We start from the raw sequence: 56,520 nt of genomic DNA, 5'->3' as shown, positions 1-56,520 counted from the left end.
CACGCTGAATCGAGAAGAGCGCCTGTCGCTCGGTCAACCGCTCGCTGCGCTTAATCTGCCGAGCCAATCCTGCGGCGACATAGTCCAAGGCACGTCGATAGAACCGAAAAGGCGCGAGATGTATAGGTATATCGTCGCCACCGCACTGGGAGAGCGGCCCAAAAGCGAGCAGGTGGGCTTTTGGTAACTGTCGAGTTCGTTCCTTGGCAGATCGATTCGGCACTTTGATATCGCCCATTGTTTGGAACCTGGAAATCCAGGCAGTTACCCCATGGGAGGTCAAACGAGCCTGAATGGCAGGCGCAACTGAGAAATCCAATAATGCAGTGAGCACTCGGTACTCGCGATTTGGCGCGAGGCTTATTGGCATGCCATCAGCTGAAAAGCCGACGGAAGTCTTGCCGAAACTGCCCAAACAGACGTCGGTGACCTTCTCTCGTCAGGCCAGTTATCGCTAAACCACCAGAGCCGCCGGCGCGAAGCGGGAATTGATGCGCTTAACTGCGTTTCGTCGATCTCTTCGATGCGGTCAGCGGCACACGCATATCAGGCCAAGACCGGGAGGCCGCAATCGGCGCCAGCAGCGGCGCTGACAGCCGCTACTCTGATCAGAGGCTTGCTTATGTCGCAGGCATCAAGGAGCTCGATCAAATCGGCAGATCACCGTTGCGATTTTCGATGGTCTCATCAGTCACTTATGTCCACAAACTTTCTGGCGTAAGAATATCAAACGGAACGATGCGTTGTTCGATAGAATGCGCGTCGCGGCGATCGATTAAGCGAAGCATGACGTCGACAAGCTCGGCTGGCATCTTGTCGAGGGGATGGCATAGCGACGCTGTGATCAACCCCTCGCTCAGTCCTTCGAGCGGCCGCATCCCCAGTTCCTCAGGTGGCATCGCGAGAACTGCTTTAAGCAATGAAGGCGACGACTGCGGCAAGTTGATCGGATCATCCGGATCAGTCCAGCGAGGTGATGTTCTGGCGGAGCATCCTTGCAAATTTCTTCAGCCCATTTTGCTGAAGCGCGTCGATGAAACCTTCAACCGTTGGCGTTGTCTTGCGCAGATTAAGCCGCGCAAGTCTGACACTCGAAAGAAGCGCCTCGGGAAACGTATTATGAAGGTCAGCCAGGAAATCATCTGGCGACTTGCTCGTCACGCCGTAAGGCCGCAGGTCTCGTCGCGGGAAATCCTTGAGGTTCCATGTGACGATGGTAGAAGCTTTTCCAACAATGGCAGCGGCGAGTACATGCCGATCGTCATGGTCAGCTAGTTTAAGATCCTCGATCAACGGACGATAATTCACCACGTCCGCCTCCGGGAGGACGGCCTTCATACGGTCGCGCGTGAGCTCCAGGCGTTCCATGGGCAAACCCGGAGTGTTAGCGGCGAGATTGCGCATCCACTCGCCGTGGATATCGTCGGTCCAGCGCGCCTCGACAAGGCCATCAAAGGCGCACTGGATCAGGACATTCCGCAGATGAAATGGATAGAGGACGCAGGCATCATAGACCGCGACAGGCGGTTTAGAGGCCATGGGTCTGGATCAGGTCCTCGGTATCTTCGGCAAGCGCGTCAACCGCCGCTTGACGGACGTCGAGCCTGGATTTCAGCCCGAGCACATCCTTTAGAAGAGCACGGCGGTGTTTGCCCACGTAGCGGAATGGCAGATCGCCCCGATCCATGCGCAGGACGACGAGGGGACGAGAGATGCCGAGAATAGCCGCCGCCTCGGTCGGGCTCAGTTCTTGATCTTCGGCCAGCACGGCAACACGTTCGCCGCGCAGCATGTGCGCCAAAAGCGCCTCAACTGCCGCGGCGGCCGAGGGCGGTATCGAGAGCGTCTGTTCCTTCCCGCCTTCATGACGAACATGAAGTTCCAGCCTGTCGCCTGCGCCCAGTTTCGGCAGAGGCGAGGCTGCCTTGCGATCGCGATCCGACAGTCCGGCGAAGTGAACGATTTGGCTGGCCATGGCGATATCTCCTGATATCGCCAATATAGTGCCCACAGCCGGTAACTGCAATAACTGAAAGTTTGCGAAATGCGATTGAGTTAAGGGATTTGGCCGTCTGACCGAAGCCGCTCAGAATTTCATCGCTAAATCAAATATCTAATCCATTGGACGGCGTCGCGATAGGTTCGAATCCTTTCAAGAGCTTCAGGATTTGCAGGTTATGCTTTCGATCGCACCATGTTCGATCGGTTCATCAAAAGGCCGCCTCCCAAGCAGAAGGTCGCCAGCAACTCCGACATCGCAATCTTCATAGAGAAACGAAATGCTGCAATCTGGAACATGCGGGTCTGTAGTTCGACTCCTTTCAAGGCGAGAGGGGGCAGCGTTGTGGTCGGGTCGAGGGCTATACCATCTTCGTCCGCTCCTGTGGTGATCAATGCGGCGCTCTGGATGACATTCCTCTGTCGCTGTGCCGTTCGGGTCAATCCCGGCACGGAACCGCGGAGGCTATCTCGATATCTTAATCGACCGTGCCTCCACTTACGTCGATAGCGCCGATGATCGCCCCATTCAGGAGACGGAGGAAATCATCTGCCACCGTTTGTGCGGCCTCCTTGCACGGTGTGCTGTACTGGCGCATTGTCTCTAAGGCTGCCTCAAAAAGATGTGATTGATTTCAACAGGTTATGACTCCTTCGGATTTGCGAGACTCGATGGAGAACACAATGGCCTGGACCAAAATCACCCGCCGGCAATATGCCGGTGCACAGCGCCCGACATTTAGGATCGCGACGGTGCTCCCGATCTCCTGAGAACCATCCGCCACAGGTGACCATGGTTGCTGCATGTCTTCGCCGATGGTGGCTATGCCGGCTCGGACGACGCGAAAGGCTTTGAGGTTCTGTCGCGTCGATGGGGGATCGAACGGAACTTCGCCTGGCTCGGCAGATGCCGCAGGTTGGCCAAGGACGTCGAACGCTCCATCGCATCATCCGAAGCGTGGATCATGATCGCCCACATCCGTCTGATCACACGACGGCTGGCAAGGTGTGGATATCGTTGAACGCTTTTCGAAACCGAATCTAAGGACGCTGACCGTTATAGCCAGTCTTACTCGTCTGACTTGGGGGTAGTAGCTGTGGATAGGGAGCGATCCCGTCGCCTCAGATGACCCGGCCGCCCGTTCAATCAGCGGAAGATTTTTGCAGCCAATGCAATAGTGTTTTGTTTCGCTCCCGGTTCATCCCGAGTGGATAGAAATGCATAACGTTGTCTCGGAGTTGGAGAAAAGAAGACGGTGATGCAGCCGCACCCGGCCAGCTGCCAAACAGACCGCTCTTGGTCACCATGAGGAGGAACATATGAAAAATCGTGTATTGAAGGCGGCGTTGCTTGCTGGTTTGGCTGTCTCGGCCACTCTGGGCTTTGCCGGAACTGCTCTGGCGGATGGGGAGAAATACGTTCTCATCCATCATTCGCCTGACAGTGAGACGTTCTGGAACACCGTGAAGAACGGTGCCAGCTTGGCCGCCGAAAATGTCGGAGCGACCGTGACCTTCCGCAACCCGCCGACCGGCGACCTGGCTGACATGGTGCGCATCATCCAGCAGACCGCCGCCGAAAAGCCGGACGGGATCATCGTCACTATTCCCGATGTCGAGACGGTCGGCGGCGCCATCGAAGACGCGGTTGCCAAGGGCATCCCCGTAGTCACGATGAACACCGGCACGGCAGAAGAATCCAAGAAGCTCGGCGCCCTGCTTCATGTCGGACAGCCCGAATTCGACGCAGGCAAGGGTGCCGGGGAGCGCGCGAAGGCCGCCGGCATCACTTCGTTTCTCTGCGTCAACAGCCTCTTCCCCAACATCGCGGGGCAGCAGCGTTGCGAGGGCTTTGCGGCAGGCCTGGGTGTGCCGCTCGGCGATCAGATGATCGACTCGGGTACCGACGCGACCGAAATCGCAAACCGTGTGAAGGCGTACCTTTCCAACCACCCGGATACGGGCGCTGTTCTGACTCTGGGGCCGATGACCGCCCTGCCGACGATCAAGGCGCTCAAGGATACCGGTTTGGCCGGCACGATCTTTTTTGCGACCTTCGACCTCACTCCGGAGATCTCGCAGGCGATCAAGGATGGCGTCATCAACTTCGCCATCGACCAGCAGCCGTTCCTTCAGGGCTATCTGCCGGTGATCACCCTCACCAACGACCTTCGCTACGGCGTCCTGCAGGCGAACTCGGTGTTGTCCGGTCCCGGCTTCGTGACCAAGGACAACCTGGCTCTCGTCGAGTCGCTCGCCGGCAAATACCGGTAAGCGAACGACCTCCGTTTGGAACTTACGACAGCTTCAGGGTATCGCAATGACCACGACAATCGGCGCTGACGAGCGCGTTAAACACACGTCAACTGTCCGCCGGGCGCTCGTCCGTCCCGAGCTTGGAGCCATGGGCGGCACCATCGCGGTGTTCGCATTCTTCATCATCCTTGCCGGCAACACGCAGATGTTCGCCTTGGACGGGATCATGAACTGGAGCACCGTTTCGGCGCAATTCGTCGTCCTCGCTGTCGGCGTCTCGCTGCTGATGATCACCGGCGAGTTCGATCTCTCGCTAGGTTCGATGGTCGGCTTCTCCGGCATGATGTTCGGTCTGCTGGCTGTCTATGTTGGCTTGCCTGCGTGGGCGGCCATAGGCGTCACCGTACTAGCTTGCGGTCTGATCGGGGCGATCAATGGCCTGCTGGTCATTCGGACCGGACTGCCTTCGTTTATCGTCACGCTGGCCTTCATGTTCATTTTGCGCGGCTTGACGATCTGGAGCGCGATCACCTTCAATAAGCAGCCGGTCGTGTCGGGGATTGCCGATATCTCCGCAGGTGATCCCGTAGCCTGGCTTTTTGGCGGCAAGGCACTCGGAGCGCTGTTCGCATGGCTCGGAGAGCAGGGGTGGATTGCGACCTATACCCGCGGCACCCGAATGGGACAGCCGATCGTTGACGGCATCCCGATGTTGATCATTTGGGCTATCGTTATGGTGATCGTCGGCCAGTGGGTGCTCACCAGGACTAGGTTCGGTAACTGGATCTATGCGGCCGGTGGCGACCCTCAGGCTGCGCGGTATATCGGCGTACCTGTCGCCCGCGTAAAGGTGGCGATGTTCATCGTTGCGGCGTTGTGCGCCACGCTCTTGGGAATTTCCCAGGCGGTGGAGTTCGGCTCGGCTGCCTCCGACCGGGGCATGATGAAGGAGTTCGAGGCAATCATTTGCGTGGTCATTGGGGGTGCTTTGTTAACGGGCGGATATGGCTCCGTTATTGGCGCCGCGCTGGGGGCCGTCATCTTCGGCGTCGTGCAGCAGGGTCTGTTCTTTACCAATGTCGAGAGTTCCCTGTTCCGGGTATTTCTCGGATCGATCCTCCTCGCCGCCGTTATCGCCAACACTTACATCCGCCGCGCGATCACCGGAGAGCGATGATGTCCGCACCAATTCTTGAAATGACCGATATCCAGAAGCACTTCGGTCACATTATTGCCCTCTCGGGCGTGTCCTTCGATGTCAAGGCAGGCGAGTGTCACTGCCTGCTCGGCGATAATGGCGCGGGCAAATCGACGTTCATCAAGACGATGTCCGGTGTACATGCTCCCACGCACGGCGAGATGAAAGTTGAAGGCGAGCCGGTCCACTTCACCAGCCCCCGGGCGGCGCTGGCCGCGGGAATCGCAACGGTCTACCAGGACCTGGCAATGATCCCGCTGATGAGCGTGAGCCGCAATTTCTGGCTTGGCCGCGAACCCGAAACCGGCTTTGGCCCTTTCAAACGGATCGACTTCAAGAAGGCCGATGCAATCACGTTCGAACAGATGCGCGAAATGGGCATCAACCTGCGTGAGCCCGGACAAGCCGTCGGGACGCTCTCGGGCGGCGAGCGTCAGACGGTGGCAATCGCTCGCGCGGTCTATTTCGGCGCCAAGGTTCTCATTTTGGATGAGCCGACATCTGCCCTAGGCGTGCGTCAGACGGCCAATGTCCTGTCGACCATCGACCGTGTGCGGAAGAAGGGGGTAGGGGTGGTGTTCATCACCCACAACGTCCGACATGCCCTTGCTGTCGGCGATCGCTTTACCGTCCTCAATCGTGGCAAGACCCTCGGCACGGCCGATCGCGGCCATATTTCCTCCGAGGAGCTTCAAAGCCTGATGGCAGGCGGGCAGGAGCTCGCCGAGCTCGAAGCCTCGCTCGGAAAGACGGTGTAGCGTTTCCGATCGAAATGCCCGACCGAGGGAAAAACACCATACGGTTGAGGCATAGCTGGCGAGGTGGATGACATCGCTCGTCACCTCGTCGAGGGTGCAGTTCAACAAGGTTTGACCGCCCCCGAAGATTTGCGGGTTTTTGGAAGGGATGACCGTCAGTGGCGCCATTCCGTCGTTTCAGGGAGAAGGAAATGACCTACGCGATCGGCGAAAGTGCTGAATTTGGTATCGCCTGCCTGGGCATCACGCATCCGCACACCTCGGGACGCGTGAAGGCATTTCAGCGCATGCCCGGAGCTCGGCTGATGGGAGCGTACGACGACAGTCCGCTGCTCACCCCCTTCGTCGACGCTCTCGGGCTGGAAGCCAGAACAAAGGAAGCGATCCTCGCCGATCCCGGCGTCCACGCGGTCCTCGTGCATCCCAAGAGCCACAGCATGGCCAACCTGACCATCGAGGCGCTTGAGGCCGGCAAGGCCGTGTTGTGCGAGAAGCCAGCGGGACGGGGGTCTGCCGATACCGCCCGGATCGTCGAGGCCGTTGAGCGGACGGGCGGACTGTTCCAGGTTGGTTACTGTTGGCGTTTTGCTCCTTCGGTGGACAAGATGCAGGAGGTTCTTTCGAGCGGCCGGCTCGGCAAGGTGCTGCAGGTGAGGGCGCATGCGGGCTGCTCGCACAATGAAGCCGCCACGCCGCACATGAACCAGCCCGGAGATATTGGCGGCGCAATGTTCGTTATTGCCTGCCACCTGATCGATCGGATTCTGCTCCACTTCGGCGTGCCCCAAAGCGTGAACGCGCGGATTACAAAATTCGCATCGGCTTTCGGGAGCAACTCCCGCGAGGACGCCGGCGGTGCGATCCTCAATTATGCCGACAAGCTCGTCACCGTCGACTTCATGTCGTGGGATCCTCTGTCCTGGACCGAAAGCTGGGATCTGTCGGCATATGGAACGGAGGGCATCATGCACTCTTGTCCCTTGCCCTCGTCCTACAAGATCTATGACAGTGGCAGGAACGGGTTCCAGCAGGGTTGGACGGAGTGGCGTGAGACGAGCTTTCCGGAAATCTGGGCCACCAAGAAGACCGTGTACTCGCCGGAGATCGCAGAGATCGGCAACCCGATCTACTTCGACCGGGAGGCAGCAGCTTTCGTCGGGTCGCTGAGGTCTGGGTCGGCCGCGGCCGTTTCGGCGACACAGGCGCACAACGTGAACCACTTGCTCGAGGCCCTGTTCAAGTCGTCCGCTCTGTCCGGCGCCGAAGTGGAGGTCGCCGTCTGAGTCCAACAATTACCAAGCCCGGGGTCTTCGGCATCGGGCTTGTGTGGTGCACCAGGCCGTGGCGCGGAGCGCCGTGATCGGGCTGCCTTCTCATCATCGATTTCGTGCCGTTCGCGAGCGCAAAGTCGAAAGGAGAAGCCACATTCGACTTCGTTTTGAAACCTATTTAGCTCGCGTCCTCCCAGGCGCATCAGCGAGGCAGCACCCCTCGGGGGGCGTGCAGCCTCGCTCTTTTTTGGGGAGTTTGAGCATCGTCCTATGGACAGGTTCTCCGCTGCTCCGAACGCGCATGCGAAACTGACCGTACAGTCTTGCCGGGCCGAAATTTGTACCTTTGATTTCTGGCCGGAAAACGCTACCGAAGCTGCTAAGCACTCTGTCTGGAAAGGCGAAAGAGTTCACGGATCAGCACCGTTATTTTGATAGGAGTCGTGAGCGGTCTCTTCAACCGTGTCATGGCTAGGAACCATTCAGGTGTGCCGCAGCGACAGCGGCACACCCCGGCGTCATTTCATCTAGGCGTTCAGTTGCACGAGGATCTTCATCTTGATGCCGGACGGATCGAGGAGGGGCTGGAATCCCTTCTCGATGATATCGTCGACGGAGATCGTTTCGTCGATCAGGCGCTCTACAGGCAGGCGTCCGCTCTCGATCATCGAGTAGATCCTTGGCCACAGCGTCGTCGGATAACACAGGGACCCCTGCAGACGAATGTCGCGGGTGATGAGGTCGAACGGAGTGAACTCCACCTTCGCATTTGTGAGCCCAATAAGGACCACCGTCGCCTGCGGGCGGACCGCCTTGATGCAATCGGTTATGGCGCGAGGATTGCCTGCACACTCGATGGCGGCATCGAAGCCGAGGCCTTCGAACGTGTTGTCGCGGGCGAACTGCCCAAGCGAAACTGCGGTGGGATCCACCGTGACGACCGTGATACCAAGGTTCTCGATGCGCTCGCGCCGGGTAGCGTTGGGTTCGCTCACGACGATCTTGCCGGCGCCAGCGACGTGCGCCGCCATGACGGCGAGGGCGCCGATCGGGCCGCCGCCGGTGATCAGGATCGCCCCCCCAGGCTCCAGGCCGCTTCTGTCGATGGCCGTCACCGCAACCGCAGCAGGCTCGACCATTGCACCCTGTTCGTAGCTCAGCCCGTCCGGCATTTTCACCGTGGCGTAGGCCTTCATGACCGCATAATCGGCAAAGCCACCCCAGTTCCAGGTCAGGCCGGTGGCAGCGCCCCGCGTCCCCAGGAAATGCAGGCCGCGTACCCCGAAGTATCCGTCGGCCGGTCCCATGTGGGGCTGGATCGCAACACGGTCGCCAGGACGCAGGTGTTTGACGTCTGCGCCGACAGCTTCGATCTCGCCGCTGAGTTCATGCCCCAGGATCGCCGGGATGGAGGCCCCGGAAAAGGCGTTCGGCACGTCCGAGATGAAATGTGGGCCATCGGCGAACTCATGCAGGTCGGTACCGCAAATGCCGCAGAACTTGTTCCGAACGAGCACCTCGTCCGGTTGGAGCGCCATTGGCTTGTCGATATCTTCGACACGTACATCGCCTTTGGCATAGAAACGAGCTGCTTTCATTTCGAGGTTCCTCCTACAATAGTGGTCGACCGCCTGGCCGTGGAAATCAAATGAAGCACCAGCGCCGCGGCTGGACCAGCAGCGCCGGCAACCACCACTCCAAGCCAACCCTGGCTCTCGAACGCCCAGACGCCTACGCTCGCACCAAGTGCGCCCCCGACAAAGAACATTGCCATAAACAGCCCGTTGAGACGGGAGCGCTGTTCGGGATGAGCAGAGAAAAGTTCACGCTGGCTCATCACCAGAGAGACCGGCACGGCGCCGTCGAGCACGATTGCCCCAAGCGTCAGGACGATGACACCGATTGCGCCGCCGGATGCACCGAATGCCACGATGACCCAGGCCAGAACCCCGACCGCGAGGGCGATCGTCGTACCGGGAATGATGAGTCCGCGATCGGCAATCTTGCCGGCAACGGGAGACATGGCGGCGCCGCTCGCTCCCGCGAGCGCGATCAGACTGACCTGCAAATGGTTCATTCCATAAGCCGACCCGAACAACAGCAAGGGTAGCGCGGTCCAGAAGAGCGTATAGGAGTAGAACATGAGGAACTGGTAGGCCGCGCGACGCTGCAATAGCCGGTTGTTCGTGGCCGCAGAGAACAGGGATCGGATGATGCCGGCATAGTTTGTCGTACTGTCCGGCTTCCGAGGCGGCATGCGCCGCCAGATCGAAACGGCCGCGAGGACGCAGACGACCGCCGCCAGCCCGAAGACCGATCGCCATCCGAGCGCGCCGGCGATCAGCGCGGAGACGGGCCGGGACAACATTATGCCGGTCAGGATCCCCGCCATAACCCGCCCGACAACCACGCCTTGTCGCTGCGGGTCCGCCAGAGCCGCAGCGTAGGGCAGAAGAATTTGCACCGATACCGAACCAACGCCGAGCCCGATGGATGCCAGCAGAAAAACGATGTGCGATTTCGTGACGGCCATTGTCACGGCCGCGATGAAGCCGATGGCCAGCACCGAAAGCGCCAGTCGGCGGTTCTCGAGGATGTCTCCGAGAGGGACGAGCAGCAGCAAGCCGCAGCAGTAGCCCAGCTGGGTAAGGGTGACGATCAGGCCTGCCCGCTCGGGTGACAGGCCTAGAGCGGCGCCGATTTCGCCGACCACAGGCTGCGCGAAATATAGGTTGGCGACGATCGCGCCGCAGACGCCCGCGATGATGAACTCGAGACCGCCCGCGATTCGAGCGGCCGAACCAGAGGGGGTCATGTCAGACGATGGAGCGGACAGAGCCGCCATCGACGCCCCAGACGGAGGACGTCACATAGGACGCCAGATCGGAAGCCAGGAACACGACGACGTTGGCGACCTCTTCCGGAGTGCCGAGGCGCTGCAACGGCAGCTGGCGAAGCTTCATCTCGTGCTCGACGGCAGCATGCGGTTCCATCTTGTGATACTTGCCCATGGTCTCGGCGAACCCGCCGGGCTTGTCCCAGAAGGGCGACCAGATGGGACCGGGCGCCACTGCGTTGACGCGGATCTTGGGTGCTTCTGCGCGAGCCAACGCCTTGGTCAGGGCGAGAATCGCAGCCTTGGAAACAGAGTAGTCAACGGGAACCGGTTCGGGCTGGCGGGCGAGATCCGAAGCGTTGTTGATGATCACGCCACCATTTTCGCGGAGGATCGGCAGCGCCTTCCGGATTGCCCGAACGTAGCTCATGAAGTTGAGCGACAGGGTCGACTGCCAGGCATCATCGTCGACGTCGTCGAAGCTGCGAACCGCGCCGGCGCCGACATTGTTGACGAGTATGTCGACATGGCCGTCGAGCGCCTCCAAAAGCTCGCTCATGCCGCCATCGACGCCATTCGCGGTCGAAAGATCCGCCTCCGCGGTTATCGCCGCGCCATCGTGCTGCCGTACCCGTCCGGCCACTTCGTCGAGGCCTTTGGCGTCGATATCGAGAAGGCCAACAATCGCGCCCTCCTTGGCGAAGGCGAGAGCTGTAGCGCGCCCGATACCGTTGGCCGCCCCGGTGATTATGACCTTCTTGCCGCTGAGCCCAGATTCCATTTTTTCCTCCTATAAAAAATAGCTCTCAGACTGAGGCGCCTTCGGCGCCGGTCCGGAAGTCGAAGCCGGTGGTCAGCCCGCCGTCAGCAATGATGTCCGCACCCAGCAATGCGGACGCCCCGTCGGACAGAAGGAAGAGAGCTGCACGCGCAACTTCCTCGGCCTCCAGGATCCTCCCTTGCGGTTGTCGGTTGGCCCGCGTCGCGACAAACTTCTCGGTGTCGGTCGCGCTTTCGGCGTGGCGCTTGAAAAGTCCTGCCATCATGGGCCCGGGGCTCAACACATTGATGCGAACGCCCTTGCGGGCATGATCGAGAGCCGCCGTTCTTGCCAGTTGGCGAACCGCCGCCTTGGAGGCGTTGTAGATCGCGAGCTGCTGCTCGGCGAGGCTGGCATTGATCGACGCGACTGCGACAATGGATCCGCCGCCTGCCGCCTCCATGCGAGGGATGAGCGCCGCCATTCCGAGCGCCGTGCCAGTTAGGTTGACGGCCATCACCTTGTCGATGGTCGCCCGGCTCAAGCTGGGAACGGCGGCCACGTCGAGGATCGCCGCGCAGGACACAAGGCCCAGTGAGCCAGGGCCGGCGCTATCGATGGCCGAGGTCACGCGATCCCAGGTTTCGCTTTCGGCAATGGACGCGGTCACCTGCTGGTAGCCAGCCCGTCCTTCGAGCTCCGATGTCGCGGTGTCGACCCCGACAACGCGGCAGCCCTGGGCCAGCAAGAGCCGTCCCACATCGAGTCCGAGGCCGGACGCCGTGCCGGTGACAACAACAGTATCGGGAAGCGAGAATTGAATGGATGGCATAACCTTACTCCATAACCGGGGGGGAGCCGGCCCAAGCCCGCTGAAGCAAGCGTTCCAACGGCTCACCTTCGAGCGGACGCGGGTTCCAGTAGGGATTGGAAAGGGCGATCGAGCAGGCTTCCGAAATGCCGTCCTCCGGCATTCCGATATCCTTCAACGCTCTGCGCGCACCAACGGCGCCGGCGAGGTCGTAGAGCGCGAGGGCAGGGTTCTCGGAACCCAGAACGCCGCGAAGGCGGTCGATGACGTCGGGGATGGCCGATGCATTGTAGGCGAGGGCATGCGGTAAGACGATCGTGTGCGTCTCGGCATGGGGAAGATCGTAAGTACCGCCGAGTGTGTGACATAGCTTGTGGTGCAGCGACATGCCGACCGCGCCGAGGCAAACGCCGGCAAGCCATGCGCCATACAGAGCCTTGCGTCGAGCGTCCGTGTTACCTGGATCGAGGCTAATCGCCGGAAGCGCTCCAGCGAGAGCGGCGATCGACTCGCTCGCCATGAGGTCGATGATCGGGTTCTTATCCCTTGCGTAGAGAGCCTCGACGGCATGCGCGATTGCGTTGATGCCGCTCGTCCCTGAGAGCGATGCCGGCAGAGACATGGTCAGGTCAACGTCATAGATCACGACGTTCGGAAGGACCTTCGGCGTCGTGACGGTCTTCTTCACGCCATCCGCTGTTTCGCCGAGGATCGGGGTCATTTCGGAACCGGAATATGTCGTCGGAATGATGATCTGCGGAAGACCGGTGCGCAACGCCAGCGCCTTGCCCAGACCCGTGGTTGATCCACCGCCGGCGGCAAGGATCCCGTCAGCGCCAGTCTCCGCGGCGACCTTCATCGCTTCCTCTGTCACCGCGACAGGTGTGTGCATCGTGGCGCCGCTGAAGATACCGGCCGCCTTGTCTCCCAACCGGGAGGAGAGCGCCTCGGCCAGTTCCACCTGCTGGGGTGTGGACAGGACCAGCACTCGCTTGAGGTCAAGTCGTTCGACCTCGGACGGCAGGCTTTCGATCGTGCCTGTCCCGAAGACAACACGCGACGGGTTCGCGTTGTAGACAAAACGGTTCGATAGGCTCTGCATCTTCTTACTCCCGGTTGTCGACACGCAGGCTGAATGGATGGATGGAAATTGCCTTCCAGACATTGGCCTGATTGAAAGGGTCGGCCCTGTTGAAGGCTTCGACTTCTGCAACGCTCGAAGCATCAAAGACGAACAAGGAACCAATCATTGTGGTCCCGTCGGGAGCGAGAAGAGGACCGGAGATCACGGTCTTAACGCTTCCCGCCGCAAGGTATGCCCGGTGCGCAGCATAGTTTTCGAGGCGCCGCTCGAGGGCGTCCGGAAAATCGACACAGTGAACGGCAACGTGCATCGTCACTCTCCCGCGTTTGGTGTGTAATCAACCTGATAGCGCTGAACCCGAACCCCCTGGAGTTCATCACGGATTTTCAGATGCGCTGGGTGTTCCGCGTAAGCGGCGAGCGCCTCTGCATTCTCGAATTCCGTGTACAGCACCACGTCGCAAGCATAATCCACGCGGCTGAAATCGACGCCCACTTCGACGTGAAGAAGGCCCGGTACGACACCCCGCAGCGCTTCGAATTTCGTTTTCACGGCTTCGATGGACGCGGTCTTTTGCCCCGCGGGATCGGCGAGAAGGTTCCACATTACGATGTGCTTCACCCGAGCATCGTTTCGCATATCCATAGTTCGGTCCATCTCTTTCAGCATTCGAAACGTTTGGCTCGGCACATGTTCGCATTTGCTCTTCACGCGATGAACTGTAGATTTGCCAAAAGTCTTTTTCACTGGGGGCAAAAATGAGCGTCAGGAGTAAAGTCGACCGTTGGGCCGAGATCGAGTTTTTTGTAACCGTTGCTAGCGAACTCAGCATGACCCGTGCTGCTGATGTTCTCGGTGTCTCCGTGTCGAGCGTGAGCAGAAACCTCATGGCTCTCGAACGAAGGCTTGGAATCCGCTTGATTCAACGCTCGACCCGGAAATTGAGCCTGACGAGCGAAGGCGAACAGTTCTTCGTCAATGCCAAGGAACTGATGGCCAGCTGGGATGAAGCCGAAGCAGGCGTCGCGTCCAGAGCGCATGCTCCCACCGGCCGACTGAGGATCGGAGCATCGTTGTCGTTTTCATTGCTTCAGCTTATGCCCGTCGTGGAGCTGTTCCGGAACCGATACCCAAGTGTTCTGGTCGAAATAGTCGCATCAAACCGCTACTATGACATCATCGAAAACGGACTGGATCTGGCCATCCGATTGAGACGGGTAGAGGCTGACAGCTCGATCACCATCCGCAGGCTTGCAAGGTGTCGCCGATTGCTGGCGGCCTCTCCTGAATATCTGGAGCGGAAGGGCATCCCGCAACATCCAAACGACCTGCATCAACACGATCTTATTCTGTACACACTCGCCGATAACTGGAACGAACTGCACTTCAAAAAAGACGATCAGTCCGTGAAGGTCGAAGTCGACGGCATCATTAACGCAAACGACGGACAATTAATCCGCGAAGCAGCCCTGAAGGGCCTCGGGATATTGGCGCAGCCAACCTACATCATTCAAAATGACCTTGAGGCCGGGCGTCTGGTTCGCGTTCTGGATGACTGGCACCTGCCTGTATTGACCATGAATGCCGCCTTTCCGACGAAGGCGTTTCTCCCTGCCCGCACGAGGCTGTTCCTTGATTTTCTGGTCGAGCATTTCCGCACCCATGACTTCGAGGCGGTGTGGATGAGTTGAAGCAAGGTGCTTTTTGCGCCGGGTGCAACACAGTTTCCAAAGACCGGCGCTTTTTCCCAATGATGCCAGGGATGTATGACGGATCGATCACGCTGGGGTTTGCCAGCCTTGCCTATGTAAGAAAGGGACTATCATGGCCGCGGGTGTTGAACTCCTAATTTCGTATTTCGCCATATCTGGCGACGTTCACCCCTTTGGACCCACCGAAATCAGCCCGCTCCCGTTCAAGGATCGCGTGGAAGCTGCCGCGCGTGCCGGTTTCGTAGGCTTTGGCCTTCATCCTGACGACGTGACGGCGACGAGGGACCAGATCGGCTATGCCGAGATGCGCCGCATTATCGAGGCCAACGGGATCAAGTATCTCGAGATCGAGGCCGTCGTCGACTGGTACAAGACGGGCGAGGAGCGCGCCAAGGCCGACCTGCTTCGCGCCCAGATTTTCGAAGCGGTGAACGAGCTCGGCATGCGCGACATCAAGGCGCTTCCCGGCTTTGAGGGAGGCGAACCCAACATCGAATTGATGGGCGAAGAGTTCGGCAAGCTTTGCGACCAGGCGGCGGCCACCGGAACTGAGGTCGTCCTGGAAATCATGCCCTGGTCCAACGTCCGCACGATCGAAGCCGGCGTCGGCATCATGGAGGTCGCGAACCGGAACAACGGCGGCCTGCTGCTCGACATCTGGCACATGGCGCGCGGGAACATCCCTTACGCCGACATCAGCAAGATTCCGGCGCACTTCATCAAGGCCATCGAGATCGATGATGCTTTGCGGGAGCCGCCTGTTGAGAATATCTGGGATGACACTATCCATCACCGGATGCTTCCGGGCGAAGGGGAGCTGGACGTGCCGGCCTTCCTGCGCGCAGTAAAGGCCGCGGGCTATGATGGCGTCTATGGCACCGAAGTCCTTTCGGCGGACCACAGGAAGCGTGGTCTCGATGAAATGGCTCGCCGCGTTTTCGAGTCGTCCATGGCTCAATTCGCCAAGGTCTGAGGGCGCTCTGGTGCCCACAGCACGATCCACCGTGATCGTGCCGGCCGCCTTGGCGTCGCTTGCAGACACTTTGCCCGCTGCGGGTTCCGGAGTACGACTACACACCGCATTGGGCTGGACTAGCAACCCTCGCTTCCGCAGCATTTACTGACGAACGTTAGGGAGGACCGACCATGATCCACTATTTCTCAGAAGAAAGCTCGGTCGAAACGGTCAACGCCCGCATGGGTGGCGAGGTCTCGCCGCGCATGGCGGAGGTAATGGCTTGTCTGGTCAAGCACCTGCACGCCTTTGCGAAGGAAATCCACCTGACGCAGGCGGAATGGGAGATCGGCATCGACTTCCTGACCAAGACCGGAAAAATCTGCTCGGGCGAGCGCCAGGAATTCATCCTGCTTTCTGACGTGCTGGGCTTTTCCATGCTGGTCGACGCCATCAACAATCGCCGTCCCGCAGGGGCGACGGAGAACACTGTCTTCGGACCGTTTCACGTCGAGAATGCCCCCGTCCGTGAGATGGGCGAGAACATTTCTCTGGATGGGAAGGGCGAGCCCTGTTTATTCGAAGGTAAGGTGATCGACCTTCACGGTAACCCGATCGAAAGGGCATGCGTCGATGTCTGGTCAGACAATGCCGATGGCTTCTATGACGTGCAGCAGCCAGGCATCCAGCCCAAATGGAACAACCGTGGCCGCTTCCTCACCGGCGAAGACGGTGCCTATGCCTTCCGCGGAATCAAGCCGACCTCCTACCCGATCCCGAACGACGGGCCGGTTGGAAAAATGCTCGGTAAAATGGGGCGCCACCCCTATCGCCCCGCACACATGCATTTCCTTGTCACCGCGCCGGGCTTTCAGAAGCTGGTGACTCACACATTCGTCGGGGACGACAGCTATCTCGAAAGCGATGCGGTCTTCGGCGTGAAACAGACACTGATCGCGCCGTTCGAGCGGCTTGACGGGGCCGATACGCTGTGGCGGTCGCCATTCGATTTCGTGTTGACCCCGGTGTGAAGGACGCACCATCCCGAACTGACGAAACACTCTACCCCAGCGTACGCGAGCAGTTGGCGAAGACCTTGGGGCCGGTACGCGACATGCTGTGCCATGAACTTTCGGTCGATGTGCCCGCCTGCCAGTTCGCCATGCTGCCCGTGTACGCCGTGCTGGATCCGCGCGTCAACGTCGAGCTCTCGATCATGCCCCGGGCGGAGCGCACGCGTGACCTACTCATGTCTGTGTGCGCCAAGGTGGAGGAGGCCTTGGCGCAATCCGCTTGCGATGACACTAAGGCGCAGAATATTGCGGCCTGATCCGCTTTTGCTGACGCAACGCCTCGACCAGCTCGCCTATGTGTCGGTTGCGAGATTCAGCCGGTAGCGCGTCGCCTTGCGCTCGCCGGTGCGTAGCAATGCGCCCTTCTCGACCAGGTCGGCAAGGTCGCGGGTTATAGTCGAGGGCGGAGCGCCGGTGATCGTGGCGTAGTTGCCGGCGCTCAAACCCCCGGTGAAACATTCAGGCCCCTCGGCCAGCATGCGAAGAAGGACGTTCTCCTGTCGCTCGTTCAGCGCGCCACGCAGCCCGTCCATGAAGCGCGTCTTTTCGATCAGGAAGCGGACCAATTCGTCCGCTGACATCTGGGCTTCGAGCGCCCGATCCGCGAACCATGAGAGCCAGTCATCGATGACGAGCGTGGAGCTCGCCGCCTCCAGCATCGCGTAATAGTCCTTGCGGTGTCTCAGCAGCGATTTCGATAATGCGCTGAAAGTCGGGGTGGAGATCGCTCGTGCAAGTGCGTTTTCGGCGATCGCACGGCCGATACGGCCATTGCCGTCCTCCACTTCCAGCGCATCGTCGGTGCCTATGTCGGATCGGCCCACGGTGCCGGCCAGTTCTACTCCCGGGCCGTCACCGAGGCGCGTGACGCCACCGCCAAGGGATCTGCCGACGCCCGCGACGAGGATCTCGACGGTCCCGTCGGCTATGACAGCGCTGCCCAGCGCAAGCGCGAGTTCGCAGCCGACATGGGCGTCCATGCGCATGCGCTCCGGATGGCTGCCGAAGGCACTGTGGCCGCCTACGAGCAGATCGTAGGTGAAGCCTGGAAGCCTTTCGATCGTCCGATCGACAAACCCGGTGAGAGGCTCGACCGCAAGGCCGCCGCGGCGCAGATGTCGGCCTTCGATTGAGACCGACCTGGCGGAGCTTCGGCTCCCCTTCATCGTACCGGGAACAAGCCGTCACCTCACGGGCGGCGGCTTTCGTGTGTCGACATCGCGGTGAAGTCGCATCAGAAGAGGTGAACGAGAAAGAAATCGATGCGAGAGGCAGGCGCTATCGTGGCCCGTCCCTTCTGTCGCTCCTGCAATCGGCCCTCCGCGACGGGGCCGCGATGGGCGCGGCCTCCTCGAAAAAAACGGAGGTCTGGAACATGACCAGGAAATAGCACGACCCATGCCTCTGCGCGGAGGCACTTGGTGGGTAAATATATTCTTCGAAAGCGATATATTGGAGTATCGCAATATGAGTTTCACTGCTTCCTAACAAAAAGAAATGGGAACTAAGCGGTCGCAAATGGCGACCTGCTCTACGAAGCCGGCGAACCGGAACATCCCAATACTGTGATCGGGCCGAGCTTAATATTCGGAGCGCCGACGAGCTCGCTTGGTCACGATCGCCATTTCCTCACGGCTCTCTCGTTGGTGCCGTATCGCCGTGCAAGCGCAGCGGTTGAAGCTTCGGATAACGGTGGCTCTGCTCGAACGGTGTGCGTGGTCTTGGCGCTGCCCGTGAAGAAATTGCCCATAGAAACTCCCTCTGTGATCGCGACAAGAATACGCCATCACACCCCGGGACTAAAACGCCCAGTGTACGAGGGTGAGCATGGATATCTGCAGGTGCGAAAGCCGAGGGATATGTAATTCTCGACGCCGAAGGCGTTGACATTTAAGCGCCAGCCGTATGTATAAAGATTACAACATGGTGTGAGATGAAGTGAATGCTAGCGATCCTCGCAGACGATCTGACCGGCGCGCTAGACTCGGCAGCGCCGTTTGCCGGCCGGGGTCTCTACACGGAAGTTGCTCTTCATCAGGAAGCTATCGCCGACATCGTGAAGAGCGCCCCCGACGTCCTTTCAATTAACCTTGATACTCGTGAGATTAGTCCGGACGAAGCGCGGGCAGCTACCGCTGCCGTCGTCGCTCTGTTGCCGGCGGGAACGCGGTTGTTCAAGAAAGTCGACTCGCGGCTCAAGGGCAATATCGCCGCCGAACTTGACGCAATACCTTATTCTCGGGCCGTTGTTGCACCGGCAATTCCTCAATTTGATCGTTTCGTCGACGCCGGCAGAGTTACAGGTTTCGGTGTCGCTACGCCGATCGACATTGCCGACAGGCTTGGGGCGCATGCCGGTCGTGCGAGTGCGCCGGATACCCGTTCGTCCGCTGACATGGAGGCCGTTCTCCAGATTGCAGAAACCGACGGCACAGACCTATTGGTTGGCGCGCGTGGCCTTGCCGAAGCACTCGCGTGCCGGATGACGACGATGGCCAAGGCGCAAGCGGCAACCATCCCGGCCGGCCGGATCACCTTTGTGATCGGCTCGCGGGACCCGATCACGCTTGCGCAGGTCGAGCACTTGCGCATGAACTTGGCCTTACAATATTTGCCAGCCCCGAACGGTATCTTTAACGGATCCCCGGCAACCGATGCCGAATTAACGCTCCTTCAGGCGACGCCAGGCTCAGAAGGCGTGAGTCCGAAAGCCGTGGCGGATGCGTTGGCCGAGGGCGTGCTAGAATACCTTGTCCGCAATGACGGTACACTTCTTTTGTCTGGAGGAGCAACGGCGGAAGCAGTGCTGCGCCGACTTGGGCTGTCGCGAATGCGGCTGCATGGCGAATGCCTGCCGGGTCTCGGTCTAGTGTCCGCAAATGGACGTTGCATCATTGCCAAATCCGGCGGATTTGGTCAGCCGGACACGTTGAAGAACATTGCAGAAATGGTGCTGCGGAAGGCGGGTTGAGATATGGGACTGGAAACTGGAACCGTCCGAAGGGGGCTCGCCGATATCGTATTCGAACGCATGCTGCGCGCCATCAAGTCTGGTGCCTACAAGCCCGACGAGCGCCTGCCGACCGAACATGATCTTGCTGCAGAATTCGAGGTTTCTCGCCCGGTCATCCGCGAAGCGCTGAAACGCCTGCGGGACCAGAGCCTGATCTATTCGCGTCGCGGTGCCGGCAGCTTCGTCCGCTCGGTCGGCCTGCGAAATCCGCTCGGTTTCGGCCAGCTGGAAAATGTCGCCGACCTCCTCAACTGTTACGAGTTCCGCCTGACGATGGAACCAACAGCCGCCGCGGCCGCCGCAATCCGCCACGATGCCGACAGTCTGAAAGCGATCCGTCAGGCGCTGGAACTGCTGCGCGATGCCACGAACCGCCAATCGCATCGTGAGGACGCTGACTTCCAGTTCCATCTCGCCATCGCCCGCGCCGCGCAGAACAACTACTTCTCCACTGCCATGGAAGCGCTGAAGGACCACATTGCTGTCGGCATGAAGTTCCACGGCGCCTCGATCAAACGAGAAGCATCCGGCCTGTCCCGCGTGTTCGCCGAACATGAAGCGATTGCGACAGCCATCGCCAACCGCGACGAGGACGAAGCGCGACGCTTGATGCTGGAGCATCTGAAGGGCTCGCGTGAAAGGCTGTTCCAGTCGTCACATCAGTAGGGCGGTTGGCAGGTCCCCTCTGGCCTGTCGTCGCCCTTCGGCCCCATCACGAGGGGGCGGTCACCGCTTGCCTCAATTGGGCCTCGACTATTCGCCCAGATTAGCCCTCCAATACGATCCACTTCCCAAAAACAAAAAAGCGGCGCATCACTGCACCGCCTTCACCCTCAAGGCTGGCGTCTCAGAAGCTGGCCCGATATATTCCCAGAACGTCATCGACGCTCATATCGGCCGGGTTGTTGTCCATCAGGCGGCGGATGGCATGCGCATCCGCGGCAAAGCGCGGCAGGTCGGCTTCGGTCGCGCCGTGTTTCGCCAGTGACATCTCGATGCCGAGATCGGCACAGAAACCAATGGCCTCTGCGCGCAGGTTCGCCTGCGAAAGACCGTGACCGAGGCCCAGCGCCTGCGCCACCTCTGCGGTCTTTTCCTGCGCCACTGGCTCGTTGAAGGCGAGCACGTGCGGAAACACGATGGCATTGGCGAGCCCGTGTGGCAGGTGCAATAGCGTGCCGAGCGGATAGGCGATGGCATGACCCGCCGCCGTATTTACCGGGCCGAGGCAGATGCCCCCGTAATAGGACGCCAGCATCAGCCCCTCGCGGGCTTCGTGGTCGGATCCATCCCTCACAGCGCGGGCGAGATATTTGCCGACGAGGTGAAAGCCCATGCGGGCAAAGCCGTCGATCATCGGATGCGCGCGCTTGCTGGTAAATGCCTCGACGCAATGGGCCATGGCATCCACGCCGGTTGCAGCGGTCACGGCCGGCGGCACCGAATAGGTGAGTTCCGGGTCGAGCACGGCAAGATCGGCGATCAGATGCGGGCTTTCGACCGCAATCTTGGCGCCCTTGATCGGGTCGGTGATTAGCGAACGGATGCCCGCTTCCGAACCGGTGCCGGCCGTGGTGGCGATCTGCGCCAGACGCGTGCTGCGTCCTGCTACCTTGTTGGAGCCGGCGACATCGGCCAGCGTCTGCTCGCTGTCCCAAAGGGCAGCGAGCAGCTTGGCAACGTCCATGACGGAACCGCCACCGAGACCGACCACCAGATCCGGCGTTGCCGCACGCGCCGCTGCCAGCGCAGCGTCGAGCGTTGCAATCTCCGGCTCGCCGGGAATGGCATCGAACACGGCGACCTTGCCCGGCAGTTTCAGCCGGTCGACGAAGCCCGCGGTGATCGGCGTAGCGATCACCAGCGTCGAGGAAACCTCTCCGGCCCAGGTGCAGACCTCGCCGATCGTTCCGGCGCCGACGATAAGCCGTTTCGGCTGATGCAGGATGATGACGGGAACGCTGCTCATGCCTGCTCTCCTTTGCCGCCTGCAACCAGCTTGCGGGCGTAGGCGATGGCCGACAACATGTTACCGTGGTTGGCAACGCCCTTGCCGGCGATGTCGAAGGCGGTGCCATGATCGACTGAGGTGCGGTCGATCGTCAGGTCGACGGAGACGTTAACGGCTGTATCGAAGGCGACGAGCTTAATCGGGATATGGCCCTGGTCATGATATTGCGCGACAACGAGATCGAAGCCGCCGGAATAGGCCCGGTGGAACACCGTGTCGGCCGAGATCGGACCATAAGCATCGATGCCTTCGGCTCGGGCGGCGGCCACGGCCGGCGCGATCTGGTCGTCATCCTCGGTGCCGAACAAGCCGTTCTCGCCGCAATGCGGGTTGATGCCCGCAACCGCGATGCGCGGGCGCTCGTAACCGGTGCGCTTTAGGTGGTCGTTGCCGGCTTTGATGGTCGCCAGCACCCGCTCCTTGGTCGCGCGACGGATCGCCTCCTGCAGCGAGACGTGGGTGGAAACGTGGATGACCTTCAGCTTCTCGGACGCCAGCAGCATATAGGCGGCTGCCGATTTCGTCAGGCTGCGCAGCATGCCGGTATGGCCGTCGTAATGATGGCCGGCAAGGTTTAGCGCTTCCTTGTTGATTGGCGCGGTGACGATGCAGCCGATCACCCCAGCTTCGGCATCGCGGACCGCCTTTTCGATGAAACGGAAAGCCGCATCACCGGCGACCGGCGACAACTGGCCCCATGGCAGCGGTGCACCTTCGATCGGCAGATCAACGACATAGGGCGCAAGATCGATATCGACGTTCAGCGCCTTGCGGGCCGCTTCCAGCGTCGGCAGGTTGCCGTAGATGCGGGTGGCGGCACGGTCCGCGTCGCCCATTTCGGCCAGCGCCCGCACCGTGATTTCTGGTCCGACGCCGCACGGGTCGCCCATGGTGATGCCGATGATATTGCTCATGATTATTCTCCGGCTACTGCACTGGCCCAGCCTGGCGCCAGACGAACGTATTTGATGGCGCGCCTGTAGTATGTATAGGCGATGTGAAGACTGCCGTCGGTTCCCTCGAGCAGCCACGGATAGGACATTTCCTTGTTGTGACCGTCGATCGAATTGTTCGACAGGCAGGTGCCCAGACCTTCCTCGATGATGATTCGTTGCGAAAAACTCTTTGCCCCGTCATCGGAAATGCAGACGCTGACCGGTGCGCGCGGCACGCCCCAGATCGGCACGCAGCCGCCATCCGGGTTAGCATCCGGCCGGTCGTCGTGCTCGCCCAGCTCGTCGTAAAGCGAGGCGCGGCGATCTGTGGACATGTCCGCATTGATCGGGTTGCAGATCATTGCGATGCGGCCATCTTTCAGGCGGATCGCGGCGATCGACGAATTGTTGTTGGGCACGTCGGTCGCCTGCGGCACAGACCACGTACGCCCGCCATCGGCGCTCTCGGTACGATAGACAAAATCCGCCTGCCTGCGACGGAACACGGCGGCAAATTTTCCGTCGCCAATGGACACCGGACTCATGTGTACGCAGCCGATCGAGTGCTCAAGATCTTCCAGACGCCAGGTCTTGCCGCCATCTTCGGAAACGCCGACGGCGGCGTGGTCATGGCTGCCGTTCCACTTCTGGTCCGGCCGCTGGATGCAGCGAAAGATCGGCAGAAGCCAAGCGCCATCGTCGCGAATCGTCAGCGGTGCGCGAACGAAACAGCCCCGCGGAAGGTCGAGGTAACGCCCTTCGCCCGCTGTCAGCTTTGTCTGATCGGAGGCATCGCGCGTTACCTCAGCCATTCGGATGCGGCATTCGTCCTGATTGCCGGAAGGTTGCGAGGTATGGAACAGAAACAGGCCGCCACCGGGGGCCGCAAACAGAACCGGGTTTTGCTCGGAATGGTCAGGATCGAAACTCAGCCGCTGCGGTTCACCCCATCTATCTGACCCCGCCGCCAGAACCGAAGCAAAGATCGAGATATCCGACTTTCCTTCCAATGTGCCGCCGAACCAAGCACAGATCAGGGAGCCATCCACCGCGAGGTGCAGGAAGGATGCGTGGTTCTGGATCATCGGTGAGGTCAGCATGGCCTCGTGTCGTCCGTTTCCGGCGGCTTTCACTGTGCCGGTCATGACGGTGGCAATCTGTTCAGGCGTCATCGGGGTCTCCTCTTAACACCATGAAAATCACCAAAATAGAAAAGTTGTCAAGTTTGAAAAACTCACACATTTGCCGTTGACGATCCGAATTATCGACACATGTATTTGAAATTAATTAGTTTTCTGTGGGCCAATTTTGTACAAAATGATAGTTCCGAATATTTAATTTGACAAACTTGCCCAGAAATCCGATGGTCTGCGCCAGCTCGCTCATGGCGACGAAAAGGACGGAGGCATCCCGACCGACGCACAGGGGCCTCAAGGAGGAATGACTTTAGGCCGCACAGCTAAAAGGCCATTGACGAGATGAACAGCAAGCGGTGCGATCTGCACCCAAAGGGAGGAGAATGACATGAAAACCTCGCACCTATTTGGAGCCATTCTGGGCTCTGTCCTCGCACTCGGTACCGGCATCGCTCCGGCACAGGCCGCGTCGAGCGAAATCAAGATCGTTTTGCCGGAAGAAGCCGACTTGCTCGAGCCCTGCATGGCGACGCGCTCCAATATCGGCCGCGTCATCATGGAGAATGTCAGTGAAACGCTGACCGAGCTCGATGTGCGCGGTAAACAGGGCGTCATGCCCCGCCTCGCTGAAAAATGGGAACAGACCGGCGATGGCGCCTGGCGTTTCCAGTTGCGTCAGGGCGTAAAATTCTCCGACGGTAAGGCCTTTGGCGCCAAAGATGTCAAATACAGCTTCGATCGCATTTTCAGCGACAAGAACGTCTGCGAATCCCGCCGTTATTTCGGCGGCATGAAGTTCGACGTGAAGGTCGTCGACGACAACACCATCGATTTCAAGGTCGAGCCGATTCAGCCGATCCTGCCGCTGTTGCTGTCGCTCGTCACCATCGTTCCGGAAGGCACGCCGCTGGAGTTCGTCCGCGAGCCGGTCGGCACCGGCCCCTACAAGCTGTCCAACTGGACGCCTGGCCAGCAGATCGTTCTCGACGCGCGCGACGACTATTGGGGCAAGAAGCCCGCCGTCACCAAGGCCACCTATCTCTTCCGTGCCGATCCGGCCGTCCGCGCCGCCATGGTTCAGGCTGGTGAAGCCGATCTCGCTCCGTCGATCTCGCAGGTCGAAGCCACCAACGACAAGACCGACTTCTCCTATCTCGACAGCGAAACGGTGTATCTGCGCATCGATGGCAACATCGCGCCGCTCAATGATATCCGTGTCCGCAAGGCGCTGAACCTCGCCATCGACCGTCAGGCCTTCATCGGCACGCTCGTGCCACAGGACGCGGTCCTGGCAACGGCTCTGGTGCCGCCGACGACGCTCGGCTGGAACCCGGACGTAAAGGTTTTCCCCTACGAACCGGATCAGGCCAAGAAACTGCTTGAAGAAGCAAAGGCTGACGGCGTTGCGGTCGATACCCCGATCACTGTTGTCGCCCGCACGGCAAACTTCCCGAACGTGACGGAAATTATGGAAGCCATCCAGACACAGTTGCAGGACGTCGGCTTCAAGATCGACCTGCGCTTCGTCGAGGTGGCCGAGCATGAGGTCTATTACTCGAAGCCGTTCAAGGAAGGTCGTGGTCCGCAGATCGTTGCCGCCATGCACGACAATTCCAAGGGTGACCCGTCCTTCACCATGTTCTTCAAGTACCACTCGAAGGGCACCCAGTCGGGTTACTCCGATCCGAAGGTCGATGATCTCATCGCCCGCGCTTCGGCCGCCACCGGTGATGAACGTGCAAAGCTATGGTCGGAATTGATCGCCTATGTCCACGACGATCTCGTCGCCGATGTGCTGCTCTTCCACATGGTCGGTTATTCCCGCGTGTCCGAACGTCTGGACTTCAAGCCCAGTATCGCCACGAACTCGATGCTGCAGCTCTCCGAGATTGGCATCAAGAACTAACCCCGGACCATAATCTGAAGGGCGACCCAACCGCCCCAATCGAAGCAAAATGGGCGGCGGTCCTGCCGGCGTCCATTCCAGCAAGATCGAGGTCACCATGCTCACTTTCATTCGCAAGCGCGCCTTCGCCAGCCTCATCTCGCTCGTCGGCCTGCTGGTCATGGTCTTCTTCCTGTCGCGCCTGACAGGCGACCCGGCTTCCCTGTTCCTCCCCGTCGAAGCATCCGCCGAAATGAAGGCCGAGTTCCGTGCACTGCACGGCCTCGACCAGCCGCTTCTCGTGCAGTTCGGCCAGTATGTCGGCAATGTGGTGACCGGCGACCTCGGCGAAAGCCTGCGCAAAGCCCGCCCGGCACTTGATGTCGTTCTCGAAGCCTTCATCTGGACGCTGTGGCTCGCCATCATCACCATGACGCTGGTCACCGTCGCGGCTATCGTCGTCGGCTCGCTTGCCGCCTTCCGCACCGGCGGTTTCTTCGACCGGTTTTCCTCGATAGTGTCGCTGATCGGCGCTTCCGTCCCTGATTTCTGGCTCGCCATCGTCGCGATCGTGGTCTTTGCCATCCAGCTGTCCTGGTTGCCGACATCTGGCACAGGTACGCTGTCGCATTGGATCCTGCCGATCTGCGTGCTGTTCGTACGTCCCTTCGGCATCATCGTTCAGGTGGTGCGCGGCTCAATGATTTCGGCGCTCTCTTCCGCTTACGTGAAGACGGCCCGCGCCAAGGGCGTCAAATCCGGGCCGATCATCTTTGTCCACGCACTGCGCAACGCCATGCTGCCGGTCATCACCGTCATCGGCGACCAGGCCGCCAGCCTCTTGAACGGCGCAGTCGTCATCGAGACCATCTTTGGTTTCCCCGGCGTCGGCAAATTGATGATCGACAGCATCTTGCAGCGTGACTTCAACGTCGTGCTGGCGGCGATCCTCGTCACAGCTTTCGCCATTTTCCTCATGAACCTCGTGATCGATCTCGCCTACGCTCTGCTCGATCCGCGCATCCGCTACTGAGGGTCTACATGACCATGGCCATCCCATCTCACACGACCGACAACACCGTCGCCGCCGAGCCAAGCGCCTTCGTACGCATGGCGCGCATGCTATGGGCGGACAAGTTCGCGCTCTGCGCCGCCATCTTCCTTATCTTCGTCATTGTCATGGCGATCATCGGCCCGACCATTCTCCATGATCTCGCCACCAAGCAGAACCTGCGCGGCCGTAACCTCGCCCCATTCGACTTCAGCCGCGAATGGTTCATGTGGCTCGGCGCCGATGCGCTGGGCCGCCCGCTCTGGCCACGCATCATCGTCGCCACTCAGAACACCATCATGGTCGCTGCCGGCGCCGTGCTGATCTCGTCTGTCGTCGGCACGCTGCTCGGCCTGATCGCCGGCTTCGCGTCGGAGCGAACCAGTCAGATCATCATGCGTCTTGCCGACGTCATCATGTCCTTCCCGTCGCTACTGGTCGCGGTGATCGTGCTCTATATTCTCGGCTCGTCCATCCTCAACCTGATGCTGGTCCTTTCGATCACCCGTATCCCGGTCTATCTGCGCACCACCCGAGCCGAGGTTCTGGAAATCAAGAGCCGCATGTTCGTGCAGGCCGCCCGTGTCATGGGCGCATCGTCCAAGCGCATTCTCTTCCGCCACATCCTGCCCGTTGTTTTCCCGACGCTGACGACGCTTGCCACGCTTGATTTCGCCTATGTCATGCTGGCGGAAAGCGCGCTTTCCTTCCTCGGCATCGGCATCCAGCCGCCGGAAATCACCTGGGGCTTGATGATCTCCCAGGGCCGCCAGTACCTCACCAATGCCTGGTGGCTATCGTTCTGGCCAGGTCTGGCGATCATTCTTACTACGCTCTCGCTCAACCTTCTGTCCAATTGGCTGCGTATTGCGCTCGACCCCGTCCAGCGCTGGCGTCTGGAAATGAAAGGACCGAAAAATGGCTGATCATCTTCTCGAAGTCCGCAACCTCTCCGTCGACTTCCACACCGTCACCGGCACCGTTCACGCCGTGCGCAACATCTCCTACTATCTCGACCGTGGCGAAACGCTTGCCATCCTCGGCGAGAGCGGTTCGGGCAAATCGGTATCGTCATCGGCGATCATGAACTTGATCGACATGCCGCCGGGCAAGATCACATCCGGCGAGATTCTTCTCGACGGCAAAGATCTGCTGAAAATGTCGGCCGAAGCCCGCCGCGAGGTGAACGGCCGCCGCATCGCCATGATCTTTCAGGACCCGCTCAGCCACCTCAACCCGGTCTATACGGTCGGCTGGCAGATGCGCGAGGCGCTGAAGACCCACGGCATCAGCACTAAGCAGGCACAGGCCGAAGCGCTGCGCCTTTTCAAGCGCGTTGCGCTGCCGGACCCCGAACGGGCGCTCGACAAATACCCGCACGAGTTTTCCGGCGGTCAGCGCCAACGCGTCATGATCGCTATGGCGCTGGCGCTGAAACCCGACCTGCTGATTGCAGACGAGCCGACCACCGCACTCGATGTAACCGTGCAGGCGGAAGTGCTAGCGCTTCTGAAGGAACTGCAGCGCGAAACAGGAATGGGCGTTCTCATCATCACCCACGATCTCGGCGTTGTCTCGGAAGTCGCAGATCGCGTCGTCGTCATGGAAAAGGGCCAGTTGGTCGAAAGCGGCACGGTGCGCGACGTCTACCGCAACCCGCAGCACGCCTATACGAAAAAGCTGATCGCCGCCGCCCCCGGGAAGGGCGAAATGCACGAGCCGGAAGCACAAGGCGAACCGATCCTCAGCGTCAAGGACGCCCGCAAGTCTTACGGCGACTTCGAGGCGCTTAAGGGCGTTTCCTTCGACCTCAAGCAGGGTGAAACCGTCGCCGTTGTCGGCGAAAGTGGCTCGGGAAAATCGACGCTTGCCCGCATCCTTTTGCGCCTGGAGGAGCCGGATGGCGGCACCGCTTATTGGAAGGGAAAAGACCTTTTCACCATGTCGCCGGGTGACTTATTCAAGCTGCGCCGCGACCTGCAGATGGTGTTTCAGGACCCCACCCAGTCGCTCAACCCGCGCATGACGGTCTATCAGCTGATTTCCGAGGCCTGGGTCATCCACCCGGAAATCATGCCCAAGGACAAATGGCGCGAACGCGTTGGCGAACTGCTCGGTCAGGTCGGCCTCTCTCCGGAGCACGTGGGGCGTTACCCGCACCAGTTCTCCGGCGGCCAGCGCCAGCGTATCGCCATCGCCCGCGCACTAGCGCTCGAACCGCAGTTGATCGTCTGCGACGAGGCCGTGTCAGCGCTCGACGTGTCGGTACAGGCGCAGGTGATCACGCTTCTCGACAAGCTGCGCAAGGAGATGGGCATCGCCTTCATCTTCATTGCTCACGACTTGCCGCTGGTGCGCGATTTCGCCGATTACGTGATGGTCATGCAGAAGGGCGAGGTCGTCGAGCTTGGCACCGTCGCGCAAGTCTTCGACAACCCGCAAAAGCCCTATACGCAGGCGCTTCTCGCTGCCAGCCTCGATCCCGACCCGGACGTGCAGGCCGCAAGCCGCAACGCCCGCCTCGCAAGCGTTTCCTGATATTGATACCGGGGTAGAATGATGACCAAGAAAGCTTTCGTCGCAATAGTGACATGCTTCAACGACGACGAGACCATCAATTACGAAGCCACCCGCGCCCAGGTGCGCCGGCAGGTCGCGGCCGGCAACAACATCATGTGCGCCGGGACCAATGGTGACTTTTCCGCACTCACCCACGGCGAAAAGGTCAAGCTGCTGGAGGAAGTGGTCGATGAAGTCGGCGGTAAGGTCGATGTCATCGTCAATGCCGGTATGCCCGCCACGTTCGAAACCCTGCAGCTGGCGAAAGAATTCGACCGCATCGGTGTCAGCGGCATCGCCGTCATCACCCCCTTCTTTATCGCCTGCGCGCAGGATGGCTTGATCCGCCACTTCTCGACGGTGGCAGACGCCGTCAACACACCGGTCTATCTTTACGACATCCCGGCCCGCACCCAGAATCACATCGAGCCGGAAACTGCCCGCAAGCTGGCCACCCACGGCAACATCGCCGGCATCAAGGATTCCGGCGGCGCGCAGGAAACCTTGGCTGCCTATCTTCAGGTCTCCAAGGAAGTCGAAGGTTTCGAAGTCTATTCCGGTCCCGACCACTTGGTCCTGTGGTCGCTGCAGAATGGTGCTGCCGGCTGCATTTCCGGTCTCGGGAACGCCATGCCGGACGTCTTGGCCGGCATCGTCGGTGGCTTCAACTCGGGCGATATCGCAGAAGCCGAACGTCAGCAGGAAATCTACACCGCCTTCCGCACAGACCTCTACGCCCACGGTTTCCCGCCGGCCATGGTCAAGCGTGCGCTCTACCTGCAGGATTCCTCTGTCGGCGCCAGCCGCCAGCCGGCCTTGCTTGCCGATGCCGAACAGGACAAGAAGATTGTCGAAATACTGAAGAAGTATGATCTACTATCGGGTCAACGTGGATAAAATCGTTGCTGCATCAATGCCGCTAAGCCGCCGAATGTAAGGAGACCCCTTCTTATTAACGCACTGATCCTCCAAAAACGGATCGCTTTTTTGATTGGAGTTTTGCGCGCTAGATTGCCGGCTGGGAACAGGAGCGGAAGCGATGAGAACATCGAATTTTTCGGACCCCCAGAAGGCTTTCATTCTCAAGCAGGGGGTGATCACGGCGTGCCGGTGGCGGAGATTTGCCCGCAAGGCAGGGATCCAGCCAGGGCTGCGATGGACAGGAAGCCCTGTGGCATCTGCAACCGTCTTTCGCCAAAGCAGACTCAAGCGGCACCGCCGGTACATTCTATTTTCAAGTGCGACATGCCAAAATCTCCAAGGTGAAACCATTGAAATCATTGGCATGTCGCACTTGGCGTAGATTCTCCAAGTGTCTGAAGATGCATTAAGTCTGGCGTGGTCAGAGCGCCGTGCCTTCGGGATCAGGCCGATCTCAATCCGCACGGTCATCGTTGTTCCGCGGACAAGAGTGGCGGGAGCGCTGAGATAGGCGTCCAGATTCTGTTCGGTCCAGACGATCTGCGACTGGACGAGCGCCTTAATAGCGCGCGCCCTCGACGGACCCGGCCTTTCGTCCGACGACGCCCGCGAGCGAGGGGCCGATCTTCTCCTGGCCGTTCACCGAATGACAGGCGCTGCAGCGGGCAAAGAGCTTTTCTCCCCGGCTCGCGTCGCCATCCGCGGCAGCGCCGGAAGGACAGAGTGCTAGGCCGGCGAGCATGAAGACTGCTGCAGTTTTCATTACCTTCATGGCGGGATTGAACCTTTCGTTTGGATTCCGGATCGAGCGACACGTACAGCCAGGCCCTCGGTCATTGCTGCTGTGTCCAAGCGCCGAAACTGCATAGCGCTCGGTCTCTGCGAGGCGTTAGCTCGTTCCTGTTGAATTCTTGCCTGATACTCTGGAAATCAAATTAATGTGATAATGCTGGTGTACTCCCTTCGTATAGAAGATAGTCGGGAAACCAGTTCGATGGAGAGCATTTTTGGCCCACGCGGAGAGTTTTCAGGATCAAACGGCTGGCATTCGTTCGCGGATTCTCGACGTGCTGGCGCAATTGCCGTGGGATGGCATCAATTTCAAGCACGAGATACCGGGCCTGTCGCTCTATCGCGTCGTCGAGCCTGCCGGACCCTTCTTCACATTGTATCAACCCAGTCTCTCGGTGATCATCAGCGGGAGCAAGCGCGTCCGTGTCGGGGACGAAACACTTGTCTATGATGCGTCACACTTCTTCCTCACGACCATCGGCCTGCCGATGACCGGCCAAATCTGTGAGGCGAGCAAGGTGGAGCCTTATGTGGCTGGCCAGTTGCGCCTGGATCTCGAGGCGCTTCGGCGTCTGATTGCCAACCACGATCTGCATCCGACGGATACATCCGACCGCGACCGCGGCGTCGTCGTGGGTACGGTTACGCCGGAACTTTACGACGCCTTCGGGCGATTGATTTCGCTGGCAAATTCGACTGACGATATTCCGTTCATGGCGAACCATATTCAGAACGAAATCTACTACCGACTCCTCACAGGTGAACATGGTGCGCGCCTGCGCCGCTTTGCGCTCGCCGGAACGAATAGCAACCGCGTGGCAAAAGCGGTTGCCTGGCTGAAGGAGAACTATGCCATGCCTCTTCGCGTCGAGGCGTTGGCGGACATGGCAAACATGGGCGTTTCGACGCTGCATCATCATTTCCGGGCCATGACCGCCATGAGCCCGCTGCAATTCCAGAAGCATCTGCGGCTTCACCATGCGCGGGAACTGATGCTGTCTGGCTCGCTGGATGCGGCGACCGCGGCGCTCAAGGTTGGCTATGAGAGCCCGACGCAGTTCAGCCGGGAGTATCGCCGCATGTTCGGTCATCCTCCTCTGCGCGACGTCAGGGCCATCCTCAATGCCGGCGATTCAGCCAGCCGCAGCTCCGTCGGCTAGCGCCATCACCGGCCTTTATGGCCGGTCTCGGTCCGTCCGAAAATTCAATCCTGCAAATGGCAGAAATAATCTATGCGACAGGATCGGGCAATAATCCGACAGGATCGACTCTATCAGGCTTCAATATCGTCTTATAAGCTTGCCCGGCAGATGACGATCGTCAGGGAAGCGCGGACCGGTATGGCCGGGGCCGGCGCTCCGTGATGGCGCGTCATAACGCGAGGAGAACATCATGGTGACTTTGACGATCAACGGCAACGAACATCAGGTCGAGGCCGAGGCGGATATGCCGCTTCTCTGGGCAATCCGCGATCTCGTCGGGCTGACAGGGACGAAATTCGGTTGCGGCATGGCGCAATGCGGCGCCTGCACCGTCCTGCTGGACGGCGCGGCAGTGCGTTCCTGTCAAACATTCGTCGGCGACATTGGCGACGCGAAAGTGACGACCATCGAGGGGCTTTCGGGCAAGGTGGCACAAACCGTGCAGACGGTCTGGGCCGATCTCGATGTGCCGCAATGCGGCTACTGTCAGTCCGGGCAGATCATATCGGCGACCGATCTGCTGACGAACAATCCAAAGCCCACCGACGACGATATCGACGCCGCGATGACGGGAAATCTCTGTCGTTGCGCCACCTATCACCGAATCCGTGCCGGGATTCATGAAGCTGCCAAGCGTTTGGAGGTCTGAGCGATGATCCCGAAACTGATGCAATCCCTGGTGCTGCCCGTGGCAAAGACGCAGGCATCCCGCCGGCAGTTCATGCTTGGCGCGCTCGCGGCCGGTGGCGGTGTTGCCGTCGGCTACCATATTCTGGCTTCGTCGCCTGCCGCCGCGAGCGAAACTGCGGCGGATGCAAACAAGGCGGCTGCCTTCACCCCTTATCTGACGATCGACGGCGACGGCAGGGTCATGGTTCTGTCGTCCCAGTTCGAAATGGGACAGGGTTCCTATAACGGTCTTGCAACGCTCGTTGCGGAAGAACTCGACGCCGATTGGTCGTCCATCGATGTCCAGGGCGTCGCCGGCAATGTGAAGGCCTATGGCAACGTCGCCTTTGGCGGCGCCATTCAGGGAACGGGCGGGTCCACCTCGATGGTCACCTCCTGGGAACGCTATCGAAAAGCAGGCGCGGCGGCGCGCGCCATGCTGGTGGCCGCTGCGGCATCCGAATGGGGTGTGCAGCCGGCGGAGATCACCGTCGAAAACGGCGTGCTGGCACATCCGTCCGGCAAGACCGCCGGCTTCGGTGCGTTTGCCGCCAAGGCCGCGGCCATGCCCGTGCCGGCTGATGTGAAACTCAAGCAGCCGGCCGACTGGAAGCTGATCGGCAATGCCAAGCTGAAGCGGTTCGACAGTGCCCGCAAGACCAACGGAACCGAGCAGTACACGATCGACGTCAAGCTTCCCGGCATGCTGACGGCGGTGATGATCCATCCGCCCATGTTCGGTGCCAAGGTCAAGTCCTTCGATGCCGCCGCGGCGCGTGCCGTCAAGAGGGTCGTCGATGTGGTCGAGACGCCGCGCGGTATCGCCGTCGTCGCTGAGCATATGTGGGCGGCGATCAAGGGCCGCGAAGCCGTCAAGGTCGTATGGGACGAGACGGCGGCGGAAAAACGCGGCACGCCCGAACTCATGGCAATGTACAGGGATCTCGCGGGCAAGGCTCCCAAAGCGGTCGCCCGCAAGGACGGCGACCCCGACGCGGGCTTTGCGGCGGCGGCCAAGGTCATCGAGGCGACCTTCGAGTTCCCCTATCTGGCGCATTCGGCGATGGAACCGCTCAATGCAGTCGCCCGCAGGAATGACGACGGCACGCTGGAAATCTGGGGCGGGCATCAGTTCCCCGACGTCTATCAGATGCTGGCCGGCCAGATCGTCGGCATCACGCCAGACAAGGTGCAACTGCATGTCATGAAGACGGGCGGCAGCTTCGGCCGACGCGCCGTGTTCGATGGCGATGTGGTCGTCGAGTCCGTCTATGTCGCCAAGGCTATCGGGTTCCGGGCGCCGGTGAAGGTGCAATGGACCCGCGAGGACGACATGCGCGCCGGCCGATATCGCCCATCCTATGTCCATACGCTCAAGGCCGGGATCGATGGTGACGGAAAGCTCGTGGCCTGGAGCAACCACATTGTCGGTCAGTCCATCATGGCAAAGACAATGTTCGAAGGCGCGATCCAGAACGGCGTCGACCCGACTTCGGTCGAAGGGGCGAACAACCTGCCGTATGCCATTCCCAACCAGGCGGTCGGACTGACGACAACCGACGTCGGTGTACCTGTCCTGTGGTGGCGTTCCGTGGGTTCGACGCATACGGCTTTTGCCGCCGAAACCTTCATCGACGAGGTCGCCGAAGCGGCAGGGCGTGATCCGATCGAATACCGCTTGTCGATGCTCGATCCGCAATCGCGCCACGCGGTCGTACTCAAGCTCGCAGCAGAAAAGGCCGAATGGACCAAACCGCTGCCGAAAGGCCGTTTCCGCGGCGTTTCGGTTGCGGAAAGCTTTGGGTCGGTGGTTGCGCAGATTGCGGAAGTTTCGACCGACGACAGTGGCGGCATCAAAGTCGAACGCGTTGTCGCCGCCGTAGATTGCGGCTTGGCCGTCAATCCGGACCAGGTCCGCGCCCAGGTCGAAGGCGGTATCGGTTTTGGTCTCGGCGCCATTCTGGGCGAGGAAATCACCTTGACCTCAGGCAAGGTCGATCAGGGCAACTTCGATACGTACACGCCGCTCCGGATCGATGCGATGCCGGTGGTGGAGGTTCACATCCTTGCCTCTGCCAATCCGCCCTCGGGTATCGGTGAACCGGGCGTTCCGCCGATCGGCCCCGCGGTTGCCAACGCAATCTACAAGGCGCTGGGCAAGCGGATTCGCGCCATGCCCTTTGCCAAGACACTTAACGCATGATCGCACATCCCCGGCCCGGCTCGCTCGGCCGGGGATGTCGTTTCCAACCTCGATCTTCGGAGAAGAAGGGCCACAGAGCCGAGCCGGGTCCGCGGTTCTGATCTCATCCACGCGTTTTTCTACTCCACGGTAAGGTGTCGCCGGGTGCTATTTAAGAGTCGTTATCTTAGTGCCGTCGTTAATTAAGCGAAAGCACACTTGCTGCTGCAGGAGGTCAGAGCACGGCAACTGGGAGGCCTGGCTAGACTTTTTCCTTACCGGGGTGGCTGACACTGCCAATCAGGCGTTCGATGCAGCAACTCACATCGTGGACGTCTTCAAGGAGGATCGCGAGCGTATCACCACCGAGAGCGACCGGGCTGGTTCAGCGCTTCGCATCCACGACCTCTTTCAGCAGAATCCATTTCTAACAGCGAATCAACTTGTTCAGAGGGCTGGCCTTTCTGCACCGACGGTGAACGCAGCGCTCGCGGATCTCGAGCGCTCTGGCGTTGTTGAGGAGGTGACGGGCCGAAAACGCGGCCGGGTGTTCAGCTATCGGCGCTACCTCGCGATCCTTAGTGAGGGCACCGATCCATTGCCCTCGACTATCTTAAAGATCGCAACGGGAACCGCTCCGCGAGCTCTGTCAACCAAATCACAACTACGCGGCTTCCCACACTTGATTAAGGATTTTGGCTGCCAGGGCAGACTTGTCCTGCGGCAAAACCCCTGAAAATGGAATTTCGCACATATCAAAACACTGGACCCGAGTTCTTCGACACTTTCACGACTTGAAGTCATCAGGGCAATGTCATTCCCGCGCTCGCGCTGTGCTTAGAAGCGGTTCGATCGCATGAGCAAGGTAAGCGCTCATTTGACCGTCCGAGGCGTTCCTGTCCTATGTCACGCTGATCGCGCCCGGAGGAGGGTCGCCTGCCGGGGTTCGCGGAGATCTCCTCGTCCGCCTGGTTGTGACACCGACGTCTAGGAACGGCTCCTCAAGACCAAAGCGATCGTCGACATGACCCTTCGCGAGCATGCAGCTGCACGTGCCTGCTCGCAGTTGGCCGTCATGTCGTCGATGGCGGATGTAGTCTTGTATCGAGGGCGAAGGCCTCCTGGAACTTGAGCGCATACGCGCCTGCCGCAACGCTTGCCACGAAAATGAGATTCCAGCTGTGCGTCGATACCGCGCTCGGGATCGTGATAAAGCGATGCCGCCGAAGCAGATCGTCGCCGAAGGCTTGCTGACCAGCACTCGGGATACCCGGACGCAGCCAATTCGGATTGGGAACATTCGCAGGATCGACGACATGCACAGCGGCGATGTCGGTGATGACGGACGCCGTCAGCATATGGGGAACCATGTCGAGTGCGCGAAAACCCTTGTGAACGGCGACCTCGAGGATCGCCGTCGACGGGTCGATCGAACAGTAGACAGCTCGAACGCCTTTGCTGTTCCAGCGCCCCCCGACCCGGTAGGCGCCTTCGCCGCTATCCCATGTCGATGCAAAGCTTGCCTGATCAAGCCGCCAGGCAATCAACTCGGACCCGCCGAGCGCGATCGGCAGTGGCGTCATGCATAGACGCCGTATTCAAGCCGTTCGAGATAGTCCTCGACCAGTTCGACGCCGGCGGGCGTGCCGAGAAGATCGATCGGACGGCGTTGGTCGAGCCCAATCGCCGGACCCTCCAACCATTGTTCGGCCTCCGCCTGCGTTCCGAAGACATCCGTCGCCTTTGCCAGGATCTCGGCAAACTTCCAGGCCCGGCCGCTCTGCTCCTGGCTCAGCGGTTTGGAAGGCGCATCCTTGCGGCGCTGCCAGGTCCGCAGGCTCATGCCGACGGCCTTTTCCAGAGATTGGGTCTTGCCGATAAACACCAGCTGCCCAATCAGATGATCGACCGCAGACGTCGGCAGGCCATGCAGCAGGAGCTCATGCGCATCGAGCGCACTCGTGAGCCGGCGCGACAGGATACGGGCGCCACCAAGTAGCGCCGCAACCTTCTGCAGTTCCCCGGCTGTACCTTCAGGAAGGATATTTTCCGCCGCGACCACCATCGTGCATCTCCGTGTCATCTGTCGTTTTATATATGACAGTTGACGTTGCCTCCTTCAAGAGTGCAAGCCGTATGTCGTCTGCGCAGCGAATATGGTGAGGTGGTCGTGCCACGAAAACCTCTTTTCCCAACAACGCGGTGCTGGACGCGCATGGCTCTCAGCTGAAGGCCCGAGCCCGGACGACGAGCGAGGCCGAAGCACGCTTTGCTATCGCACTACCGTGGAAAGCTATCGACTGATCGAACCCTACGGACTTGATCCGCTTGAAAACATGCCTGATGGCGGCACGCTGCTGCATATGAAGGCGCGGACCCGCACATGATGGATCCAGCTCTCGACTGCCAAGCGTTCAGTTTCCGTCGGGTGCCGGATAATCGGGCTTGAAGTCAACCGACGAATGCCCGTTCGACAACATAAGTGGCCGGCGCATGGTTGGCGCCTTCGACGAGCCCGAAGGATTCGAGAACCGTCTTGCTGTCCTTCAGCATTTCCATCGAGCCGCAGATCATGGCGCGGTCCTGCGTCGGATCGAAGAGCGGCAGCCCGGTTTCGCGAAAGAAAACTCCGCTGCGGATGAGATCGGTGACACGGCCCATGCGGGGGAAGGCTTCGCGTGTCGTCGTCGTATGGAGGCGCAGTTTCTCGCTTGCTGCTTCTCCAATCAGCGGATCGTTTTTAAGTCCGTCTACCAGTTCGGTGATGTAGGTGAGTTCGGCGACTTCTCGGCAGGTCTGCACGAGGATTACTTCCTCGAACTTCTCATAGGTGTCTGGATCGCGGATAAGGCTCGCGAATGGCGCGACGCCTGTTCCGGTCGAGAAGAGGTAGAGCCGCTTGCCCGGCAGCAGGGCATCGAGCACCAGCGTACCAGTCGGTTTCCTGCGCATCAACACCGTGTCCCCGGGAATGATCTTCTGCAGGTTTTCGGTGAACTGCCCGCCCCGCACCTTGATCGAAAGGAATTCGATCTCCTCGTCCCAAGAGGGGCTGGCCATCGAATAGGCGCGGAATATCGGCTTTGGCGCATTTGGCAGGCCGATCATGACGAATTCGCCGGAGCGGAAGCGAAAGCTTGCGGGCCTGGTGATGCGGAAATGGAACAACCGATCGGTGTAGTGTTTCACCGCCGTCACCGTCTGAGCAAAGATGTCTGCCGGGGCTGGAGATTTCGGCCTGTCGGCGTCCTCATTCTCTCCTGCGCCGGTTTTGCCGGTCGATTGCGTGGTCATTCGGGTTTCCCGTTCCATCGACAATAATTTGTTTGTGTACGAATGAAATGGAAATCCGAAACGGCGCTTTTGTCAATAAAGGATTTGGGCTCGACAGAAATTTCCGGCAAAGTTAGCATTCGTATGCAAATTGGATCGCCGAACCGTGCCGCAGATAAATTTCGCCGGATCCGGCGTGCAACAATCAAGGAAGGGGACGAAAATGGCTGATGTAGCGGGCGGAAACGAAAAGGCTGGCAGGCTGGTCATCAAGAATATCGGCCTGATCCTTTCCGGCAAGATCGAGCAGCCGATCCTCGACGGGGACTGTATCGTTTGCGACGACGGAATTATCACCGCAGTAGGCTATGAGAAGGACATCGACACGGAAGGCGCCAAGACGATCGTCGACGCCAGGGCGACGACAGTCGCCCCCGGGCTGATCGACAGCCACGTCCACCCGGTGATCGGCGACTACACACCGCGCCAGCAGCAACTGAACTGGATCGACTCGACGCTCAACGGCGGTGTAACGACGATGATCTCGGCTGGCGAAGTGCACGCACCCGGCCGTCCGCGCGACATCGTCGGCCTCAAAGCGCATGCGATTGCCTCGCAGCGGTTCTACGAAAATTTCCGTCCCTCAGGGGTCAAGGTTCATGCCGGTGCGCCGGTCATCGAGACGGGCATGGTCGAACAGGATTTCAAGGATCTGGCGGAGGCCGGCGTCAAGCTGCTCGGCGAAGTCGGTCTCGGCAGCGTCAAGGACGCCGCCAATGCCAAGCAGATGGTGGCCTGGGCGCGCAAATACGGCATCCAGAGCACAATCCACACTGGCGGTCCTTCGATTCCCGGCTCGGGCCTGATCGACAAGGATGTGGTGCTGGAGGCGGATACCGATGTGGTCGGCCATCTGAACGGCGGGCATACGGCGCTGCCGGACGACCAGATCGTCTGCATCTGCGAGCGCTGCATGCGGGGTCTGGAGATCGTTCACAACGGAAACGAGCGTGCGGCGCTGCTGACGGTCAACACGGCGCGTGAACTCAAGAAGCTCGATCAGGTCATTCTCGGCACCGATGGACCGGCGGGTTCCGGCGTGCAGCCGCTCGGCATCCTGCGCATGGTGTCGTTGGTCGCAAGTCTTTCCGACACGCCGGCGGAGGTGGCCTTCTGTTTCGCCACCGGCAATACGGCCCGCCAGCGCAATCTCGACTGCGGCATCATCGAGCCCGGCAGGACGGCCGACTTCGTCATCATGGACCGGGCCCAGCATGCGCCAGGCGCGACCCTCCTCGAGTCCGTGAAGCTCGGCAACCTGCCCGGGATCGGCATGACAGTCATCGACGGCGTAATCCGGACACAGCGAAGCCGCAACACGCCGCCGGCCACGGCGGTGCCGGAGATCGTCTTCGGCCGGTATGCCCAGTATGGCTGACGCAGCGCCGGTCTTCACTCAGATCGCCGCAGCGCTTTGACGTGCCGAGTGGTTCATGAAAGCAGGTAACTTGATTGATATTGTCGCGTTGCTAGGCAATCCCATCTTGTCTACATTCGGCGCCTTAACCGGGATGCTCTCCCATACCAGCTTCTCCACACGTCACGATCAGACCACGCTTCGCACCGTCTTTCCTGTCGGGGCCCCGAGTGAGAAAAGGCGTGGGCGGGTTTTCGCAGGCACCACACCTTAACCTTCTAGATCGTTCACATTTATGATTTTTGGGCGGAATGGATCAAAATCACCGTGATCTAGCGCAGTCCGTCCTTGCCTTCGATCTCGTCCACCTTCAGGCCGCCGACGCGGGCAAAAGGCCGGCCGCTGTCCGTGACGGCGACGGCGACCATGATCTCGTCGGCGCGCGGGGAATCGTTAAGGCTTACCTCCATGCCGTCGAAGTGTGAGCGGACGAAGGCTGCATCCTTGTGGCCGAGGGGTATGTCGAGTGTCTGGCCAGGCCCGCCACGCTTCTTCGACGACGGGACCAGGGCCGCGCCTTTCTCGACGGCGGCGCGAAGCGGCTTGCCCATGGCGGGATGCAGTAGGGCGGCGGCATGTTCCAGCTCACCGTTCTCGCCGACCATGGCTGCCTTGCCGTAGCTCTCGGCCTTGGAGGGCTCAATGCCCAGTGCCACCACACATTTCTCTCCCAGCAGGCCGCCGAGTTCGGCGCCGATATCGATCAGCGGCGTCAGGTCCTCGACATAGCGTCCGGCAAAGGGGTTGCGGATAACCGCAATTGCGGCCGCCTTGCGGGTCGGCGGCGAAACCGTCCGGCCCATTTCAGAATGGGTTTCCTCGAGAAAAACGGCGAGCTTACGGATTTCGGCTTTCATCTCAGTCCATCCTCTCCCTTGATGTCTTCTGCTTTTAGTCCGCCGACGCGGGCGTGAATGCGCGCGCCGGTGGTCATTACCAGCGCCAGTACCATCTCGTTAGCGCGCGGTGCGTCGGCAAGGCCGACCTCCATGGCGTCGAAATGGCTGCGGACATAGGACGCATCGATATGGGTTACGGGAACGTCTAGCCGCGTGCCGGCGGCGCCGACTTTCTTCGTCGAGGGAACGATCGCCTTGGCGTTACCCAATGCCTCGCGCATGGCATAGCCGCCCGGCACATGCCATAGGGCGCCATGTTCCACTTCGCCGGCCTGACCGACAATCGCGCCCTTGCCATAGCCCTCGATCGCGCCCGCGTTGCCGCCGAGCGCTTCTATCAGCCGCCTCGCCATGTCGAGGCCGAGAGGCTCCAGATCCTTCATGAAGCCCTGAATATCCTCATGATAGGCGCCCGCGAACGGATTTTCGATAACGGCAAGCACGGCGCCGCGCTTCAGCGGCTTTGCAGGTGGCGTGCCGCCTTCATGGCGGATTTCCTCCACCGCCGTAAGGATTTTCCTGATCTTTGGTTCGGCCATGGCTGACGTGCTCCGTTGCGATGATTGTGTTTCCGGTGGAGTCCTGATCGCACGCCATTGCCAGGCGCCCCTGATCCTGAAGAAAAAGCGCGGCTCTTTCGATGAAACCGAGCGCTATGAAGCGCTCAGCTTCCGCGCCGCCGCGTGACAGAGCTTCCTCGACCTCGTCGGATGCCAGCCTGCCGCAATTGCGCACGACGAGCCTTGTTCCGAGATCGCTGTCGTCGCGGACATCGACGGCGCGGACGCGTTCGATTGCAGGATGGCCGGGAAGATCGACGGCATTGGCGATGAGCGTCGCGGCGGCATCCGCCTCGGCTGCGGTGCGGGCAATGACGGTAACGGATTCGGCAATGCCGAGCGAGAGGCTGCGGCCCCCCCTGCCGCTGGTGGCGATACCGCGGCTCTGGCAGGCGCCCTTCAGCTCGAAATGGCCAAGTGAAACATTGTCTAGCCGGGCGATGCGGACACGGAAGGAGGCGTCACCGTGGAGATGGACAGCGATGTCGCCGCCATTGTTGACGTAGATCCGGGCCGGTCTTTCGACTGGTGAAAAAGCGGCAACCATTGAGTCTAGAATTTCCTCCGCGACGGCGCCGGCAACGGCGGCCATCGGTGTTATGAAACGGTATCGCGAAAGCGGCTTCACTGCCGCGACCATCCGTCTGGCGACGCTTCCGCCGGGATCGGACATGTCCGGATCCGCTTCGGTGCGAAGCAGCGGCAGCTCCGACGTCAGCTCCTCAAGCACCGTTTCGAACCTCGCAGTTGCGACCTCGAAGGCACGGGCGCGCATATCTGCCGCGTTGCAACGCAGGCGAGCGCCGTCATCGGCGCCGATGACGAGGTCGATCGGGCCGTGCTGCAGGTGCAGCCTGCCACCTGATCCGTCCTGATCCGGCAAGTATCTCGCCTGAGGACCCAAGGTCGTCACTCCGTTACTGTCCGTGTCATGCCTGCCACTTGAAATTTTGGCTTTCGGTTGGCCAGGGTGCGTCCTGGCGCTGAGCGACCTTGCGTTCCGCCACCTTCAGCGCCTCCTCGATCGGTACCACCGCTTCCATATGGCCGCCGAGCGCACGGTAGTCGTCAAGCCGCATAGTGAATTCGATTGGCGCGACGAGTGCGGGGGTCGGCACGTAGCCGAAGGAATTGGCCGGCATCTGCGTCACGTCTGCCATCACGGTAATGCCGCCGCCGGGCCAGACATAGGCCGGCGCGCCACCGCACGACACGTAGGTCAGTGCGTCCTTGACCGAGCGGGTGAGTTGCACCGGATTGCGCGTGACCCCTGCGCGCAAGCTGCCTCCGGCGCCACCCATGAAAAGCACCGAGCAGACGGCCGGCTCGCAATTTTCGGCGATTTGCTCGACCGATAAGCGGATATCTTCGGGCAGGCTCGTCTGGAGAGCGGGCACGAGGTTTTCGTCGAGAATGTAGTACCCATATTGCTCACCCGTGGTGGAGACCATCAGGAGGCGCAGGCCGGGATAGGCGGTCTTGGGATCGAACGCGCCGAGAATCGAGAGCGGATCGGAAATGTTGGTGCCGCCCCAGCCGGTGCCGGGCTCTGCCACCTGGAAATAGCGACCCGGGGTTGAACGGCGGCCCTTGATCCTGATGCCGGTCGCTGGGATGTCGAGCACGCGGCCAGCCTGGTGTTCGGAAAGAACGCCGGTGATGTGGTCGTCGACCACGACAACCTCGTCCACATGCCGCGCCCATTGCTTGGCAAACATGCCGATCGTCGCCGAGCCGCAGCCGACGCGCATTCGCTGTTCCTCGACGCCGTTGATGACCGGTGCCGTACCCGCCTTGACGACGATCCCCGCGCCGCCGTCGATCGTCATCGCCACGGCCTCACCGTTGCAGAGTCGCAAAAGTGCGTCGCACGTGAGGCGGCCCTCCTTCTTGGTCCCGCCGGTCAGGTGATGGACGCCGCCGAGCGAGAGCATCTGTGAGCCGTATTCGCCGGTCGTGACATGGCCAACCGGCTCGCCTTCAACGCGCACGGCAGAGGTCTCAGGGCCGAGATAGCGGTCGGTATCGATTTTCACCTTGGCGCCGCAGTAGCTGAAGATGCCTTCGGTGACGACCGTCACCATGTCGACGCCGCCTTCTCGCTGCGAGACGATGAAGGGGGCAGGCTTATAGTCCGGGTAGGTGGTGCCGGCGCCGACGGCGGTGACGAAGGAGCGCTTCGCCTGAACAAGATCGCCGTCCCAGTCCTTGTCTTCGGCGCCCGGCAGGAAGGAAACGAGCTGGCCGCCATTGTCCTTCCGGTTCTCGATGATCGTTAGGGGATCGACGCGAATGAGGTCGCCGCCGACATTGGCGTAGCGATCGCAGGCGCCGGATCTGCCCTCTGAAATGTAACACATCACCGGGCAGGCATCGCAGCGGATCTTGCCATCTATTGTGCTTTCGCTCGCTTGTTTGACCATTGGGATTTCCCGTCAGTTCTTCACTGCGGCGCGGATCGCCGCCATCACCTTCGCCGGCGTCGCTGGCAGGTGGTGGATGCGCACGCCCGCAGCATCGCGAATTGCGTTGAGGATCGCCGGCGCAGTCGGGATCAGTACATGCTCCCCGAGCCCCTTGGCGCCGTACGGTCCATGGCCGTCCTCGACCTCGACGATCAGGGTCTCGACGGGCGGAATGTCGCCGAAGGTCGGGATGAGGTAATCGTGCAGGTTCTCGGTGCGTCCCGGAACGAATTCCTCCATCAGCGCAAAACCCACACCCTGAGCGATGCCGCCCTGGATCTGTCCCTCGATCAGCAGCGGGTTGATCGCCCTGCCGACGTCATGGGCGGCGGTGAACTTCCGCAGCTTAACCGTGCCGAGCGCCATGTCGACACTGAGTTCGACCAGTTGCGCGGCATAGCCGAAGACCGCGTAGGGATGGCCCTGGCCGTTCTCGTCGAGCGGTCTTGTCGGCGGGTCGTAGCTTTCCTCGGCCACGAGGACGTAGCCGTCCGCGTCGGCAGGCAGAGCTTCGCCAAGATGAACCGTCCGGCGCACCTCGCCGTCGGCGAGGCGGATGACGCCGTTGTCGATCTTAATCTCGGCATCGCCCGAGACATTGCCGAGCCTTAGGATCTGTGTTCTCAGCGCTTCGCCACAAAGCCTAGCGGCATTGCCAGAAACATAGGTCTGTCGGGAGGCGGAGGTCTTGCCGGCATCGGGCGTCAGGTAGGTATCTGGACCGACGAGCATGCAGGCAGAGACAGGCACACCCAGCGCGGTCGCGAAAATCTGGGCGATAACGGTGTTCGAACCCTGGCCGATATCGGTTGCGCCCTGGTGCAGGACGATGGTGCCATCGGCGCGAATGCCGGCTTTGATGATCGAGGGATTGGGCAGCGAGGTGTTGCCGCAGCCGTACCAGCCGGACGCGATGCCGATGCCCCAGCGCAGCGGGCTGCCAGAACGTTCGGCTTCGGCGTTGCGATCCTTTGCTTCCGGGCCGGCGCGATCCCAGGCGGGTTGCAGGGCCTCCAGACAGGCGCCGATGCCCACGCCCTTGTCGAAGATCTGGCCCGTTACCGTCGGCTGGCCGTTGTCGAGCGCGTTAAGAAGGCGCAGTTCCAGGCGGTCCATGCCAAGTTTCAGCGCCAGTTCGTCGAGCAGGGACTCCTGTGCCATTGCCGCCTGCGGCACGCCGAATCCGCGGAACGCGCCGGATGGCGGACAGTGGGTGTGGATCGCCCTGCTCCGCGCGCGATAGTTCTCGATCAAGTAGGGGCCGGAGGCGTGCACCGGCACGCGGTTGGCGACCGTTGGCCCCCAGGAGGCATAGGCGCCGGTGTTGAAATCGCCGTTGAACTCAAGCGCAGTGATCTTTCCGTCTCGCGTCGCACCGATGCGGATTGTGATCTCGCTGGGGTGGCGCTTTGTGGTGGATTGCATGGATTCGGTGCGGGAATAGGCCATGCGCACCGGCCGGTTGGTGAGCCAGGCGGCAAGACCGATATAGGGCTGTATGGAAAGATCGAGCTTGGAGCCGAAGCCACCGCCGCAGGCTGAAGGCACCACGCGCACAGCCTCCGGCGACAGTCCCATGATCTCGGCCATGCTGTCGCGGTCCATGAAGGGTGCCTGCGTGCAGCCATAAATTTCCAACCGATTGCCGATGCGGATAGCATAGCCGGCTTCCGGCTCGATATAGGCGTGTTCGACGAAAGCGGTTGAAAAATCGCCCTCAATGACGATGTCGGCGGCGGTAAAGCCGGCTTCGACATCCCCACGCTTGACGAAGCCGCTGCACATCACGTTGCCCGCGCGGTTCCCGTGGAGGACGGCTGCCTCCGGCAAAAGTGCTTCTGCGACAGTCATTGCCGGCTTGCGCTCTTCCCAGCCGATCGGGAAACACTCCAGATCGAGTGCGGCGATCGCGTTCGCCTCACCGACAACGGCCGCGACGGCCTCGCCCCGGAAGCGCGCCACTTTCTCGGCAAAGACCGGCTGGTCGGCAAAGGGCGGGATGACGCCGAAGCAGTTCTTGCCGGGAATGTCCTTGGCCGTCAGCACCAGCTCAACACCGGGATTGGCGTCGCGCCAGGCCTTCAGATCGCCGAAAGCGAAAGCCGCATGCGGATAAGGCGAGCGGACGACGCGAAGCGACCACGCATCGTTGGGTGCAACATCATCGCCGAAGGCCTCCCGGCCCATGACCTTTGCAAGCCCGTCGATACGGGCAATGGCCGCGCCGACGCCGCCGTCGGTTAGCGTTGCGGGTCTTTCGAGCGCGCCGCCGGCATCCAGGATCGCGTCGATGATCTTGCGGTAACCGGTGCAGCGGCACAGCACGCCGCCGAGCGCATCCTGAACAACGGTCTCGTTCAGCTGCGTACAGGAGCGCAGCAGCGCGGTTGCCGTAACGATTATGCCCGGCGTGCAGATGCCGCACTGGGCGGCGCCGTGCCGCTGGAAGGCTTCGGCGAGACCTTTTGCGACCGCATCCGTATCGACAAGCCCACGCAGCGTCTCGACCGCACGGCCATTGGCCTGCGCCGACGCTGTGGTGCATGAGCAGACGGGCTCGCCGTCGAGCAGTACGGTGCAGGCGCCGCAGTCGCCGGCGTTGCAGCCGATCTTGACGTCCTTGCAGCCGAATTCCTCGCGCAGCGTTTCGGAAAGCCGGCGCGCGGGATGGACATGGGCAGCGACGGCTTCGCCATCGAGGGTGAAATTAACTGCAACGGCATTCGCCGCGATCCTAGCTTCAGCGATCTGGTTCATGCCGCAAGCTCCCCGGCTGTCGCAAGCGCTGCGCGCAAAGCGCGGCGGAGCAGCTCTGTTGCTGCTTCGAGCCGATAGGCGCGATCGGCGCGGATGTCGTCGATCGGCGAAAGGACGGAAAGGTGACGTAGTTCGACGACTGACGCCAGGATCTCGCCGTTCAGCGGCTGGCCCGCAAGCTCGCTCTCCAGTGCCTTAATGCGGCGGGCGATCGGCGAGCATGCACCGACGGCGATTCTCGCCCGCGCGACGCGGCCCGACCCGTCGGCTTCGAGCAGAACGGCAACCATGGCGATGGAGATCACCAGATATCTGCGGGCACCGAGCTTGAGGAAGGCGGAAGCGGCGTTCCGGTGCGGCACGAGAATGGCAGTTACCAGTTCGCCGGGGCGCATAACAGTCCTGCGAACGCCCGTTATGAAGTCAGACAATGGAACGGTGCGGCGCCCCTCGCATGAGGCAATTTCGACCTCGGCGTCGAGCGTCAAAAGCGGCGGTACGCCATCGGCGGCCGGTGAAGCGTTGCAGACGTTGCCGGCGATCGTACCGGCGTTCTGAACCTGCAGCGCACCCACTTCGCGAGCAGCAGCCTGCAGACCATGGAAGAGTGGGGGAAGGTTTGCGCGCGCCACATCGCTCCAGGTGGTAACCGCACCGAGGCGCCAGCCATCGCCTTCCCTTCGGATTGTACGAAGCTCGTCAATACGGGAAATATCGATCAGATCGCGCGTGGCCGGGCGGTCGCGAAGGGCAGGGTAATAGTCGGTGCCGCCCGCTAGCACGTCATGCTGGCCAGATGCGAGAATCGCGACGGCCTCCTCGCAGCTCCGCGGAGTGTAATAGCGCATCTCTGTTCCCAATTTTTTATTTGTATACGAATAAGTATCGGATGACATCCCTACGCTGTCAAGCGCGCTTTTGGAGTGATGCCCAAGCTTGACGGGATGAATATGGGCGTTACTACAATGATTTACGCCCAGTGTTACAGTGGATTTCCCGATGGGGCTTTCCTTTGGCACCACGTTGTCGCATAAAGTCAAACGGGCAATTCGGCTAAACTCGGAAAATCAGGTGCCGACGAGACGGTCAATCGCATCGAATGTTGCCCGCAGTTCATTTGTATACAGGCAAAATTTAAGAGAAAATGCGAGAAGACCGAGCCGTGGCGGAGAAGAGAGAAAAAAAAGCAGCGTCGGTCGCACCAGAGGCGCCGCGCGACTACGTACTGCACGAACAGATCGGGTTTTTTCTCCGTCAGGCGAACCAACGCCACGTGGCGATCTTCGCGAGCCTTATCAACGACAAGCTGACGACGACGCAATGGGCGGCGCTGACCAAGCTCAAGGAAATCCAGCCGTGCTCGCAAAACAGGCTTGGCCGGGAAACGGCGATGGACGCGGCGACCATCAAGGGAGTTGTCGATAGGCTGGTCAAGCGCGGCTTCGTCAGCACCCTGCCGGACAGCAACGACGCGCGCCGGCTCGTCCTGTCGCTGACCGAAGACGGGCTCGAAGCGATCTCGCACAATGTCGTGGCAGCGCTTTCGGTTTCGGAAAAGACGCTGAGCCCGCTGACGGCGGGCGAGCGGCTGATGCTGCTGGAGCTGCTGCGCAAGATCTGCTGAGGTCAGGCGATCCCGACATATCTGTCGAGCAGATGCGGGTTACCACGAAGCTCGTCAACCGGAACCGTCGCCTGAACCCGGCCGTTCTCCACGAAGGACACGCGATCGGCGACCGACAGCACGGCATCGACGCGCTGCTCGACCAGCAGGATCGCCTTGCCCTGGTCGCGCAGTCTTAGTACCACATCGCGGATGGCGGCGATCATTGAGGGCATCAACCCCTCGGTCGGCTCGTCCAGCATGATCACAGACGGATCGATGCACAGGGCGCGTGCGGTAGCGAGCATTTGCTGCTCGCCACCGGAAAGCGTTCCCGAGACCTGGTTGAGTCGCTCGCGCAAGCGGGGAAAGAAGGTCAGTGCCTGCTCGAGAATATCGCGCGAGGTCTTGCGCGTCATCAGCCCGATCTCGAGATTGTCCCGGACGGTAAGCTCCGAAAAGAGCCGCCGGCCCTGCGGCACGTAGCCTATGCCGTGCCTTGGCACTTCATGGGCGGGAAGGGCATTCAATTCCGTACCGGCAAGCTTGATGCTGCCGGAACGTGCCGGCAGGAGACCCATGATCGCCTTCAGCGCGGTGGTCTTGCCGGCGCCGTTGCGGCCGAGCAGGCAGAGCACCTCGCCGGCACCGACCGTTAGAGAGAAATCCTTCAGCGTCTGGCTGGTGCCGTGATAGACGTTCAGGCCGGTAACAGTCAGCATGGATCAGGATCCCAGATAGGCCGCCTGCACGGCGGGATTGGCACGGATGGCTTCCGGCGTTCCGCTGGCGAGGATCTCGCCGGCGTTGAGCACGGTGATCGTATCGGCAAGCTGCATGACGACGGGCATGTTGTGCTCGATCAGGAGGATCGTCGCAGTTTCCGCGATCTCGCGGACGAGGGCGCAGAAATTCTCGATCTCGCCGTCAGAGAGTCCTTGGGTAGGCTCGTCGAGTATCAGCAGTTTTGGTTCGAGGGCAAGGCCCATCGCGACCTCCAGAAGCCGTTGATGGCCGTAGGAAAGTTCGCCGGCCCTGGCGGCTGCACGATCCTGAAGTCCGACGCGCCGCAGCGCGAAATCGACCCGCTCGGCAATCTGTTCACTGTGCAGCCGGGCGAATGGCACTTTCGCGCGGGTGAGTGCGCTCTGGGCAGAGAGCGCGACGTTTTCGTAAGCACTGAGTTTGAAGTAGACGCTGGTGATCTGAAACGTATAGGCGATACCTTGGCGTACGCGCTTGAAGGCGGGTTCGCGCGTGATGTCGCGGCCGAGGAACTCGACGCTTCCTTTGCTCGGGGCGATGCGGCCGGAGAGCAGCGATACGAAGGTCGTCTTGCCGGCCCCGTTCGGGCCGATGATCGCGCGGATCTCGCCGACCTGCAGCTCGAAATCGACATTATGGACCGCTTTCAGCCCTCCGAAATTCCGACTGAGGCCCTTGGTGCTGAGTAACGTCAAGGCAGCCATGATACCCACCTTTCGCGGATGGTCCCGACGATGCCCTTCGGGAAGAACAGCACCAGTGCGATTAGCGCCAGACCGGTTACTAGCAGATAGGCGGCGGTGTATTCGCTGGCGATATCGATCATGTAGAACATGGCGACGGTGCCGAGCAGCGGCCCGAGAACGGTGCCTGCGCCGCCGAGCAAAGTGAAAAGCAGCGCGTCGATCGAATATTGGATCGAGGCGAAGGACGAGCCGACATAGGCAAACAGTAGTGCATAAGCCGAGCCTGCCATCGCAGAGAGCGTGCCGGAGATCACCAGCGCCTTCAGCTTGATCCGGAACGTGTCGTAGCCGAGCATTAGGGTGCGCGGCTCGTTTTCGCGGATCGCAATCAATGTGCGGCCGGTCGTTCCGCGAACAATGGCGAAGATGACGACGGTCGTCAGCGTCAATAGCGCCAGTGCGATATTGTAACGGACGGTGGGATCGGTGAGGTCGAAGCTTGCGCCGAAAAGTTCGAAGCGGCGGGCTGCATCCGGCATCACCAGACCTTCGTCGCCCCGGGTATAGGTGGTAAAGTAGAGGCTTGCGAGATATGCGACCTGCGCGAACATCATAGTGACGATCATGAAGGCGACGCCGCTGGTTCTCAGCGAGATCAGCCCGACCAGCAGCGATGCGAGAAAGCCCGAGCCAGTGCCGGCAACAAATGCCGCCGGTACGCTCCATCCGAGATGATAGGCTGTGAGCCCCGCACCGTAGAGCCCGGCGGCGAAGAACAGTGCATGACCAAGGCTGAGCAGCCCCGCATAGCCGAAGAGCAGGTTATAGCCCATGGCAAAGACTGCGAGCACCATTATGCGGGCGATCGCCAGGTGGTGGTAAGCCGGCAGGACGAACTGCAGAACGAAGAGCGACATGATGACGAGCAGATGAAGCCCGGCGGCCTTGGTGAAGCTTGGTGACGTCATCGTGCCCTCGCTCCGAAAAGCCCCTCGGGTTTGAAGACCAGGACAAGCGCGACCAGCAGCGTCGAGATCATCTTGGCGAGCGTCGGCGAGAAGAAGACGGAGATGACGCCGTCGCTGAGGCCGATGATCAGCGCGGCGATGACCGTGCCGCGCAGGCTCCCCAGGCCGCCGATGATGACGACGATGAAGGAAAGCAGCAGCGGATCGAGTCCCATCAGGTAATGCGCCTGCCGGATCGGCACGATCAGTACCGCCGCGATCGCAGCGAGCATGGCGCCGGCGGCGAAGACATAACCGTAGACCTTGCCGACCGGGATCCCGAAGGCCTGCGCCGTTTCGCGATCGAACTGGGTCGCCCGCATGATGAGGCCAAGCCGCGTTTTCGTAAGGATGTACCAGCAGATGCCGAGCAGCGCGATCGCGGCGGCTATGACAAAGAGATTGTAGCCGGAATAGCCGAACCACGGGAACTGGACGCGGAAGTAGAAGGGCGCCTCGACCGGGCGCGCATCCGGGCCATAGGCGATCAGCACCGTCTGCTGGATGACATAGAGCATGCCGATGGTGGCCACGATCGTCGCTTCCGGATCATATTCCAGCCGCTTTAGGATCAGCCGCTCGCAGGCATAGGCGATTGCGCCCACCAAAAGCGGGCTGATGACCAGCGCCAGAAAGAAACCCGCAGCCGGATTGGACGACAAGAGCGATGCGGTCCACCAGGCAATGACGGCGCCCAGCATGTAGAATTCGCCATGCGCGACGTTGACGATCCGCATGACGCCGAAAACCAGGCTCAAGCCGAGAGCCGTCAGGGTCAGCACCGCCGCCTGTAGCAGGCCTTCGAGCGTTGCCAGCAGCAAAAAAGGGCCAAGATCCACGACAATGTCCTCTGCAAGGGGTTATGCCAGCGCCTTGCTCGCGAATGCACAAATCCAGCACCCCGCGCAACGCCGCACGTTTGGCCCTCCCGTCGCCTTGCGGCTCGGGCCGGACCCGAGCACAATCGGCCGCGACGGGATTGCTCTTAAACAGCCGCGGCCCTTTAGCCTTTGCAGGCTAGAGGGACATTTTCGTGTAGTCGGCACTGACCTCGTAGAGGCCGTCCTCGATCGCCGTCCTGTGGACGAGTTCAAGGCGCCCGCCGGTCACCTTGGAAATGTTCTGGTGACCGTAGCACTGGTGGTTCTTGCCGTTGAAGATCTTGTCGCCCTGCGGATGTTCGCGGCCCTCATCGAACTTCTGGATCGCCTCCATGGCCTCGATGAAGCCCTGCTTGTCCTTGGGCGTCTGGCCCTCATAGCCGCTGGCTTCCATCGCCTGCTTGATGGCAAAGAGCGACTCCCAGCAGCCGAACATGTGGGAATAGGTCGAGATGTCCTTGGGATCCGAGGCGCTGGCGCCATTGGCGTCCACGCCGACCATCTCGCGGTAGAACTTGTCGTACTCTGTCTGGTCCTTCTGGGCGTAGCGCGGATTGCCTTCCCAGAAATAGGTGCCTTCCAGGAATTCGAGCTGCGGCGTCGCAAGGTCAACCGCCTCAAGGCTGTCGATGAAGCCGAAGATCTGCGGCCGGGTGGAGCCAAAGAATTGACCGAGCTCCTTGACGAAGGTGAGCACCGCCGGGCCGACCATGACGTGGTAGAGCACTTCGGTGGAGGAGGAGATCTGCGGCAGATAGCGGGTGAAGGAGGATTCGGTCGGAGGGATGGCGATGAGCCCCGCGACCTCGCCGCCCTGCGCCTTGATCGCCTCGGAAAAATAGTCGCGGTGATCGTGGCCGAAGGCAAAGTCAGGGAAGATCATTGTGACCTTCTTGCCGAGATTCTTGGAAATCCAGGGCGCCATTGCGATGACCTGCGAACGTACATCGGTAATGCCCGGCTGGAAGACATAGCGATTGAGCTTGCCGGAAGCTACGTGATGGCCCTCCGAGACGACGACATAGGGCATCTTCAGTTCGCCGGCGCGCGGCGCAGAGCCGATTACCACATGCGAAAAGAGCGTGCCGTACGCCACGTCGACCTTGTGCTGCGTCGCGAATTTCTCGACGACTTCGGCGCCGCGCTTGGGATCGGTGCCGTCATCCTCGATGATGACCTCGACCGGCCGTCCGTTGATGCCGCCGCCGTCATTGATGACCTTCACGGCGGCCGCCGTCACGCGCTCATACCAGCGCCCGTAGGAGGCACCAATGCCGGTACGGTGGAGCTGGAGGCCGATCTTCACCGGCTCTGACGTGCCCGCCTGACTGTAGCGAACGAAGCCGGGCATCGCCTGCAGGGCCAGGCCTGCACCTGCGGTAGCACCCATTGCCTGCAAGACCGAACGTCTGGAGATGCCCTTTTGGGGCTTGATAATGCTGTTGGACATTGTTGGTTCCCCTGTGCTCAAAGCGGACGTCTGCCGTCTGTTTATACCGTGTCAGATCGTTCGTTTGCCAACAAATCACGAGAAAATGTAATTGACAAGGGTCACGCGTCTGCGCTCCTGCATGGAGGTTGAACAGCCCGTTCGCATCGCTGATTTCGGGCTCTCGACGATCGTTACGCCCGCCTCGCCCATGGCTGCAAGTTGGTAGTCGCCCGAGCCGCACAGACCAATACTCCGGCTAGCCGGCAACGTGACGCTGAGCTTGCAAGCCCGCAAAGGCGGTGTCGAGCAGCCTGAAATCAGTCGCAAGCTCGGACAACACGGCCTTGCGGGATGCCGTTCACCAAGGAGAACCGCCATGATCGATCGGTGTTTCGCGGTCGTTCTGGAGGAGGGCGAAATGGTTGCCGATCAAGCCTTGCGGATCACGATTCGCTCCTCTCAGGCATGCCAGCGTGAACTGTCGCGCAGTCAAGGAGGCAATGATCCGGTGAGGGCACCTGCTCGCCGTTGGGCGATGCGACCATGCGGCAGGCGCCACCGTCGTGGTTGCTGGCAAAGGACGAATGGTTCGCAGGCTGCCGGTCCACGGCGAGAACCACGCTTTTTCATGGCGCCACTAGCTCTTCGAGCGTGAAGACGACCTCAAAGCCACCCGCTACCGAAAGATTGCCGCCAGGGCAGATACCGCTCTTAAGGTCGATGACGTGCGGGGCTGATCCGAAGGCCTTGCAGCATGCGCATTTTCGAGGTTCGGCATGGACATTCGCCTTTTACTTGTGTTCGTATGCAAACGATAATCTTCGGGGGCGGGATGACGATCAGCATTGCTTGGTACACTGGATCCGTCGCGCGCGGGGGCATTGCAGCGATCCTTCCGGTTTTGCAAAAAGGGGTGGCCCTTGCCGCCGGTAGTGTGGTCCTGGCCGTCTCAATTGCTTGCCCCGCCTTTGCCCACGGCAGCGAACGCGGTTTCGTCATGCTGCTGCCGACCGCTTATTACCGAACAGGCGGGGCGCTGGCGGTCGCGGCCTCCTTCGTGACGCTCGCCATCCTGCCCGCGGCCTGGTTCAAAACGCTCACGCGGGCTGAGCTGAGCTGCGCGCGGCTGCCTCGCGTACCCCGAAATGCCGCCAGTCTCTTCAGTTTCTCGCTGCTCGCGATCCTTTTTGTCGCTGGCCTTTTCGCCACGCCGGATCCGCTGGAAAACCTACTGCCACTGATGGTCTGGACGGTCTTCTGGGTCGGGTTCACACTTCTGCAGGCGCTTTTCGGCAATCTGTGGCCGTGGCTCAATCCCTGGACGGGGCCACTTGCGGCACTGAGAAGCATGACGGGCAGCCATCTCGCACGGACGGCGCTCGTCACTATGCCGAAGACCGCAGGCTATCTCCCGGCATCGTTGATGTTCCTATTGATTGCTTGGTACGAACTCGTTTCCGTCGCGCCTGACAATCCGCCGGAATTGGCCATCGGGGCTGCGATCTACTGGCTTTTCAATCTCGTTGCGATGATCGTTTTTGGGCAAGGCGAGTGGATGCGGCGGGGAGAGGCGCTGTCGGTCTTCTTCCGCTTTGTCGGCACGGTCGCTCCGTTCTCGGGACGTCGAAGACAAGGCCGCCGTTGGCTCGTGGTCACATGGCCTGGCCGGCGCTTTGTCGTCGGGCGTCCGCTATCCGTCAGCGCGACGCTATTCGTTCTTTTGACGCTTGCCACCGTCTCCTTCGACGGGTTTTCGAAGACCTTCACATGGCTCGGATTTGTTGGCGTCAATCCGCTCGAATTCCCCGGCCGCAGCGCGATGATGACGGTCAATACGTTCGGGCTTCTGGCGGCATTTGTCGTGCTTGCCGTCGTCTTCTATCTCACGGTATATCTGGGAAACCGCGCTGTAGCTGTGCCCCGCGGGATGACACTTAAGGCTTCTGCCGGGCTATTCGTTGTCTCCATCATTCCAATTGCGATCGCCTTTCACGCTGCCCATTACCTGACGGTTCTGCTTGTCAATGGCCAGTATTTTGCCGCGGCGATATCCGATCCCTTTTCGCTTGGATGGAATTTGTTCGGGACGGCGCATTTGCACCCGACGACATCTTTTCTCAGCAATCTGGAAAGGGTTTCGATCCTCTGGACCGTGCAGACTGTCATCGTGGTGGCGGGGCATATCGCCGGCATGATGCTCGCCCACATGGTCGCAATCGAGCACTTCGGCACAACCAAACGCGCCGTCCGCAGCCAACTTCCTCTCGCAGCAGGGATGGTCTTTTATACGGTCTTCGGCTTATGGCTGCTGTCGACGCCAGTGGCAGGATAGAAAAGACAGTGCCCCGTCTCCATCGGCCTTGTTGAGCGCCAAGCGCGCGTCGTCGGCGACGTCCAGGCCGGCTCGCCGCTGAATTCTTCCAGTTGGCGGCTACACAATATGGTTGATCGCCGCCGCAAAGCTGGCCGGCGTCAATCCGGCGACGGGCAGGACTTGAGATAGCTTACGACGGCATCGGCGATCATTCCGCGGTGCCGGTCGATCGTCTGGCTTTCCGAGAGATCCCGCCTGAAGATCGTGCCGAAGGTATAGCGGTTCGAGACCCGGAAGAAGCAGAAGGCGCTGATCATCATGTGGACATCGATCGGATCGGCCTTGCGATGAAATACGCCCTGTTCGAAACCACGTTCCAGGATTTTAGCGATCGTCTCTATGACCGAGACGTTGAGGTCGCGGATGGCATCCGAGCGCAGCATATGCGTGGCGTGATGAATGTTCTCGATGCTCACCAGCCGGACAAAATCCGGGTTGGCCTCGTCGTGATCGAAAGTCGTTGCGATGAGCGTGCGCAGGGCTGCTTCCGGCTCAAGGTTCGAAAGCTGAAGGTCGGCTTCCAGCGAGCGGATCTTGCGGTAGGACTGCTCCAGCACGGCGAGATAGAGACCCTCCTTACTGCCGAAATAGTAATAGATCATTCGCTTCGAGGTACGGGTCTTTTCCGCGATCGCATCGACGCGCGCACCGGCGAGGCCATGGGTCGCGAACTCCTTCGTCGCGACGACGAGAATATCCGCCTGCGTCCGCTGCGGATCGTTCTTTCGTCCGTTTTCAGCCCGCTGCGCCATCTCTCTCACGACCCTATTCCCTAAACCGCTGTTTCCAATCGTCAAAACGGAAGCCTGAACGTTGGAAGGCTGCCATTTCATGCACGCTCGACGACAAAGTCATATTCACCTTGCACGTCCGTTTCAATAGATCACCGCTTGACATTCGAACTAGTTAGTACATTTTGAAGACGAGGCAACTTGCCCCGGAGGAGGGGCGCGAGGTCACCGCTCAGATGCACGTCCCCGCGCGGCTGACGGACGTCGGAAGATCCTGGATCTGTTGCCCACGCTTTGGGAGGAGCGGATGACCCGCATCATCGATTTCTATTTTCTCGTGCTGAAGGCGACGATCGCTCTCTTGCTGGCAGGCATGGTTGTGCTCGTCTTCGGCAATGTCGTCCTTCGCTATGCCTTCAATCAGGGCATCACGTCATCCGAAGAGCTGTCGCGGATGTTCTTCGTCTGGCTGACATTTCTCGGCGCGGTCGTCGCAATGCGCGAGCATGGCCATCTCGGTGTCGATTCGGTGCTCCGGCGCC

Annotated in this window: 51 protein-coding genes and 3 pseudogenes (1 of these 54 running past the window's edge); 25 read left to right on the top strand and 29 right to left on the bottom strand. The window is 60.6% G+C overall.

What is annotated here, in order from left to right; all coding sequences use genetic code 11:
- Positions 1-695 precede the first annotated feature (695 nt).
- From RGR602_RS34200 to RGR602_RS34190, 3 genes are all read right to left on the bottom strand, one after another.
- Positions 696-878 (bottom strand): hypothetical protein, encoded by a 183-nt coding sequence (locus tag RGR602_RS34200; protein WP_052451897.1) that lies wholly within the window; start codon positions 876-878, stop codon positions 696-698.
- Positions 879-960: 82 nt separating this feature from the next.
- Entirely contained in the window at positions 961-1,539 is a 579-nt protein-coding gene (locus RGR602_RS34195; protein WP_040116305.1) for a PIN domain-containing protein, read from the bottom strand.
- The gene (locus RGR602_RS34190) at positions 1,529-1,975 is read right to left on the bottom strand and encodes a helix-turn-helix domain-containing protein (protein WP_040116304.1); all 447 of its coding nucleotides are present in this window, start codon (positions 1,973-1,975) and stop codon (positions 1,529-1,531) included. The genes RGR602_RS34195 and RGR602_RS34190 overlap by 11 nt, the downstream gene beginning before the upstream one ends.
- Before the next feature lie 766 nt (positions 1,976-2,741).
- Here RGR602_RS34190 and RGR602_RS34180 point away from each other — a divergent pair.
- The 5 genes and pseudogenes from RGR602_RS34180 to RGR602_RS34160 form a co-directional block, all read left to right on the top strand.
- A pseudogene (locus RGR602_RS34180) lies at positions 2,742-3,020 on the top strand (transposase); the annotation flags it as partial.
- A 298-nt stretch (positions 3,021-3,318) separates the two neighbouring features.
- A complete protein-coding gene (locus RGR602_RS34175) occupies positions 3,319-4,272 on the top strand; it encodes a sugar ABC transporter substrate-binding protein (RefSeq protein ID WP_040116302.1) in 954 nt (317 codons plus the stop codon).
- A gap of 46 nt (positions 4,273-4,318) precedes the next feature.
- Complete coding sequence (locus RGR602_RS34170) at positions 4,319-5,431, top strand: ABC transporter permease (protein ID WP_040116301.1); 1,113 nt, start codon at positions 4,319-4,321, stop codon at positions 5,429-5,431.
- Entirely contained in the window at positions 5,431-6,210 is a 780-nt protein-coding gene (locus RGR602_RS34165; RefSeq protein WP_040116300.1) for an ATP-binding cassette domain-containing protein, read from the top strand. The genes RGR602_RS34170 and RGR602_RS34165 overlap by 1 nt, the downstream gene beginning before the upstream one ends.
- A 191-nt stretch (positions 6,211-6,401) precedes the next feature.
- A complete protein-coding gene (locus tag RGR602_RS34160) occupies positions 6,402-7,493 on the top strand; it encodes a Gfo/Idh/MocA family protein (RefSeq protein ID WP_040116299.1) in 1,092 nt (363 codons plus the stop codon).
- 515 nt (positions 7,494-8,008) lie between these two features.
- Here RGR602_RS34160 and RGR602_RS34155 read toward each other — a convergent pair.
- Genes RGR602_RS34155 through RGR602_RS34125 form a run of 7 tightly spaced genes read right to left on the bottom strand, consistent with a single transcriptional unit; the run spans position 8,009 to position 13,641 of the window.
- The gene (locus tag RGR602_RS34155) at positions 8,009-9,079 is read right to left on the bottom strand and encodes a zinc-binding dehydrogenase (protein ID WP_040116298.1); all 1,071 of its coding nucleotides are present in this window, start codon (positions 9,077-9,079) and stop codon (positions 8,009-8,011) included.
- Positions 9,076-10,326, bottom strand: coding sequence for an MFS transporter (locus RGR602_RS34150; protein WP_082046755.1), 1,251 nt, complete (start codon positions 10,324-10,326; stop codon positions 9,076-9,078). The genes RGR602_RS34155 and RGR602_RS34150 overlap by 4 nt, the downstream gene beginning before the upstream one ends.
- Positions 10,298-11,098, bottom strand: a complete 801-nt coding sequence (locus RGR602_RS34145; protein ID WP_040116297.1) for an SDR family NAD(P)-dependent oxidoreductase — start codon at positions 11,096-11,098, stop codon at positions 10,298-10,300. Before RGR602_RS34145 ends, RGR602_RS34150 begins: the two co-directional genes overlap by 29 nt.
- A 25-nt stretch (positions 11,099-11,123) precedes the next feature.
- Positions 11,124-11,909 carry an SDR family NAD(P)-dependent oxidoreductase gene (locus RGR602_RS34140; protein WP_052451895.1) on the bottom strand — a complete coding sequence of 262 codons (786 nt, stop codon included), beginning with the start codon at positions 11,907-11,909 and terminating at the stop codon, positions 11,124-11,126.
- A gap of 4 nt (positions 11,910-11,913) precedes the next feature.
- The gene (locus RGR602_RS34135; RefSeq protein WP_040116296.1) at positions 11,914-12,990 is read right to left on the bottom strand and encodes a maleylacetate reductase; all 1,077 of its coding nucleotides are present in this window, start codon (positions 12,988-12,990) and stop codon (positions 11,914-11,916) included.
- Between the two features lie 4 nt (positions 12,991-12,994).
- Entirely contained in the window at positions 12,995-13,282 is a 288-nt protein-coding gene (locus tag RGR602_RS34130) for a YciI family protein (protein ID WP_040116295.1), read from the bottom strand.
- Positions 13,283-13,284: 2 nt separating this feature from the next.
- Positions 13,285-13,641: a Dabb family protein gene (locus RGR602_RS34125; protein ID WP_223844105.1), complete on the bottom strand. Its 357-nt coding sequence runs from the start codon at positions 13,639-13,641 to the stop codon at positions 13,285-13,287.
- 89 nt (positions 13,642-13,730) lie between these two features.
- Between RGR602_RS34125 and RGR602_RS34120 the strand changes: the two genes are divergently transcribed.
- The 7 genes and pseudogenes from RGR602_RS34120 to RGR602_RS34090 all read left to right on the top strand — a co-directional run bounded on the left by RGR602_RS34120 (position 13,731) and on the right by RGR602_RS34090 (position 20,391).
- Positions 13,731-14,663 carry a LysR family transcriptional regulator gene (locus RGR602_RS34120; protein ID WP_040116294.1) on the top strand — a complete coding sequence of 311 codons (933 nt, stop codon included), beginning with the start codon at positions 13,731-13,733 and terminating at the stop codon, positions 14,661-14,663.
- A gap of 133 nt (positions 14,664-14,796) precedes the next feature.
- Positions 14,797-15,657, top strand: a complete 861-nt coding sequence (locus RGR602_RS34115; RefSeq protein WP_040116293.1) for a sugar phosphate isomerase/epimerase family protein — start codon at positions 14,797-14,799, stop codon at positions 15,655-15,657.
- Between the two features lie 173 nt (positions 15,658-15,830).
- Positions 15,831-16,670, top strand: a complete 840-nt coding sequence (locus RGR602_RS34110) for an intradiol ring-cleavage dioxygenase (protein WP_040116292.1) — start codon at positions 15,831-15,833, stop codon at positions 16,668-16,670.
- A gap of 53 nt (positions 16,671-16,723) precedes the next feature.
- Positions 16,724-16,969: a hypothetical protein gene (locus tag RGR602_RS34105; protein WP_170250435.1), complete on the top strand. Its 246-nt coding sequence runs from the start codon at positions 16,724-16,726 to the stop codon at positions 16,967-16,969.
- Between the two features lie 522 nt (positions 16,970-17,491).
- A pseudogene (locus RGR602_RS36785) lies at positions 17,492-17,845 on the top strand (hypothetical protein); the annotation flags it as partial.
- Positions 17,846-18,654: 809 nt separating this feature from the next.
- Positions 18,655-19,683 carry a four-carbon acid sugar kinase family protein gene (locus RGR602_RS34095; protein WP_040116291.1) on the top strand — a complete coding sequence of 343 codons (1,029 nt, stop codon included), beginning with the start codon at positions 18,655-18,657 and terminating at the stop codon, positions 19,681-19,683.
- 3 nt (positions 19,684-19,686) lie between these two features.
- Positions 19,687-20,391 carry a FadR/GntR family transcriptional regulator gene (locus RGR602_RS34090; RefSeq protein ID WP_027664892.1) on the top strand — a complete coding sequence of 235 codons (705 nt, stop codon included), beginning with the start codon at positions 19,687-19,689 and terminating at the stop codon, positions 20,389-20,391.
- 181 nt (positions 20,392-20,572) lie between these two features.
- Here RGR602_RS34090 and RGR602_RS34085 read toward each other — a convergent pair whose 3' ends face one another.
- The 3 genes from RGR602_RS34085 to RGR602_RS34075 are packed head-to-tail and all read right to left on the bottom strand — an operon-like array spanning position 20,573 to position 23,843.
- Positions 20,573-21,694, bottom strand: coding sequence for an iron-containing alcohol dehydrogenase (locus RGR602_RS34085; RefSeq protein ID WP_040116290.1), 1,122 nt, complete (start codon positions 21,692-21,694; stop codon positions 20,573-20,575).
- Complete coding sequence (gene pdxA / locus RGR602_RS34080) at positions 21,691-22,650, bottom strand: 4-hydroxythreonine-4-phosphate dehydrogenase PdxA (protein WP_040116289.1); 960 nt, start codon at positions 22,648-22,650, stop codon at positions 21,691-21,693. Before pdxA ends, RGR602_RS34085 begins: the two co-directional genes overlap by 4 nt.
- 2 nt (positions 22,651-22,652) lie before the next feature.
- Positions 22,653-23,843, bottom strand: coding sequence for a sialidase family protein (locus RGR602_RS34075; RefSeq protein WP_040116288.1), 1,191 nt, complete (start codon positions 23,841-23,843; stop codon positions 22,653-22,655).
- 352 nt (positions 23,844-24,195) lie between these two features.
- Between RGR602_RS34075 and RGR602_RS34070 the strand changes: the two genes are divergently transcribed.
- From RGR602_RS34070 to RGR602_RS34050, 5 genes are all read left to right on the top strand, one after another.
- Positions 24,196-25,713, top strand: coding sequence for an ABC transporter substrate-binding protein (locus RGR602_RS34070; protein WP_040116287.1), 1,518 nt, complete (start codon positions 24,196-24,198; stop codon positions 25,711-25,713).
- A 97-nt stretch (positions 25,714-25,810) separates the two neighbouring features.
- Entirely contained in the window at positions 25,811-26,725 is a 915-nt protein-coding gene (locus RGR602_RS34065) for an ABC transporter permease (protein WP_040116732.1), read from the top strand.
- A 14-nt stretch (positions 26,726-26,739) separates the two neighbouring features.
- Positions 26,740-27,669 carry an ABC transporter permease gene (locus RGR602_RS34060; protein ID WP_407692077.1) on the top strand — a complete coding sequence of 310 codons (930 nt, stop codon included), beginning with the start codon at positions 26,740-26,742 and terminating at the stop codon, positions 27,667-27,669.
- Positions 27,662-29,281 (top strand): ABC transporter ATP-binding protein, encoded by a 1,620-nt coding sequence (locus RGR602_RS34055; RefSeq protein ID WP_040116285.1) that lies wholly within the window; start codon positions 27,662-27,664, stop codon positions 29,279-29,281. Before RGR602_RS34060 ends, RGR602_RS34055 begins: the two co-directional genes overlap by 8 nt.
- Before the next feature lie 21 nt (positions 29,282-29,302).
- The gene (locus RGR602_RS34050; protein ID WP_040116731.1) at positions 29,303-30,199 is read left to right on the top strand and encodes a dihydrodipicolinate synthase family protein; all 897 of its coding nucleotides are present in this window, start codon (positions 29,303-29,305) and stop codon (positions 30,197-30,199) included.
- 583 nt (positions 30,200-30,782) lie between these two features.
- Here RGR602_RS34050 and RGR602_RS34045 read toward each other — a convergent pair.
- Positions 30,783-30,995 (bottom strand): c-type cytochrome, encoded by a 213-nt coding sequence (locus RGR602_RS34045; RefSeq protein WP_052451893.1) that lies wholly within the window; start codon positions 30,993-30,995, stop codon positions 30,783-30,785.
- A 235-nt stretch (positions 30,996-31,230) separates the two neighbouring features.
- Here RGR602_RS34045 and RGR602_RS34040 point away from each other — a divergent pair, with 235 nt between their 5' ends.
- From RGR602_RS34040 to RGR602_RS34025, 4 genes and pseudogenes are all read left to right on the top strand, one after another.
- Positions 31,231-32,175: an AraC family transcriptional regulator gene (locus tag RGR602_RS34040; RefSeq protein WP_040116284.1), complete on the top strand. Its 945-nt coding sequence runs from the start codon at positions 31,231-31,233 to the stop codon at positions 32,173-32,175.
- 232 nt (positions 32,176-32,407) lie between these two features.
- A complete protein-coding gene (locus RGR602_RS34035) occupies positions 32,408-32,866 on the top strand; it encodes a (2Fe-2S)-binding protein (protein WP_040116283.1) in 459 nt (152 codons plus the stop codon).
- 3 nt (positions 32,867-32,869) lie between these two features.
- Complete coding sequence (locus tag RGR602_RS34030; RefSeq protein WP_040116282.1) at positions 32,870-35,089, top strand: xanthine dehydrogenase family protein molybdopterin-binding subunit; 2,220 nt, start codon at positions 32,870-32,872, stop codon at positions 35,087-35,089.
- A gap of 217 nt (positions 35,090-35,306) precedes the next feature.
- Positions 35,307-35,675 (top strand): annotated as a pseudogene (locus RGR602_RS34025) (winged helix-turn-helix transcriptional regulator); the annotation flags it as partial.
- Between the two features lie 466 nt (positions 35,676-36,141).
- Here RGR602_RS34025 and RGR602_RS34020 read toward each other — a convergent pair.
- The 3 genes from RGR602_RS34020 to RGR602_RS34010 form a co-directional block, all read right to left on the bottom strand.
- Complete coding sequence (locus RGR602_RS34020; protein ID WP_040116281.1) at positions 36,142-36,651, bottom strand: RES family NAD+ phosphorylase; 510 nt, start codon at positions 36,649-36,651, stop codon at positions 36,142-36,144.
- Positions 36,648-37,133 carry a type II RES/Xre toxin-antitoxin system antitoxin gene (gene parS, locus RGR602_RS34015; protein ID WP_040116280.1) on the bottom strand — a complete coding sequence of 162 codons (486 nt, stop codon included), beginning with the start codon at positions 37,131-37,133 and terminating at the stop codon, positions 36,648-36,650. Before parS ends, RGR602_RS34020 begins: the two co-directional genes overlap by 4 nt.
- Positions 37,134-37,519: 386 nt before the next feature.
- A complete protein-coding gene (locus tag RGR602_RS34010) occupies positions 37,520-38,362 on the bottom strand; it encodes a ferredoxin--NADP reductase (protein ID WP_052451892.1) in 843 nt (280 codons plus the stop codon).
- Positions 38,363-38,564: 202 nt separating this feature from the next.
- Here RGR602_RS34010 and RGR602_RS34005 point away from each other — a divergent pair, with 202 nt between their 5' ends.
- The gene (locus RGR602_RS34005; RefSeq protein WP_040116279.1) at positions 38,565-39,779 is read left to right on the top strand and encodes an amidohydrolase family protein; all 1,215 of its coding nucleotides are present in this window, start codon (positions 38,565-38,567) and stop codon (positions 39,777-39,779) included.
- A gap of 311 nt (positions 39,780-40,090) precedes the next feature.
- On the opposite strand, the gene RGR602_RS34000 is transcribed toward RGR602_RS34005, so the two are convergent.
- From RGR602_RS34000 to RGR602_RS33975, 6 genes are read right to left on the bottom strand one after another with little or no spacing between them, the layout of a single operon-like run.
- A complete protein-coding gene (locus RGR602_RS34000; protein WP_040116278.1) occupies positions 40,091-40,675 on the bottom strand; it encodes an amino acid synthesis family protein in 585 nt (194 codons plus the stop codon).
- Positions 40,672-41,256, bottom strand: a complete 585-nt coding sequence (locus RGR602_RS33995) for an amino acid synthesis family protein (RefSeq protein ID WP_040116277.1) — start codon at positions 41,254-41,256, stop codon at positions 40,672-40,674. Before RGR602_RS33995 ends, RGR602_RS34000 begins: the two co-directional genes overlap by 4 nt.
- A complete protein-coding gene (locus RGR602_RS33990; RefSeq protein WP_063856031.1) occupies positions 41,201-42,160 on the bottom strand; it encodes a UPF0280 family protein in 960 nt (319 codons plus the stop codon). The genes RGR602_RS33995 and RGR602_RS33990 overlap by 56 nt, the downstream gene beginning before the upstream one ends.
- A 46-nt stretch (positions 42,161-42,206) precedes the next feature.
- Entirely contained in the window at positions 42,207-43,700 is a 1,494-nt protein-coding gene (locus tag RGR602_RS33985; RefSeq protein WP_040116276.1) for a 6-hydroxynicotinate reductase, read from the bottom strand.
- Positions 43,701-43,712: 12 nt separating this feature from the next.
- The gene (locus tag RGR602_RS33980) at positions 43,713-46,499 is read right to left on the bottom strand and encodes a molybdopterin-dependent oxidoreductase (protein WP_052451891.1); all 2,787 of its coding nucleotides are present in this window, start codon (positions 46,497-46,499) and stop codon (positions 43,713-43,715) included.
- On the bottom strand, positions 46,496-47,347 hold the full coding sequence (locus tag RGR602_RS33975; protein WP_040116275.1) for an FAD binding domain-containing protein: 852 nt from the start codon (positions 47,345-47,347) through the stop codon (positions 46,496-46,498). The genes RGR602_RS33980 and RGR602_RS33975 overlap by 4 nt, the downstream gene beginning before the upstream one ends.
- A gap of 296 nt (positions 47,348-47,643) precedes the next feature.
- Between RGR602_RS33975 and RGR602_RS33970 the strand changes: the two genes are divergently transcribed.
- The gene (locus RGR602_RS33970) at positions 47,644-48,123 is read left to right on the top strand and encodes a MarR family winged helix-turn-helix transcriptional regulator (RefSeq protein WP_040116274.1); all 480 of its coding nucleotides are present in this window, start codon (positions 47,644-47,646) and stop codon (positions 48,121-48,123) included.
- Between the two features lie 2 nt (positions 48,124-48,125).
- On the opposite strand, the gene RGR602_RS33965 is transcribed toward RGR602_RS33970, so the two are convergent.
- The 5 genes from RGR602_RS33965 to RGR602_RS33945 form a co-directional block, all read right to left on the bottom strand.
- Positions 48,126-48,824: an ABC transporter ATP-binding protein gene (locus tag RGR602_RS33965; RefSeq protein WP_040116273.1), complete on the bottom strand. Its 699-nt coding sequence runs from the start codon at positions 48,822-48,824 to the stop codon at positions 48,126-48,128.
- A 3-nt stretch (positions 48,825-48,827) separates the two neighbouring features.
- The gene (locus RGR602_RS33960) at positions 48,828-49,571 is read right to left on the bottom strand and encodes an ABC transporter ATP-binding protein (protein ID WP_040116272.1); all 744 of its coding nucleotides are present in this window, start codon (positions 49,569-49,571) and stop codon (positions 48,828-48,830) included.
- A complete protein-coding gene (locus tag RGR602_RS33955) occupies positions 49,559-50,521 on the bottom strand; it encodes a branched-chain amino acid ABC transporter permease (protein WP_040116271.1) in 963 nt (320 codons plus the stop codon). The genes RGR602_RS33960 and RGR602_RS33955 overlap by 13 nt, the downstream gene beginning before the upstream one ends.
- Positions 50,518-51,399 carry a branched-chain amino acid ABC transporter permease gene (locus RGR602_RS33950; RefSeq protein ID WP_040116270.1) on the bottom strand — a complete coding sequence of 294 codons (882 nt, stop codon included), beginning with the start codon at positions 51,397-51,399 and terminating at the stop codon, positions 50,518-50,520. Before RGR602_RS33950 ends, RGR602_RS33955 begins: the two co-directional genes overlap by 4 nt.
- Positions 51,400-51,577: 178 nt before the next feature.
- On the bottom strand, positions 51,578-52,891 hold the full coding sequence (locus RGR602_RS33945; protein WP_040116269.1) for an ABC transporter substrate-binding protein: 1,314 nt from the start codon (positions 52,889-52,891) through the stop codon (positions 51,578-51,580).
- A gap of 814 nt (positions 52,892-53,705) precedes the next feature.
- Here RGR602_RS33945 and RGR602_RS33940 point away from each other — a divergent pair.
- Positions 53,706-55,205 (top strand): hypothetical protein, encoded by a 1,500-nt coding sequence (locus RGR602_RS33940; RefSeq protein ID WP_052451890.1) that lies wholly within the window; start codon positions 53,706-53,708, stop codon positions 55,203-55,205.
- 140 nt (positions 55,206-55,345) lie between these two features.
- Here the strand turns inward: RGR602_RS33940 and RGR602_RS33935 are convergent, their stop codons facing one another.
- The gene (locus tag RGR602_RS33935; RefSeq protein ID WP_040116268.1) at positions 55,346-55,999 is read right to left on the bottom strand and encodes a TetR family transcriptional regulator; all 654 of its coding nucleotides are present in this window, start codon (positions 55,997-55,999) and stop codon (positions 55,346-55,348) included.
- A 286-nt stretch (positions 56,000-56,285) separates the two neighbouring features.
- Between RGR602_RS33935 and RGR602_RS33930 the strand changes: the two genes are divergently transcribed.
- Positions 56,286-56,520 carry the 5' end (the start) of a TRAP transporter small permease gene (locus RGR602_RS33930; RefSeq protein WP_040116267.1) on the top strand. It continues 326 nt past the right edge of the window, so 235 of the gene's 561 nt are visible here — the first part of the coding sequence; the start codon lies at positions 56,286-56,288; its stop codon lies beyond the right edge, outside the window.

Origin of the sequence: Rhizobium gallicum bv. gallicum R602sp (assembly GCF_000816845.1) — a bacterium.
Taxonomy (GTDB): Bacteria; Pseudomonadota; Alphaproteobacteria; order Rhizobiales; family Rhizobiaceae; genus Rhizobium; species Rhizobium gallicum.
This window is presented reverse-complemented; position numbering and strand designations above follow the sequence as displayed.

Excerpts from the sequence above, each read along its gene's own strand:
- RGR602_RS33940 (WP_052451890.1), top strand. The coding sequence starts at position 53,706 with ATGACGATCAGCATTGCTTGGTACACTGGATCCGTCGCGCGCGGGGGC.
- RGR602_RS33970 (WP_040116274.1), top strand. The coding sequence starts at position 47,644 with ATGCGAGAAGACCGAGCCGTGGCGGAGAAGAGAGAAAAAAAAGCAGCG.
- RGR602_RS34030 (WP_040116282.1), top strand. The coding sequence starts at position 32,870 with ATGATCCCGAAACTGATGCAATCCCTGGTGCTGCCCGTGGCAAAGACG.
- RGR602_RS34090 (WP_027664892.1), top strand. The coding sequence starts at position 19,687 with ATGGGACTGGAAACTGGAACCGTCCGAAGGGGGCTCGCCGATATCGTA.
- RGR602_RS34045 (WP_052451893.1), bottom strand. The coding sequence starts at position 30,995 with ATGAAGGTAATGAAAACTGCAGCAGTCTTCATGCTCGCCGGCCTAGCA.
- RGR602_RS34110 (WP_040116292.1), top strand. The coding sequence starts at position 15,831 with ATGATCCACTATTTCTCAGAAGAAAGCTCGGTCGAAACGGTCAACGCC.
- RGR602_RS34020 (WP_040116281.1), bottom strand. The coding sequence starts at position 36,651 with ATGACGCCACTGCCGATCGCGCTCGGCGGGTCCGAGTTGATTGCCTGG.
- RGR602_RS34070 (WP_040116287.1), top strand. The coding sequence starts at position 24,196 with ATGAAAACCTCGCACCTATTTGGAGCCATTCTGGGCTCTGTCCTCGCA.
- RGR602_RS34165 (WP_040116300.1), top strand. The coding sequence starts at position 5,431 with ATGTCCGCACCAATTCTTGAAATGACCGATATCCAGAAGCACTTCGGT.
- pdxA (WP_040116289.1), bottom strand. The coding sequence starts at position 22,650 with ATGAGCAATATCATCGGCATCACCATGGGCGACCCGTGCGGCGTCGGA.
- parS (WP_040116280.1), bottom strand. The coding sequence starts at position 37,133 with ATGGTGGTCGCGGCGGAAAATATCCTTCCTGAAGGTACAGCCGGGGAA.
- RGR602_RS34160 (WP_040116299.1), top strand. The coding sequence starts at position 6,402 with ATGACCTACGCGATCGGCGAAAGTGCTGAATTTGGTATCGCCTGCCTG.
- RGR602_RS34130 (WP_040116295.1), bottom strand. The coding sequence starts at position 13,282 with ATGCACGTTGCCGTTCACTGTGTCGATTTTCCGGACGCCCTCGAGCGG.
- RGR602_RS33960 (WP_040116272.1), bottom strand. The coding sequence starts at position 49,571 with ATGGCTGCCTTGACGTTACTCAGCACCAAGGGCCTCAGTCGGAATTTC.
- RGR602_RS34120 (WP_040116294.1), top strand. The coding sequence starts at position 13,731 with ATGAGCGTCAGGAGTAAAGTCGACCGTTGGGCCGAGATCGAGTTTTTT.
- RGR602_RS34150 (WP_082046755.1), bottom strand. The coding sequence starts at position 10,326 with ATGGCGGCTCTGTCCGCTCCATCGTCTGACATGACCCCCTCTGGTTCG.
- RGR602_RS34065 (WP_040116732.1), top strand. The coding sequence starts at position 25,811 with ATGCTCACTTTCATTCGCAAGCGCGCCTTCGCCAGCCTCATCTCGCTC.
- RGR602_RS34145 (WP_040116297.1), bottom strand. The coding sequence starts at position 11,098 with ATGGAATCTGGGCTCAGCGGCAAGAAGGTCATAATCACCGGGGCGGCC.
- RGR602_RS33945 (WP_040116269.1), bottom strand. The coding sequence starts at position 52,891 with ATGTCCAACAGCATTATCAAGCCCCAAAAGGGCATCTCCAGACGTTCG.
- RGR602_RS34035 (WP_040116283.1), top strand. The coding sequence starts at position 32,408 with ATGGTGACTTTGACGATCAACGGCAACGAACATCAGGTCGAGGCCGAG.
- RGR602_RS34140 (WP_052451895.1), bottom strand. The coding sequence starts at position 11,909 with ATGCCATCCATTCAATTCTCGCTTCCCGATACTGTTGTTGTCACCGGC.
- RGR602_RS34085 (WP_040116290.1), bottom strand. The coding sequence starts at position 21,694 with ATGAGCAGCGTTCCCGTCATCATCCTGCATCAGCCGAAACGGCTTATC.
- RGR602_RS34115 (WP_040116293.1), top strand. The coding sequence starts at position 14,797 with ATGGCCGCGGGTGTTGAACTCCTAATTTCGTATTTCGCCATATCTGGC.
- RGR602_RS34075 (WP_040116288.1), bottom strand. The coding sequence starts at position 23,843 with ATGACGCCTGAACAGATTGCCACCGTCATGACCGGCACAGTGAAAGCC.
- RGR602_RS34190 (WP_040116304.1), bottom strand. The coding sequence starts at position 1,975 with ATGGCCAGCCAAATCGTTCACTTCGCCGGACTGTCGGATCGCGATCGC.
- RGR602_RS33975 (WP_040116275.1), bottom strand. The coding sequence starts at position 47,347 with ATGCGCTATTACACTCCGCGGAGCTGCGAGGAGGCCGTCGCGATTCTC.
- RGR602_RS34060 (WP_407692077.1), top strand. The coding sequence starts at position 26,740 with ATGGCCATCCCATCTCACACGACCGACAACACCGTCGCCGCCGAGCCA.
- RGR602_RS34200 (WP_052451897.1), bottom strand. The coding sequence starts at position 878 with ATGCGGCCGCTCGAAGGACTGAGCGAGGGGTTGATCACAGCGTCGCTA.
- RGR602_RS34125 (WP_223844105.1), bottom strand. The coding sequence starts at position 13,641 with ATGCTGAAAGAGATGGACCGAACTATGGATATGCGAAACGATGCTCGG.
- RGR602_RS33995 (WP_040116277.1), bottom strand. The coding sequence starts at position 41,256 with ATGGCCGAACCAAAGATCAGGAAAATCCTTACGGCGGTGGAGGAAATC.
- RGR602_RS34135 (WP_040116296.1), bottom strand. The coding sequence starts at position 12,990 with ATGCAGAGCCTATCGAACCGTTTTGTCTACAACGCGAACCCGTCGCGT.
- RGR602_RS34055 (WP_040116285.1), top strand. The coding sequence starts at position 27,662 with ATGGCTGATCATCTTCTCGAAGTCCGCAACCTCTCCGTCGACTTCCAC.
- RGR602_RS34155 (WP_040116298.1), bottom strand. The coding sequence starts at position 9,079 with ATGAAAGCAGCTCGTTTCTATGCCAAAGGCGATGTACGTGTCGAAGAT.
- RGR602_RS34170 (WP_040116301.1), top strand. The coding sequence starts at position 4,319 with ATGACCACGACAATCGGCGCTGACGAGCGCGTTAAACACACGTCAACT.
- RGR602_RS33980 (WP_052451891.1), bottom strand. The coding sequence starts at position 46,499 with ATGAACCAGATCGCTGAAGCTAGGATCGCGGCGAATGCCGTTGCAGTT.
- RGR602_RS33955 (WP_040116271.1), bottom strand. The coding sequence starts at position 50,521 with ATGACGTCACCAAGCTTCACCAAGGCCGCCGGGCTTCATCTGCTCGTC.
- RGR602_RS34000 (WP_040116278.1), bottom strand. The coding sequence starts at position 40,675 with ATGAAAGCCGAAATCCGTAAGCTCGCCGTTTTTCTCGAGGAAACCCAT.
- RGR602_RS33965 (WP_040116273.1), bottom strand. The coding sequence starts at position 48,824 with ATGCTGACTGTTACCGGCCTGAACGTCTATCACGGCACCAGCCAGACG.
- RGR602_RS34095 (WP_040116291.1), top strand. The coding sequence starts at position 18,655 with ATGCTAGCGATCCTCGCAGACGATCTGACCGGCGCGCTAGACTCGGCA.
- RGR602_RS34005 (WP_040116279.1), top strand. The coding sequence starts at position 38,565 with ATGGCTGATGTAGCGGGCGGAAACGAAAAGGCTGGCAGGCTGGTCATC.
- RGR602_RS33985 (WP_040116276.1), bottom strand. The coding sequence starts at position 43,700 with ATGGTCAAACAAGCGAGCGAAAGCACAATAGATGGCAAGATCCGCTGC.
- RGR602_RS34010 (WP_052451892.1), bottom strand. The coding sequence starts at position 38,362 with ATGACCACGCAATCGACCGGCAAAACCGGCGCAGGAGAGAATGAGGAC.
- RGR602_RS34050 (WP_040116731.1), top strand. The coding sequence starts at position 29,303 with ATGACCAAGAAAGCTTTCGTCGCAATAGTGACATGCTTCAACGACGAC.
- RGR602_RS33935 (WP_040116268.1), bottom strand. The coding sequence starts at position 55,999 with ATGGCGCAGCGGGCTGAAAACGGACGAAAGAACGATCCGCAGCGGACG.
- RGR602_RS34175 (WP_040116302.1), top strand. The coding sequence starts at position 3,319 with ATGAAAAATCGTGTATTGAAGGCGGCGTTGCTTGCTGGTTTGGCTGTC.
- RGR602_RS34195 (WP_040116305.1), bottom strand. The coding sequence starts at position 1,539 with ATGGCCTCTAAACCGCCTGTCGCGGTCTATGATGCCTGCGTCCTCTAT.